This is a genomic window from Pseudomonas sp. ICMP 3272, from assembly GCF_001466905.1.
GTDB lineage: Bacteria > Pseudomonadota > Gammaproteobacteria > Pseudomonadales > Pseudomonadaceae > Aquipseudomonas > Aquipseudomonas amygdali.
The window spans coordinates 56948-114618 of sequence record NZ_LKEK01000013.1 but is presented as its reverse complement, the minus strand read 5'-3'; the positions used below and the strand labels follow the sequence as shown (position 1 = coordinate 114618).

Here is a 57671-nt window from a genome sequence, read left to right as displayed (position 1 = left end):
CTGGCCGTTCTCGATATTCCAGGCTCTATCTGGAGTGATCGTTACGGCGGCGGCTGGAAGCGGGCACGCTTTCAGGTGCCATTGGTACTGGGCTACACCGCATTGTCCTTTCTCTCAGGCTTCAAGGCGTTGAGTGGCAGCCTTGCGAGTTTCATCGCCTTGCGGGTGGGTGTGAATCTGGGGGCTGGCTGGGGCGAACCGGTCGGGGTCAGTAACACGGCTGAATGGTGGCCGGTGGAGCGCCGCGGTTTTGCTCTGGGCGCACACCACACCGGTTACCCCATCGGCGCGATGCTCAGTGGCATTGTCGCCAGTTTCGTGATCAGCACCTTTGGTGAGGAAAACTGGCGTTATGTATTCTTCTTCGCCTTCGTGGTGGCTCTGCCGCTGATGATCTTCTGGGCGCGCTACTCGACGGCCGAGCGCATCACCAAACTGTATGTGGACATTGCCGCCAAAGGCATGACCCCGCCGGACAGCACGCCGTCGACCAACGTCAAAGGCCAGGTCTGGAAGTCAGTGAAGGCCACGCTGAGTAACCGCAATATCGCCCTGACAGCCGGTAACACCATGCTCACGCAAGTGGTGTACATGGGGGTGAACATTGTCCTGCCAGCCTATCTGTACAACATCCTCAACCTGTCGTTGGCCGAATCGGCAGGAATGAGCGTCGTATTCACGCTGACGGGTATCCTCGGGCAACTTATCTGGCCTTCGTTGTCGGACATCATTGGTCGGCGCATAACCCTGATCATTTGCGGTCTATGGATGGCGGTCAGTGTTGGTGCCTTTTACTTCGCCAACACCATCCTGATCGTCATCGCCGTGCAACTGCTTTTCGGCCTGGTCGCCAATGCCGTCTGGCCCATCTACTACGCGGTTGCGTCCGACTCTGCACAACCCTCTGCAACGTCGACCGCCAACGGCATCATCACCACGGCGATGTTCATAGGCGGCGGTATTGCACCGGTACTCATGGGCACACTGATTTCCATGGGCGGCGGCTGGACCAGCCTCAGTGGCTATACGGTGTGCTTCTTCGTGATGGCGGGCTGCGCGCTGGGCGGGGCGTTCCTACAACTGTTTTCTCATCGGCCGGAAGTGTTGGCGGTGCAGCGCGGAGTGTGAGGCTGGCGCCGACTTTTCATACAGAACCCAAGACGCAGGCTAGGGAAAAAGATGTTTAAAGGTCTGCCTGTTACTGCTCCGCAGGATGTGTGTAGGGCTAACACGTGTAGCCCTACAATAACATGCAGGATAGGAGGGATTTTGGCTCAACCCGCCAACCCCCGCGCAGTCCCCAAATCGGTAATCAACACATCCAGATACCCTCCCAACAACGCACCCTTGATCGCCTGTACCTTCCTCGCCCCCCCAGCCAACCCCAGCACGCGATTGATCGAGCGCAACTTAGGCAAGCCCATCGACACCACAAACTCTTCATCCTCTTCCAGCACCGGTTTGCCCTGGGCATCAAAATACCGCAGGCAGATATCACCCACCGCACCCCGTTCAGCGAGCACGCGCAGCATGTCTTCGGTGTAGTAGTTGCCGCTGTTGCGCAGCAGTTGTGACGGTTCGAGTTCGCCAATACCCACGATGGCGAGGGTGATGCTGTCGAAGCGCTGGAGGACTTCTTTGACTTCTTCCATTTCGACGATGCGCTGTTTGCTTTCTACCGATTGCTCGATGCTCTGCGACGGCAGCAGGAACGCGGGGCAGTTTAGGAGGGTGGCTAGGCGCTGGGTGAGCAGGGTGGCTTCAAAGGCACCTTTGTTGCCGACGCCACCGAGCAGTTGCACGACTTCCTGGGCACTTTGTTTGCCCGGTTGGGGGTGCATGTGGCTGACCATCGCGCGGATCGTGCTGCTCCAGGAGGAGATACCGATGTGGTCCTGAGCGCTGAGGCTGGTTTCCAGGTAATGCGCGGCGGCCGAGCCGATGGCTTGCTTGATGCTTTCTTCGTTGTCCGGCTCGGTGGCTTCAACGACGATCACCTGGCGTATGCCGTACAGGGACTGCAAGCGGCTTTCCAGCTCCAGGTGCAGGCCTTGCGGGCGCATGACGGTGATTTTTACCACGCCTTCCTGCAACGCGCGGCGCAGGGCGCGGCTGATGAAGGATTGGGACAGGTCGAGTCGGGTGGAAATCTCGGACTGTTTGAGTCCTTCTTCATAATAGAGGCTGGCGATCTTGCTCATCAGCCGTTGTTCTTCGATCTGGCTCATGCAGGCCCCAAAAAATGATAGCGATATCCAAAGTGGCGGCGAGGATACCAAACTGGCAGCGGGTCGTGCCTGCCACAGCGGTCAGGACATGATCAGCCCGCCGTCGATATTGATTGCCTGACCGGTCAGGTAGGCGGCGTCATCCGAGGCCAGGAATGCGACCAGCCCGGCGACGTCCGAGGGTTTGCCAGCGCGACGCATGGGGATGTTGCGGACCCACTCGGCCATCAGTTCGCCCTTGGCATAGCGTTTTTCTTCGGTGCCGAGGATTTCACCCCAGACGCGGTCGTTGTAGTCCCACATTTCGCTTTCGATGATGCCTGGGCAGAAGGCGTTCACCGTGATGTTGTGCCGTGCCAGTTCCAGCGCCAGGCTTTGCGTGATGCCGATCACGCCCATTTTGCTCGCAGCGTAATGTGGAGTGTAGATGAAGCCTTGACGGCCCTGGCCTGAGGATGTGTTGATCAGCCTCCCGCTGCCTTGTCTGACCATGTAGCGGGCGGCTTCCCGACAGCCGAGCCAGACCCCGGTGGTGTTGACCTGCAGGACCTTGTCGAAGTCTGCGCGGGGCATGCTTTCGCAATGGTCGATGGTGATGATGCCAGCGTTTTGCACCGACACATCGATGCTGCCGAAGCGCTCGTGGGCGGTCTGGTAGAGGCGCTGTATGTCGGCCTCATCGGTAACGTCGATGCCCAGCGCCAAGCTGTTGACCGAGTATTCACTGGCCAGTTGTTCAGAGGTGAACGTCACTCGCTCAAGGTCGTTGGAGGCCAGCACCAGATTGGCACCTTCCTGAGCGAAGCGTTCGGCGATGCCTGCACCGATGCCCCGGCAAGCGCCGGTGATGACCACGGTTTTACCGCTGAATCGTTGATACATATGCGTGCTCCGGTAGTTGACAGGGCTGGCTCACCAGCAGACAAATCCACCGTCCACCAGCAGATCGACGCCGGTACAGAACGATGAGGCCTGACTGACCAGAAAGACCGCCGGGCCGACCATCTCGTCCACGCCGGCCATACGCCCCATGGGCGTGGTCTGTTCGAATATCTTCACTTGCTCGGCCACTTCCGGCCGTGAATTCATGGGCGTGGCGGTGTAGCCGGGGCTGATGCAGTTGACCCGTAAACCCTTGTCTGCCCATTCCATCGCCAGGCTTTTGCTTAGGTGAATGACGCCCGCTTTCGAGGCGTTGTAGTGGGCTTGCAGCAACCCACGATTGACGATACTGCCGGACATTGAGGCGATATTGACGATGGCGCCTTTTCCGCGTGGCAGCATGACCGCCGCCTGGGCCTGGCAACTGAGAAAGATGCCGGTGAGGTTGATGTCGAGCATGGTTTGCCAGCGTTGCAGTTCCAGGTCTTCGGCGGCCTGCGCGTTGGCGATCCCGGCACAGTTGACGGCCACGCTGAGCGCACCCAGTTCAGTTTCGGTACGTGCGATGGCTGCATCCAGCGTCGCGCGGTCGGTGACAGTACCTTGCAGGGCAAGCGCGCGTCGGCCCAGTGTGTTGATGCGTTCTACGGTGTCGCCGATACCCGCGCTGCCTTGCAAGTCAAAGCACGCCACGTCAGCCCCGGCCTCGGCAAGGCCGACTGCAATGGCCTGGCCAATGCCGCTGCCGGCTCCGGTCACAAAGGCCACCTGGCCATCCAGACGAAAAAGTTGCATGTCGTTCTCCACGTAATCAGTGTGTTGGCTCTCAGGCGGTGGCCATTTCCATGACTGACACCGGTGTCGCTTCGCCACGTTCAAGGATGCCCATCTGCCGGCCACGGCTCATGACCATGACCCGGTGTGACAAACCCAGCACTTCGTCGAGGTCGGAACTGACCACGATCACGGCCATGCCGGTTGCCGCCAGCTCGGCGATCACCTCGTAGATCGCCGCCCGCGCACCGACGTCGATGCCTCGGGTCGGCTCGTCGAGAATGAACACCTTGGGGTTGCGGGCCAGCCATTTGGCGATGATGACTTTCTGCTGATTGCCACCGGACAGGCTGTCGATTCGCTGCTCGGGCGCGCCTTTTACGCCGAGGCGCGAAATGGCGTTTCGGGCAAACGCGTGCAGGCTTTTGGGCGATACCCAGTTGCCGCTGTGCAACAGATCGGTGTTGCCATAGACCAGGTTGTCTTCGATACGGTGCTCGACCACCACGCCTTGTTGCTTGCGGTCTTCAGGCACCAGCACCACGCCCGCCTGAATTGCTTGCGAGGGGGAGTGCAGTTGAACGGTTTCGCCATCCAGTTGCATGTGGCCCTGGATATCCCGGGCTGCGCCTGCAATCACCCGAATCAGTTCGGTTCTGCCTGCACCAACCACTCCAGCGATGCCGAACACTTCACCGGCGCGTACGCTGAAGTCGATGCCATGCAAGGCGAACTCGCGGCAGGCGAGGTCCTTGACCTGCAGCATCACCTTGTCCTGCGGCGCTTGCAGGACGGGGAAGATACGTTCCAGGCTGCGCCCGACCATTTGTTCGACCAGTTCGCGCACCGGCACCTGCGCGGTGGCGTGGAGCGCAATCTGGCGGCCATCGCGCAGTACCAGAATACGGTCGGCGATTCGCGCGATTTCTTCCAGGCGATGGCTGATATAGATGAACGAAACGCCTTCAGCCTTGAGGCGCTCGACCTGCTGAAACAGCAGCTCGGTTTCTTCACCGCCAAGAGCGGCGGTGGGCTCGTCTAGAATCAGCAGGCGTGCGTTCAGGGTCAGGGCTTTGGCGATCTCGACCAGTTGCTGTGCCGCGACGCTTAAACCCTCGACCTTGCGCGAAGCGGACACATCAAGACCGAGGCGTTCCAACTGCTTCTGTGCCTGCGCTTGCATGTAGTCCCGGTCGACCTTGCCGTGGCGCATGGGCAGCCGCCCGACAAAGATGTTTTCGGCAATCGACAACTGCGCCAGCAGGCGAATCTCCTGATGAATCAGGCCGATGCCAGCGCCCAGCGCCGCCCCCGGAGAGGCTGGCGCGTAATCCTCGCCGAGCCAGCTCATGGAGCCTCCAGCTTCAGGCTGCACCAGGCCCGCGATAATCGACGACAAGGTCGATTTGCCTGCGCCGTTTTCACCGAGCAGGGCGAGCACTTCACCTGGCCGCACGTCGACATTGATCTGCGAAAGCACCTGCACCGGGCCGTAGGTCTTGCCAATGTTACGCAGGCACAGCACTGCTGCAGGTGTGACCTCAGGGTTATGGAGCGTCGGGTTATCCAGAGCAGCTTGCATGGCGGACTCCGTGGCTCAAGGGTGCTGTTGCAGGAAAGGCGCGACGTTGTCTTTGGTAGTCAGCACGGTTTCCAGCAGTTGTTCCTTGGGCACGGCTTTGCCAGCCTTGAGGGCAAGTGCGGAGGCAACGGCCATGCGCCCCATCTTTTGCGTCTGCTGGGTCATGGTCGCTTGCAGCACGCCGCTTGCCACTGCCTTGAGGCCTGCCACGTCGCCGTCAAAACCGACTATGACCACCGGTTGCCCGAGGTTGGCGACTTTTACCGCCTGCGCAGCACCGAGGGCCATCGCGTCAGCGCGGCCGAAAAACACGCTGATGTTCGGGTCACGCTGCAACAGGTCCTGAGCGACTGCAAAGCCTTTATCCTGCGCCCATTCGGCAGGCTGTTCGGCAACGACCTTGAGGCCGGGAAAGCCTTTCAAGCCTTCCTGGAAACCTTTCGCCCGATCGTTTTCCGGGGTTGTGCCCAACTGCCCTTGAAGGATGGCGATGCGGCCTTTGCCGCCAGTCACCTTGCCAACGTATTCGGCAAGCGTGCGCGCACCGGCAACGCTGTCGCTGGCAATAAAAGTGTCGCCGGGCGCGTCAGGCGCATTGCGGTCCACGGCGATTACCGGAATCCCGGCAGCCTTGGCGGCCTTGACCGGCACGCCAGCGGCAGTTGCACCTGCGGGAATGTAGATCAACGCGTCAATCTGGCGGGTGATCAGGTCCTCGATCTGGCTGACCTGAGTCGATGAATTACCCTGCGCATCGACGGTGATAATCTTCACCCCGCGGGCTTTGCCTTCGGCTTCGACCGACTGTTTGATCTGGTTGAAGAAGTCAGCCTGCAGATTGGCTACGGCCAGGCCGATGGTCAGCTCTTTGGCCCAGGTCGAGCCTGCTGTGGTGAGTGTGGCGGCGGCCAGGGCCGTGGCGAGGAGCAGTTTTTTGGTCATGAACATGGCGGTGACTCCTGATTTTATTGTTGGGGATGTCAACATCGGTCAAACACAAAACGACAACGCTTAGTGAGCACTGTTGGAGCGACGACGCAAGGTATCGATGGTCACGGCGAGGGCAATGACCACGCCGATAACGACCTGTTGAATGAAGGGCGAAACGCCAAGCAGGTTGAGGCCGTTGCGCAGCACGCCGATGATCAATACACCGACCAGCGTGCCACCGACGCTGCCGACACCGCCGCTGAGACTGGCACCGCCGATAACCACTGCGGCGATGGCGTCCAGCTCCAGCGTCAGCCCGGCGCTGGGTTGCGAGGAGTCGAGGCGGGCGGCCATCGTCACCGCGGCGATGCCGGCAAGCGCGCCGCTGATGGCGTACACCCATAAAGTGATGGCTCGCACCTTGATCCCTGAAAGCCTCGCTACTTCAGGGCTGCCGCCAATGGCGTAAAGGTTGCGCCCACCGGCCCGAAAACGCAGGAATACCCAGGCCACGCCCAGCATGACCAGAAACAGCCCGACTGTGGCCGACAGAAAGCCGAAATGGCGCACGGTGGCCAGGCTGGTGAACCACTCCGGATAACCGACTATCTGCCGACCTTCGGTAAGAATGTTTGCCAGGCCTCGGGCGACCGACATCATGGTCAGTGTGGCGATAAAGGCGGGCAGTCTGGCGTAGGTAATCAGCAATCCGGAAACCAGCCCGGCGAGCATGCCGGTCGCTATGGCTACCGGGATCGCCAGGCCCAGCGCCAGGCCTTGGTCCTGATACAGCCAGCCCAGCATCATCATCGAAAACGCCAGCACCGAACCGACAGACAGATCGATGCCGCCGATGACGATCACCGCCGTCATGCCGATGGCGAGAATGCCCAGCACTGTCACCTGGTCAAGGATGTTCAGACCGTTGCGCAGGGTGAAGAAGAATTCGGAGCTGAAGGAAAAGACCACCAGCAGCAGGGCCAGGCCAATCAATGGCCCACCGATGTTGTCAGGCAGCAGCTTGAGCAACCACGCACGACCTGACGGTTTTGCGGCAGCCTGATGAGCAGGGGCTTTGGCGTCCATGGGGGTCTCCGAATTTATTGTTGTTGGAGTTCGTTCTGGCTGCCTGAATATATATGCATGCCTGACTGTTAATTCAGATTCCGTCTCTGGCTGAGCAAAGTCAAGCGGTTTAATTTTCTTCAATTCTTATGAACACACCTCAAATGTCCCTGTGAGCCTCAAGGTAGAGCCTCGCGCAGCTGCTTCTAATGTCGTCGGCAAAAAATGTATCCGACGTTTTTTGATTTTTCAGGTGCGCGCCTGCTTGACCTGTTGGGCGATCGGCGTCTAAATATAAATATATTTTCAGTGCTGAATAAATATTCAAGTGCTTTTCAGAATAATGAATCACCGCGTGGCTAGCCCCGCAGGAGCCGCTCCATGAATGCCTTTCGCTACGATGCCCAGCAGATCAAAGAACAGGCACGCCTGATCAGGCGTAATGTCATCACCCTCAATGCCGGATCGCCTGCGGGAGGGCACACGGGGGCTGACCTTTCGGAAACCGACATTCTTGCAACCCTGTATTTCCGTATTCTCGATATCAGCCCCGAGCGCATCGAAGACCCTGCGCGCGATATCTACATCCAGAGCAAAGGCCATGGCGTCGGTGGTCTGTATTGCTGTCTGGCCCAGGCCGGTTATATCCCCGAAGCGTGGCTGCCCGAGTATCAGCATTTCAATTCGCGTCTGCCGGGCCACCCGGTGCGGCAGAAAACGCCGGGCATCGAGCTCAATACCGGTGCATTGGGCCACGGTCTGCCGGTTGCGGTAGGCCTGGCGCTGGCGGCGAAGATGTCCGGGAGCACCAAACGAATCTACGTGCTGACCGGCGACGGCGAACTGGCGGAAGGCTCGAACTGGGAGGCGGCAATGGCAGCCGCCAAGTACGGCCTGGACAACCTGTTTGTGATCGTCGACAAGAACAAGCTGCAACTGGCGGGCCTCACGGCAGAGATCATGCCGCTGGACCCGCTGGATGAGAAATGGGCGGCGTTTGGCTTCACGGTCAGCGAATGCGATGGCAACGATGTCGGGCAACTGGTGACGGCGCTGGAGCAGATGCAACTGCGCAAAGGCGCGCCTCAGGTGCTGATCGCCCACACCATCAAAGGCAAGGGCGTGTCGTTCATCGAAGGGCGATCCGAATGGCACCACCGGGTGCCGAAAGGTGATGAAGTCAGCGCAGCACTGGAGGAGTTGAATCATGTCGAGTGAGCATTTTGCCAGCGTGATGGTGGACGCGTTTATCGCGGCCGTCGACGAAGGTCTGGACCTGGTGCCAGTGGTCAGCGACTCGACGTCCACCGCCAAGATCGCCCCCTTCATGCAGCGTTTTCCGGAGCGGGTAATCAATGTCGGCATCGCTGAGCAGTCGCTGGTCAGTGTGGCGGCGGGCCTGGCGCTGGGGGGCAAGATCGCTGCCACCTGCAACGCTGCGCCGTTCCTGATTTCCAGGGCCTGCGAGCAGGTCAAGGTTGATGTCTGCTACAACCAGGCCAATGTGAAAATGTTCGGGCTCAATGCGGGCACCAGCTATGGGCCGCTGGCGAGTACCCACCATTGCCTGGACGACATCTCGGTCATGCGCGGCTTTGGCAACGTACAGATTTTCGCGCCGTCCGACCCGCTGGAGTGCCGGCAGATCATTTATTACGCCCTGCGTTATCACGGCCCGGTGTACGTCCGCCTCGATGGCAAGCCGCTGCGTGAACTGCATGACCCCAGCTACCGCTTCGTACCCGGAAAAGTCGATATTCTGCGCCGTGGTTCAGACCTGACCATCGTCGCGCTGGGTTCGGTGGTGCATGAAGCGGTAGACGCTGCGGCGCGGTTGGCGGAGCAGGGGCTCGACGCGCAGGTCATCAACCTTTCTTCGATTCGTCCACTGCAACGTGATGCGCTGCTCAACGCCTTGAGCGGCAGTCGCGGGGTGATTACTGTCGAAGAACATAACATCAACGGCGGGCTCGGCAGCCTTGTGGCCGAATTGCTCGCCGAGAACGCGCTGGGCATCACCCTGATTCGCTTGGGCATTGGTGACGGTGAGTACGCAGCAGCCGGTGCCCGTGAGCCGACGCGTGCCTTGCATGGCATTGATGCGGACGGCATTGTCGCGGCCGCTGCACGTTTGCGTTAGGGGCATTTCTGCATGTCGAGCAACCAGACCATGAATGAACACTCCCCGCTGATTCTGGCCATCGATGAAGGCACCAGCAATGCCAAGGCCGTGCTGGTCAACGAACAGGGGCAAGTCGTCGCCCGTGGTTCACGGCCCTTGAGTATCAGCCACCCGCAAGCCGGTTATTCGGAGCAGGACCCATTGCTGATCTGGCAAGCCACGCTTGAGGCGATTGCAGACTGCATGACTGGTCTGCAGCGTCCGATCAGCGCACTGGCCATCAGCAATCAGCGCGAGTCGGTGGTGGCGTGGGACCGGACGAGCGGGGCACCCTTGTCGCCTTGCATCAGTTGGCAATGCCGTCGTTCCTTGCCGCTGTGCACCGAGCTGCATGCCCAGGGTCACGAAGCCATGATTCTGAGCAAAACCGGGTTGGCCCTCGACCCGATGTTCTCCGCTGGCAAAATGCGCTGGATTCTCGATCACCTGGACGACGGTCACGCTCGCGCGGCAGCAGGGGAAATCTGCCTGGGGACCATCGACAGCTGGTTGCTCTGGAAACTCAGCGCAGGGCAAGCTTTCGCGACCGACTGCTCCAACGCGGCACGCACCCAGTTGTTCAACCTGCAGACCTGTGACTGGGATCCGCAATTGCTTGAGCTGTTTTCGATCCCTGCTGCTGCACTGGCCAGCATTCAGCCCAGTGCCGGTCTGTTTGCTCATACCGTGGCGGTCGGCGGGCTGGACGCCGGTATTCCGATTCTGTCGATGATCGGCGATTCGCATGCTGCGCTTTATGGGCAGGGCGGTTTTGCCCCCGGATTGGTCAAGGCGACCCTGGGCACCGGCTCTTCGCTGATGACGCCAATGGCCGGGCCTATCGCCTCCAGCCACGGTCTGTCGACGACACTGGCCTGGCATGATGGCGCAGCATCGACTTACGCAATGGAAGGCAACATCGTACACACCGGCGCAGCGGTGCAATGGGCCGCGCGACTGGTGGCCGGAGAATCCATGGATGCCCTGAGCGAACAGGCCACGCAATTGGCCGACAATGGCGGCGTGTACTTTGTACCGGCGCTGTCCGGTCTGGGCGCGCCGCACTGGCAGGCTGAAGCCCGCGGGCTGATCTGCGGCCTGACGGAGGGGGCTTCCGGCGCCCACATCATGCGTGCTGCGCTGGAGTCCATCGGTTATCAGATTCGCGATGTATTCGATGCGATGCAGGCTGACATCGGCACGCCGCTCAAAGAGCTTTGGGTGGATGGTGGGGCAACCCGCAATCGCTGGCTCATGCAGTTTCTGGCAGATCTGTTGCAATGCCCGGTGATCCGCAGCCTGTCGCCAGAAGTCTCGGCGCTGGGTGCCGCGCACCTGGCGGGCAAAGCCCTCGGCCTCTGGAATAACGCCGCCGACCTGCAAGCGCTGGAAAGACAGCGTGAACGCTTCGACCCCGTTCCCGGCAGGAATCTGCAGGGTTTGTATCTGGAATGGAAGGAAGCGCTGCGGCGGCTCGTATGTTGAGCGATTAGTATGACTTTTCCGAACTAACGGTGTACTTACCTTACTGATATTCTCCGCTCAAAAGGCGCAAAAGAGTCATTGCACCACGCATGTCCAAACTTATATAGAAAATTAATGACGTTTTTCTAACGTCAATATGTTAGCGATTTATGGGTGGTTAATTTGAATGTTGGTCGTCATTTAAATTAATTTCTTTAGCCTTATCATCGGGTTGACTAAAGCAGCATGCCATTCATGCAGTGTGTTTAAAGCCGGACCCTAAAGTTACGGAAAGCACGGGCGACAATACGGATGTCGAAACGACATCACTCGCGCAGAATAGTTCCATTACCTCTGTCGACTAGGTAGCTCATCACCCTGCCACGGACAGGCACGGCTAAGGATTAACATCATGTTCAGCAAGCTCAGCATCTCGCAAAAGCTGTACTTCAGCTTCGTTGCTATAGTCGTTCTAATCGCCGTGCTGGTGTTCAGTGCATACAGAGGCTTCGAGCAGGTTGAGGACGCTACCAACAGCAACGTCCATACCTATCAGGTACTCAGTGATGCACAACTGGCTCTTGAGCAACTGATTAACATCGAAACGGGTATGCGAGGCTTCGTCATCTCCTCGAAAGATGCGTTCCTCGAGCCGCAGGTAGCAGGTGAAAAGCGCTTTACCGAAGAACTCGATTCGCTCAAGCGCCTGACCGCCGATAACCCGGAGCAACAGCGTCGTCTGGCCTCGCTGGGTGAAATTCAGAAGCGCTGGCTCGATGAAGATATCCATCCGATCATCGCTCTGCGCCGTGACCTGACCGCCCGCAACATGTCCGATGACGAGCTGGACAATCGCATCACCTCCGGTGCCGATAAGGCCAAGATGGACAGTATGCGCGCGGTGTTGGCTGAAATCAGCGCCACCGAGAACAAGCTTCTGGTGCAAAGAACCCAGAATATGCTGGACGCAAAGCATTTCGCTATCATGATTCTGATGTGTGGCGGCCTTGCGGCAGCGCTGCTCTCGGCTATCCTGGCCACCGCATTGGGGCGCAGCACTACAGCACGCCTGCAACTGGCCATCGATGCTGCAACGGCAATTGCCAATGGCAAGCTGGACACGGTAATCGACACCAGCAGCCACGACGAACTGCCGAAAGCGTTCGATCGCATGCAAAACCGCCTGCGTGAGATGATTCAACAGATCAGCCAGGCAGCCAATCAACTGGTAATCGCCGTGCAACAGATCTCCGGTGCTTCCGAGCAGCTTTCCGGTGCAATTCAGGAACAGTCGACGTCTGCGTCGATGATGGCGGCCACCATTGAAGAGCTGACCGTCAGCATCCACCACGTTTCCGAAAATGCCGATGAGGCGCATCAACTCGCCAGTCGTTCGGGTCAGCAGTCAAAGGATGGTGCGCAGGTCATCGAAAATACGCTGTCCAGCATGAACGGCATTGCCAAGACCGTGCAGCTGTCGTCAACACAGGTCGCAGGCCTGGGTCAGCACTCCGAGCACATTTCATCGATCATCAGCGTGATTCAAGGCATTGCCGACCAGACCAACCTGCTGGCGCTCAACGCGGCTATCGAAGCGGCTCGTGCCGGTGAGCAGGGTCGCGGCTTCGCAGTGGTTGCCGATGAAGTGCGCCTGCTGGCGCAGAACACTGGCAAGTCCACCAAGGAAATTGCCGGAATGATCGAGAAAATTCAGGCAGGCGTACGCGAAACGGTCGAGAGCATGCGCAGCGGTGTTCAGGAAGTGAATCAGGGTGTGGAGATGGCTGGCACGGCCGGTCAGGCCATCATCGAGATTCGCGACAGTTCGGGCAAGGTTCTGCAAGTGGTCGACCAGATATCCTTTGCACTGCGTGAGCAAACCGCAGCCAGCCAGGATGTGGCACGTAATGTTGAGCGTTCTGCGCAAATGGCCGAACAGAACAACATGTCGGTTCAGGAACTGCTCAAGACCAGCGGCGGGCTGAAAAACCTGGCTACCAGTCTGCAACAGGAAGTGGGGAAATTTAAGCTTTAAGACGGCCTGACAAGCGAGTCGGTAAATAGATTCGCAGCAGCAAAGAAACGCCCGGTATCAGGCAATTGGCTGATACCGGGCGTTTTCGCATTCATGTAAAGGAAATGGCAGCACAGGACTGGCGCTTTGCTGCTTTACCGCTGCGCCAGAATACTCCCCAACAACCCCGGAAAGCGGCTCTCCAGCACCTGCGTGCGCAACGAATTCATATGCGTGGTGCCGATGTTTCGCGTCTGCACAAGCCCGGCATCCCGTAAAACACGAAAGTGGTGGGACATGCTGGATTTCGGCCGGCCACCGTCCAGCTCACCGCAGGTGGCTTCGGCGACACCCGCAAGGTAGCGCACAATTTCCATGCGCACCGGGTCGCTCAAGGCGTAGAGCACGCGTTCAAGGGAGAGGTCTTCTGGATCGGGGTGTTGGAAGGTTCGCATGGTGCGAATGATATCAAGGCTTCCGTTGATTGCCATAGTTCGATTATCATCGAACAACTGAAATCAAAAGTCATCTGGCCTACGGGAGCTTTTAATGTCTGCATTGTTCGAACCCTTCAAACTGAAAGACGTGACGCTGCGCAACCGAATCGCCATTCCACCGATGTGCCAATACTCGGCAATCGACGGGGTAGTCAATGACTGGCACCACGTTCACCTCGCAAGCATGGCGCGTGGCGGTGCAGGTTTGCTGGTGGTTGAGGCCACCGCGGTTGCACCGGAGGGGCGCATCACCCCCGGTTGCACCGGTATCTGGAACGATGAGCAGGCGCAGGCGTTCGTGCCGATCGTCAAAGCCATCAAGGACGCAGGTTGCGTGCCGGGCATCCAGATCGCCCACGCAGGACGCAAGGCCAGTGCCAATCGTCCATGGGAAGGCGACGACCACATTGTCGCTTCCGATTCGCGCGGTTGGGACACCATCGCGCCTTCCGCCATTGCGTTCGGTGCCAACTTGCCGAAAGTCCCGCGCGCCATGACCCTGGAAGACATCGCCCGCGTTCGTCAGAACTTCGTCGATGCCGCCCGCCGTGCCCGTGATGCGGGCTTTGAGTGGATCGAACTGCACTTTGCCCACGGTTATCTGGGGCAGAGCTTCTTCTCCGAGCACTCCAACCAGCGCACCGATGAATACGGCGGCAGCTTCGATAACCGCAGCCGTTTCCTGCTTGAAACGCTGGCAGCGGTGCGTGAAGTCTGGCCGGAAAACCTGCCATTGACAGCACGCTTTGGCGTACTTGAGTACGACGGTCGTGACGAACAGACCCTCACCGAATCGATCGAGCTGGCGCGTCGCTTCAAGGCCGGTGGTCTGGATCTGTTGAGTGTCAGCGTCGGTTTTAGCACGCCAGACGCCAACATTCCGTGGGGGCCTGCGTTCATGGGGCCGATTGCCGAGCGTGTGCGCCGTGAAGCGGGCATTCCGGTGACCAGCGCCTGGGGTTTTGGCGAGCCGAAACTGGCGGAAGAAGCGGTTAAATCCGGCCAGCTTGACCTGGTTTCGATAGGCCGTGCGCATCTGGCCGACCCGCATTGGGCGTACTTCGCAGCGAAAGAACTGGGTGTCGAAAAATCGGCCTGGACCCTGCCTGCGCCTTACGCTCACTGGCTTGAACGTTATCGCTGAGCCAGTGTGACGACCGGGGCTGCATCACTCTGCATCAGCCCCGGTGCCACGATCGAACCCGCGCTGTTTCACTTGCGCCGCGCCCGCGGCGCAATGCCGGTCAGTTGCTGGCGAGCGCACGCCCAGCTCAAATGCAGGGCGCTGCGCAATGCCACGGCATCGGCGGTCATGATGCGCACAGACACGCCGCAATCGTTCGGCAGGGCGCTGACGCCCAGATAGCTCTCGGGGACGACGCGCAATGCGTCACGCAAGGCCCGTTTCACATCCTCCACAGGTAAACCCTGACCCACCAGCATGAACGTCGCTAAGGCTTGCAATTGACCGCTGACGCCCGGCAAACGACGTTGCAGGTCTGCGCCGGTCATTGCCAGCCGATCACCGGCCAGCAGTTTTCCGGCCGGGCAGTGAATATGCAGATCGGCGCGATAAAAGCCGGGTAAGCCCTCGCTGCCCTGGGGCGTGTGCAGGCAGAAAGCGTCGCACAACATGACCCGCGAATCGGGGTGCAAGGTCACATTTACCCGGCTGTGCAGCTGCGTCTGCGGAAACAGAATGGTCGCCATCGGCAGGTACTCCAGCAGTGCGCCGGTTTCGGCGGTCAGGATGACGGTCTGCCGCGCGGGCTGTTCAAGCATGCTGTGGGCGACCGTTGCCGCGCCCGTGCTGACGTGCACCTGCGTGTGCGGCCCGGCGTGCAGTTGCAGGTGCAGCGTTTCCCCGGCAAACAGGCCGCCCGAGCAGGACTGCAGATAAATCGCCGCCATGCCGGGCGGGTCCTGTGGCAGTTTCAGCGTGCGGCCCAGATGGAAGGGGTAGCCGACCTCCTGACGAGACACATAACTGGCACCCGAAGGCGCTTTGCGGAAGGCAATATGTGCCGTGAGTTTTTTACAGACGGGCAGCAACGACGAGTGGGCGTTCATGGGCGGTCAAACAGTACGGCGCGGCTGATGGCTTCGACCACTTCATCCACTCCGTCACCCGTGCTGCAATTGGTAAACAGTACCAGCCTGCCGTTCCTGGCCTCGACAGACTCGCGCCGCATGCGCGGCAGATCAACGCCCACATAAGGCGCCAGGTCATATTTGTTGACCACCAGCAGGTCACAGCTCAATACGCCGGGGCCACGTTTGCGTGGTATGTCGTCACCGCCCGCGACGTCGATGACGAAGATCCAGTAGTCCACCAGGTCCAGCGAAAAGGTCGAGGCCAGGTTGTCGCCGCCGGACTCGATCAACACCAGGTCGAGATTGCCGAAACGTGCTTCCAGCTCGTCAGCCGTTTGCAGGTTGAGGGTTGGGTCTTCGCGAATGGCGGTGTGCGGACAGGCACCGGTTTCCACCGCGCGCACCCGCTGCGGGTCGATAAGGCCACTGCGCTGCACGCGCTCGGCATCCTCGCGAGTGGCCAGGTCATTGGTGATGATCGCAAGCTCGATGCCACGCGCGATAAAGCGTGGAATCAGTTGTTCCAGCAGACGGGTTTTGCCCGAGCCTACCGGGCCGCCGATTCCGACGCGCGCAGCGCCGGGATGAGGTTGGGCGTCGGTGTGCGGGGCGGATGCATTCAGAGGCAGGCTCATGTCGGGGTTCCTGTGCGGGAGGGTTTCAACGCAGCATGTAGCGTTGCGCAAGTGGCACTTCGCTGACCGGCTCGCAGTGCAGGCGCTCGCCGTCGGCATACACATCGAAGGTCTGCGGGTCGACGCGGATGTCCGGGCAGGCATCGTTGTGCAACATGTCGGACTTGCGCAGGGTGCGGGTGCCGAACGCAGGCAGTAGTTGCTTCTTGAGCCCCAGACGCGTGGCGGTGTCTGCCTCGACGGCGAGGCGGTTGACGAAGTTGACCGACAGCGCCTGTTTCGCCTCGCCAAATGCCCCCCATTGCGGGCGCATCACCAAGGGCTCGCAGGTGTACAGCGAGGCGGCGGAATCACCCATCACGGCGTGCACGATGAAGCCGCCCTTGACCACCAGTTCCGGCTTGATGCCAAAAAACGCCGGTCGCCACAGCACCAGGTCGGCAAGCTTGCCGGGCTCCAGCGAGCCGATGTAGCTGTCGATGCCGAACACTCGAGCGGCGTTGATGGTGTATTTGGCGATGTAGCGCTTGATTCGCTCGTTGTCGCCCAATGCTGTGGTTTCTTCCGGCAGGCGGCCGCGTTGGTCTTTCATTTTCGACGCCAGTTGCCAGGTGCGGCAGATCACCTCGTTGATGCGCCCCATGCCCTGACTGTCGGAGCCCAGGATCGAAATGGCGCCGGTGTCGTGAAGAATGTCTTCAGCGGCGATGGTCTGCGGCCGCACCCGCGATTCGGCGAATGCCACGTCTTCCGGTACGTCCGGGTTGAGGTGGTGGCAGACCATGATCATGTCCAGGTGCTCGTCGAACGTGTTCACCGTGTAAGGGTTGGTCGGGTTGGTGGAGGAGGGTATGCAGTTGCTTTTACCCGCCACACTGATGATGTCCGGGGCGTGTCCGCCGCCTGCGCCTTCTGTGTGGTACATGTGGATGGTGCGGTCGCCGATGGCCGCCAGTGTGTCTTCGAGAAACCCGGATTCATTCAGCGTGTCGGTGTGCAACTGGACCTGAAAATCGTATTCGTCGGCGACCTTCAGGCAGGTGTCGATCACCGCAGGCATGGCACCCCAGTCTTCATGGATCTTCAACCCCAGACAGCCACCGCGCAGTTGCCCGAGCAGCGACTCGGGCTTGCTTGAATTACCGCGCCCCAGAAAGCCGAAGTTGATCGGCCATGCTTCAGCGGCCTGTAACATCTTGCCGACATTCCATTCCCCGCCACAGTCGATGCCGACCGTGATCGGTCCCAGTGAACCGCCGATCAGGGTAGTCAGGCCCGCCGCCAGTGCGTGGTCGCAGAGTTGCGCCGAGTCGAAATGCACATGCACGTCGATACCGCCGGGGGTGACGATCAGGCCCTCGGCATCGCGCACGGTAGTAGCGACGCCGCAGATCAGTTGTGGGTGTACGCCGTCCATGATCTGCGGATTACCTGCCTTGCCAATCGCGACGATCTTGCCGTCCTTGACGCCGATGTCGCCTTTGACGATACCGATCACCGGGTCGATTATCAGCGCGTTGCAGATCAGCATGTCCAGGGCACCGTCGGCGCTGTCATGACCGGGCATCAGGCCCATGCCGTCGCGCAGGGTCTTGCCGCCGCCGTGCAGGCACTCGTCGCCGGGCACCGAGTAGTCGAATTCGACTTCAGCCAGCAACGAGGTGTCGCCCAGGCGCACTGCATCGCCTGTAGTGGGGCCGTACATGGCCGCGTATTCCTTGCGGGTCATCGTCGCCATGCTTCAGGCTCCCTTGAAATGTTGGGCGCGGGCACGCTCCAGCGCTGCCTGTTTGCAGGCCGGGTCGTGCAGGTTGCCATTGGTCAGGCCGCTGAAGCCGTGAATGTCACCAGTGCCGCCGAACTGCACCAGTTGCACTTCGCGCAGCTCGCCTGGTTCGAAACGCACCGCCGTGCCTGCGGGAATGTCCAAGTGCATGCCGAAGGCCGTTTCGCGCGGAAAATCCAGCGCCTTGTTGACCTCGAAGAAATGGTAGTGACTGCCGATCTGCACCGGCCTGTCACCCGTATTGATCGCGCGCAGGGTCGCGGTCGGTCGGCCGCTATTGAGCTGGATGTCGCTGTCCGGCGAGAGTATCTCGCCAGGTGTCGGCATGAGCGTAAGCGGCAGTTTGCCCGGCCTGATGGGCTGGTGCACGGTGACCAGCTTAGTGCCGTCCGGGAAGGTGCCTTCCACTTGCAGCACGGGCAGCAGGTCGGCGACGCCTGGCATCACATCATCGGTATTGAGAATGGTCGAGCCGAACCCGATCAGCTCGGCAACACTTCGGCCTTCGCGTGCGCCTTCAAGAATCTCGTCGGCAATCAGGGCCGAGGCTTCCGGAAAATTCAGGCGCAGGCCCTTACTGCGGCGTTTGCGTGACAGTTCGGCGGCGGTGTATAGCGTCAGTCGTTCAAGTTCAGTAGGCGTCAGCAGCATGACAGGGCTCCCGGTAGCGTGGCTGGCTCAATTGGCAAACAGGCGCAGGTCCTGGGTTTCGTGGCGCATCACGGCGATTTCGGCCATGGGCGTGAAACCACAGGCGTCGTCCGGGGCAGGCGGCTCCATTGCGAGCAGCTCGGTGATCAGCGGCTGGATATCGGTCAGTACCCGTTGCCCATCGATATGGCCAATGACCCCCAGGCGCACGGCGGCGCTGACCAGCCCGGTACACAAACCGTGCGCCGCCGCCAGCTGGCAGTGATCGCGCTGCATGCCCAGACGGTTCCAGAGCAAGCCCTGCACAACCGGCAAATGTCCCTGCGCGTGACCCGCCAGAACCTGCTGCTGATAAGCCGCCGCATCCTGCGTGCCCAACGCGACGTGCACGGCCAGCAATGCCTGGCCTACACGCCGTGAGCCCTGACGCAGTTCCTCGGCGAGGGTCAAGGCTTCGATCTGCGCGTCCATGGCCATCAACGCAGTCTGGTCATCAGCCATGCGCCATGCAGCAAGTAGAAATACCCGGTCAAAACTGTTCCAGCGGTGGCGCAACTGGCCTTCGACAAAGCCGTGCACCTCGGCACTGCGGTTAAGGCGAACGGTTCGCTGTCGGCGGCGCGGCGCGACAACTTCGCCATTGCCGAGATACCCGTCAGCCAGCAGGGTTTCCAGGCCCCACGACCATGCCACCGCGCCACCGGGAAAGAAGCTGTCGGCCTGTTGCAGGGCCAGCAGCAGGCTGCTCATGGCGTTCATGCGCATCGCACCCGGCCGTCCGCAAGCATGGGGGCCAGACGTTCAAGGTAATCGGCTTGCGGGCCATTGAGCGGTATTTGCAGGATGTCACCGGCAAAGCGCACCGCCCAATGCATGTTGCCGGCGAAATAACCCAGCTCCAGCGCCGCCGCTGCGTCCCTTGGCAACAGGTCGAGGTATTCCTGATCCTGCATCTGCACGACGATGGCGCGTTGACTGTCGAGCATCAGTACCGAGCCGTTGCGCAGCTGCTGGTGACGCTCAAGGCGAATGGCGCAGTCGGTGCCCCGATCACTGGCCAGGCGCAGGCGATGGCGCTGAATGTCACTGCCGGACAGGCTCAGGGTTTCGACCTGGCCGGCGTGGCTCAGGTCATGCAGGCGGTCGGCGAGGGCAGGGTCGCTGGCCTGGCCCAGAATGCGGTCGAGTATCAGCATGGCGATGGCTCCTGTGCTCTGTTCAGATGGTCAGGTAGCGCAGGATGCGCTCGCGGTCGACGGTTTCGCGGACTTCGCTGTGCACGAATTCGCCTTTCTCGATGATCAGATAGCGGTCAGCCACGGCCATGGCGAACGACAGCACCTGCTCGGAAACAATCAGCGAAAACCCGCGTTCCTTTTTCAGCAGGTTGAGGGCTTTGGCGATGTCCTTGATGATCGAGGGCTGGATGCCTTCGGTGGGTTCATCGAGGATCAACACCTTGGGGTTGGAAACCAGCGCCCGCGCGATGGCCAGCTGTTGCTGCTGGCCGCCTGAGAGGTTGCCGCCCTTGCGCCGACGCATTTCGAACAGCACCGGAAAGTATTCGTAGATGTAGTCGGGAATCGGCGCAGCGGGTGCGCCCTGCATGCCGGTGAGGATATTTTCCTCGACGCTCAGGTAGGGGAAGATCATCCGCCCCTGCGGTACGAAACCGACCCCGGCTGCGACCCGCTCGTAGCTCTTGCTGCCAGTCAGTTCCTGCCCGGCCAGTGTGATGCTGCCGCTGCGGGTCGGCAGCATGCCCACCAGGCTTCTCAGCAGCGTGGTCTTGCCCATGCCGTTACGGCCCATGATCGCCAGCGACTCGCTCGGTGCAAGCTCCAGGCTAAGGTCGCGCAGCACATGGCTGTCGCCGTAATACACATTGAGGTGAGAGACATTCAGCATGTTCAGTGCCCCAGGTAGACGTCGATGACGCGAGGATCGTTCTGCACCTGATCCATCGAGCCGTAGGCCAGGGTTTTGCCCTGATGCAGGACGGTGACCTTGTCGGCCACCGATTTCACGAACTCCATATCGTGCTCGATGATGACCATTGCCCGGCCCTTGGCGATCAGCTTGAGCAGGCCAGCGGTTTTCTCCCGCTCGCCAGCGCTCATGCCGGCCACGGGCTCGTCGAGCAGCAGCAGTTCCGGACGCTGCATCAACAACATGCCGATCTCCAGCCACTGCTTCTGGCCGTGAGACAACAGCCCGGCCTTGCGCCCCAGTTGGTCCTTGAGAAAGATCATCTCGGCGGTCTGTTCGATTTCGGCGCTCAGTGCTGCGTTCTTCCCGGCGAACAGGCAGTTGAAGATGCCGCGCTTGTCCGGTGAGGAAATGTCGAGGTTTTCGCGCACGGTGAGGTCTTCGTACACCGACGGGTTCTGAAACTTGCGGCCCACGCCTGCGCGAGTGATCTGGTACTCGATCATGTTCGCCAGTTGCAGGTCCTTGAAGCGGATGCTGCCTGCGCTCGGGCGGGTCTTGCCGCAGATCATGTCGAGCAGGGTGGTCTTGCCCGCGCCGTTGGGGCCGATCACCACATGCACCTGATTTTCCTCGACATAGAAGTTGAGGTTATCGACCGCCTTGAAGCCATCGAACGATACGGTCAGGTCTTCGACACTCAGTAACATTGCGCTCATGACTGCGCCTCCTTGTTACTCAGGCGTTGCAACAGCCCGGCGAGGCCGGTCGGCAGGAACAGCACCACCGCCATGAACAGAAAGCCGATGAAGTATTGCCAGAAGCTGACGAAGTTCTCCGACAGGTAAGTCTTGGCTGCACCGATCAGCAGCGTTCCGTATACCGCGCCGACCAGTGAAAGACGACCACCCAGCGCGGCATAGATCACTATTTCCGTGGACGGAATGATGCCCACCAGCGATGGCGACGCCAGCCCGACCTGCAGGGTGAACATCACGCCGCCCAGCGCTGAAATAAGGGCCGCCACGGCAAAGATGAAGGCCTTGAACAACGCAGTGTTGTAGCCGGAAAAACGCACCCGGTCTTCGCGGTCACGGATCGCCACGACGACCTTGCCCAAGCGGCTGCGCAGAATGAAACCGCACATTGCCACACTGGCCAGCAGCAACAGCGTGGTGATCAGGTAGAGAATCCAGGGCGTCTGGGGCGTCTGCAGGCTCATGCCGAAGGCGGTCTTGAAGTCGGTCAGACCGTTGACACCGCCGGTGTAGCCCTGCTGGCCGATGATCATGATCGACATGATCGAGGCCAGTGACAGGGTAATGATCGAGAAGTACACGCCACCGACGCGCTTCTTGAAATAGGCATAGCTGAACAGAAACGCCAGCAGCGAAGGCAGGATCAGGATCGCTGCGAGGGTGAAGGTGGCCGATTCGAACGGTTTCCACCACCAGGGCAGGGCTTCGACGCTGTTCCAGATCATGAAGTCCGGCAGCGCCGAGCCGTAGAAAGCGGCGAGGGCGCTGGCGGCTTCATCCGTGGCAGTGGCTTCCAGTTTCAGGTACATCGCCATCATGTAACTGCCCAGGCCGAAGAAGATCCCCTGGCCGAGGCTGAGAATGCCGCCGTAGCCCCAGATCATCACCATGCCCACGGAGCAGAACGCCAGGCTCAGGTATTTGCCCGCCAGCCCCAGACGGAAATCGCCCAGCAGTAGCGGCAATACCACCAACAACAGCAGCGATAGCCAGATCAGGCTGTAACGCTCGATCAGCGACAACCAGCCACCACTCAGCCAGTCTGGCCGGGCTGCTTTGACCGGCGTCCCGGCCAGTGGCTTTTCAGTCATGTTGTTCATCTCAACGTCTCACTTTCGTGGCGAACAGGCCGTTGGGGCGGAAAAACAGCAGCACGATGACCACCAGCAGGGTGATCGCCTTGGCCATGGAGCCGGTGGTGAGGTATTCCAGCGAGATCTGCGTCTGGCCGATGGCGAACGCCGAGAGAAAGGTGCCGAGCAGGCTTTCGACGCCGCCGAACACCACCACGATGAAGGTATCCACCAGATACTGCTGGCCACTCACCGGGCCGGTGGAGGCGAGCATGGTGAATGAACTCCCGGCAATACCCGCCAGGCCGCAGCCCAGTGCAAACGTCACCGAATCGACCCGCGCAGTGTTGATTCCGGCCGCTCCGGCCATCGCGCGGTTCTGGGTCACTGCACGAATGCGCAGGCCCCAGCGGCTGCGGTAGAGGAACAGAAACACCGCTGCGGCAATCACGAACGTCAGGCCGATGATGAAAATGCGGTTGAGCGGCAACTCCAGCCCTTCGCTGATTTTCCACGCACCCTGCAGCCATTGCACGGTAGGTACGCTGACTTCCTTGGGGCCGAACACCTGACGGAACAGTTGCTGCAGCACCAGCGACAGTCCCCAGGTTGCCAGCAATGTGTCCAGTGGCCGGTTGTACATGAAGCGGATAAAGCAGCGTTCCAGCAGTAGACCGAAGGCGAAGGTCACCACAAAGGCCATTCCGATGCCGATGATGAAATACCAGCCCATGAACTCGGGGAAGTAGCGCTGAAACACCACGGAGGTGACGTAGGTCATGTATGAGCCCATCGCCATCAGTTCGCCGTGCGCCATGTTGATCACGCCCATCAGGCCGAACACGATGGTCAGCCCGAGTGCCATCAGCACCAGCACGGAAAACAGCGAGAACCCGCTGAAGACTTGCATTACCAGCGTATCGAGAGTCATGCCGTCGCTACCTGTTGCTGCACATTGACGAAAGCGGGCGCGAACCAGATCGCGCCCGGCCTGGTATCAGAGTTTCGGAAACGGGTTGGGCTCGATCGGTGCGGACTCGTAGATCACGTCCACCTGGCCCTGCGCGTTGAGCGTGCCGATGCGCGCACGCTTCCACAGGTGGTGGTTATCCTTGTGCACCTTGATCTCGCCTTCGGGCGCATCGAGGGTCAGTTCCGAGGAGGCGGCGATTACTTTCGGCACGTCGAAGCTACCGGCTTTCTCGACGGCCTTTTTCCACAGGTACACCGCGGTATACGCCGCAGCCATCGGGTCACCGACGACGCGCTGCTGCCCATAGCGTGTTTTGAACGCCTGGACGAACTTCTCGTTGACCGGGTTTTTCAGGCTCTGGAAGTAGCTCATGCAGGTCAGGAAACCGACGAGGTTTTCCGCGCCGATGCCGGTGACTTCCTCTTCAGTGATCGCAAGGCCCATCAGCGTCTGGTTGCTGCTGTCGATACCGGCAGCCTTGAGCTGTTTGTAAAACGCCACGTTCGAGCCGCCGACGATGGTCGACAGCACGATGTCCGGCTTGGCCACCTTGATCTTGTTGATCACCGAGGAAAATTCGATAGCGCCCAGCGGCAGGTAGTCTTCGCCGACGATGGAGCCGCCCTGTTTGGTGACCGATGCCCGCGCCAGTTTGTTGGTAGTGCGTGGCCAGATGTAGTCGGAGCCGACCAGATAGACGCTTTTGCCCTTGTTGGCCATCAGCCAGGTGACGGCTGCCAGGGTCTGCTGCGAGGCCTCGGCGCCGGTGTAGATAATGGCCGGGGATTTTTCCAGCCCTTCATAGAAGGTCGGGTAGTAGAGCAGGCCCTTGTTGCGCTCGAAGACCGGCAGCACCGCTTTGCGCGACGCCGAGGTGAACGCGCCAAAGGTTACCGCAACGTGGTCGTTTTCCAGCAGCTTGCGGGCTTTCTCGGCAAAGGTTGGCCAGTCGCTGGCACCATCTTCAACGATCGGTTCGATGGTTTTGCCCATCACGCCGCCACTGGCGTTGATCTCTTCGATGGCGAGCTTTTCGGCGTCGACCACCGAGGCCTCACTGATGGCCATGGTGCCGGTCAGCGAGTGGATGATGCCGACTTTCACAGTCTCGTCCGCCTGCGCCTGACCGATCAGGGAAAACGGCAGCAGGCTGATCGCACCCAGCAACAGAGCATGCTTGATCAAACGGCGTTTGTCGTTGTGCATTCACTTTTCTCCCAGGAATAAAAAAAGCCCGACATCCCGGCCAAATCAATGGGCGGGATGTCAGGCTTCTGTGCCGAATCTGGCGGGACAAACTGTGTCCGATCCAGTCGTACGCGAGGTGTCTCCCTACTTGCCAAGGGGGCGTAGGGCAGACAGCTGGCGCGATGTCTCAGGGGGAACATAGCAAGGGCAATGCCAAGTGCCGAAACGGCTGTTTGCACGGGTTTTGAAACCGCGTGGCAGAGCATCCCTGCATTTATTGCACGAACAAACAGGCATGCGCCGCTTTGGCGCGAACGGGCCTCTTGCGCACCAAAAACGTGAGACTGCGCACGTTGCTTCCTTGGATGCGCACGTCTTCAATGGCTGAAATACGATGCTTTTGCAGGCGCGAACTTGTTCGCGAAGGCTTTATTCCTGACGATCCATCCTCAGTGGATGTACCGGCCCCTTCGCGAACAAGTTCGCTCCCACAAGGAGTACGCTCCAAGTACGGATGCGCAGTGGTGGTGAAAAGGAATGATCGCTAACTGATCGATTGAAATGAGTAACTGTGGGAGCGAACTTGTTCGCGAAGACGATGTGTCATGCGACACAACCCCAGCGAATGTACGACCACCCTTGCAAACAAATGCCTGCTACCAAGGGAGCGCCCCAGCCAGCAGACACACGAATCATCAACACCCATACACGACGCATGGCCCGCTATCTGCATGACTGCCAGCAGATACCCTCGCAGGGTCTCTTGCCACACGCCCACTCTCGGCAGGTGTGGAAGGTCCCTCGCACGACTGGTCCTGACACTGCCGTCACGCCAGCCCCAGGCACAACCGCCTGAGAGCCACCGTTGAATCCACGGTTATTCGCTCAGTCTTCTTTCAGGCTCCCGGCCAGGTTCGGGCGTCTCACCTCACGTTGAACAAGGTTCATAGACATGGTTGACCCGTCGATCCGCATAGGAGGTCTGTTTTCCAATACCGGCGTTACTGCTGCCGGTGAGTGTTCAACAATGCGCGGCGCACAGTTTGCAATCCATCAGATCAACGCGGCAGGAGGCGTGAATGGCCGTCCTCTGGAACTGATTACCCGTAACCCGGATTCAACGCCTGCGTTGTTTGCCATGCACGTTGAATCGCTGATTCGTGAAGAGAACCTGCGGTTTTTCTTCGGTTGCTACACCTCTGCGGCGCGCAAGGCAGTATTGCCCGTCGTCGAACGGTACAACGCGTTGCTGCTCTATCCGGTTTACTACGAGGGCTTCGAGTATTCGCGCAACATCATTTACACCGGTGCCACGCCGAACCATAACGCCGTGCCATTGGGCAGTTACATGTTCGACCACTTTGGCAGTCGCGTGCTGATGATCGGCTCCGAGTACGTCTACCCGTACGAAACCAATCGGCTGATGAGCGACCTGCTCTACGAGCGCGGTGGCAGCAAGCTGGGCGAGTACTACTTGCCATTGAAAAACGCCAGGCCAGAGGACTTCGCCAGGCTCATGGTCAAGGCCCGGGAGCTGAAACCGTCGTTCATCTTTTCCACCGTGGTCGGTGACACCATGGCGCACCTGTACCAAGCGTACGCCGATGCCGGTTTCGACCCTGCGGTCATGCCGATTGCCAGTGTGACCACCAGTGAAACCGATATTCAGCAGATGGGCGTTCATCTGGGCACAGGGCACATTTCGGCAGCCACTTACTTCCAGTCGATCGATACGCCGCTCAATCGCCAGTGCATCGCGCAATACCGGGAGATGTTTGGCCAGCATCAAGTGACCGATCGCTGCTGGGAAGCCGCTTATTTTCAGGTCCATCTGCTGGCCAAGGCGATAGCCCGGGCGGGCAGCACGGAGGTGGAGGATGTCTTGCAGACCATGCGCGGTCTGGAATACGACGCGCCTCAGGGACGGGTGCGTATCGATGAACACAATCACCATACCTACCTGTACTCGCGGATCGGCCGTGCCAATGCCGACGGGCAGTTCGACATCCTTTACGAAAGTCAGAAAGCGCTGAAGCCCGATCCGTATGCGGTGGCGCCTGACTTCAATGGCTGGTCCAGCCTGACCGGGAGGCGTCCATGACCCTGCGTGCCGCCAAGAAACGTTTGCGTAACGACAGCGCAGGCGGCATCAAGGACCTGCGCGACATCAGCGTGCTGGTGATGCACCCCGATGATGAAGACGGTCGCAACCTGATCGCCCAGTTGCAGCGTATTGGTTGCCAGGTACGCGTGCAGTGGCCGATCCCCGAACGGTTGCAGAGTGAGGCTGACGTGATCGTGCTGGCGGTGTCGCCGGAAAGCCTGTCGACCAATACGCCCTGGCTGCTGCACAGCTCGACGCCGCCGATCATTCCGGTGATCGCCTATGAAAACCCGATCATTGTCGAGGCGCTGGTGCAGCTCAATGCCTGTTCGGTGATTCCCTCGCCGGTCAGGTCTTTCGGCCTGTTGACGGCGCTGGCCATCACTCTTAGCCAGGCACGCAAAACACGGGAACGGGAAAAACACGTCAAGCGCCTGGAAGGGCGCATGGCGGTGATGCGTACCGTGCAGCAGGCAAAAATCATCCTGATGGAAACCAAGGGTATGTCTGAAATAGACGCTTACAACGCGCTGCGGGATCAGGCGATGGCCAAGCGTGAGCCCGTGGAGAAAATCGCCGAGGCGCTGGTCAAGGCCCACGAACTGTTTCAACAAGCCTGTTCCTGACAGGCTGCAGACTCGCTTCGAGTGTCGGGCCTCATCGGTCTGATCCTCTTCTGCGCGGACGCTTGCCATACGCCCTGAACCGGCAGGTATGGAACACCGCGTGGCGACCGGCATGGACAACGGCGTCCTCCGGATCGAGCCCATGCCTGCGCATCCTGCGCAGGCGGCTCCAGTCAGTGTCTGCCCGATCCCGGGCGGCCCTTACCGTTATCTGGAGAACACCATGTCCGTAAAACGCCCCGACAAAGCCGACTTTCTGATTGCCGCCCAGGATCACGGGTACGACCTGTCAGACAGCCAGATGGCATCGTTCCTGAGTCTTGCTGACGAAACCCTGGGCTCCTACGAAGCCATTGATGAGCTGTACGCCGCTCACGTTGCGCAGCCCACGCCGCTGCGCGAGCACAGCAAACCGACAGAGGCCGAAAACCTGCATGGCGCCTGGTACGTGAAGACGCACATAGCCGGTGCGGCGAGCGGCCCGTTGGCGGGTAGAACGGTGGTCATCAAGGACAACGTATCAGTGGCCGGCGTACCGATGGCCAACGGCTCGCTGAGCCTTGATGGTTACGTGCCGTCCGAAGATGCCACGGTGGTCAAACGCTTGTTGGCCGCAGGCGCGACGGTGGTCGGCAAATCAGTCTGTGAAGACTTGTGTTTCTCCGGAGCCAGTTTTACCTCGGCTACCGGTGCGGTAAAAAACCCGTGGGACCTGACTCGCAACGCAGGCGGCTCCTCCAGCGGCAGCGCCGTGCTGGTCGCCTTGCAGGAAGTGGACATGGCCATCGGCGGCGACCAGGGCGGGTCGATCCGCATGCCGTCGGCCTGGAGCGGCATCGTCGGGCACAAGCCGACCTACAGCCTTGTGCCTTATACCGGGGCTTTTCCGATCGAGCGGACCATCGACCATGTCGGTCCGATGGCCAATAACGTGCGCTACTGCGCGGTGATGCTCGACGTAATCGCCGGGGCCGACGGGCTTGATTCAAGGCAGAAAAACCCGCCGGCGGTCAGTTGTGTCGCGACCCTCGATCAGGGCGTTGCCGGCTTGAAAATCGGCCTGCTGCGCGAAGGTTTTGCGATTCCCGGCATGTCCGAACCGCAAGTAGACGCCCTGGTTCGCGCCGCAGTGGCACAGTTGGAAAGCCTTGGTGCGACGGTCGGAGAGGCAAGCGCTCCGTGGCACCGCGGTGTGGCGCTGGACATGTGGAATGTCATCGCCACCGATGGTGCGGCGTATCAGATGCTGCAAGGCAACGGCTATGGCATGAATGTCGACGGCTATTACGACCCCGACATCATGAGCTACTTCGGTACCAGGCGTCGTGAGCATGCCAACGCATTGTCCAGCAGCGTGCGTGCCGTGGCACTTACCGGGCATTACAGCCTGAAAAACCTGCACGGTGCCTACTACGCCAAGGCGCGGATGCTGGTGCCGGAACTCACCCGTCAATACGACGAAGCATTCAAGAATTTTGATGTGCTGGTGTTGCCGACCATGCCGTTTGTAGCCACCACGCTGACCGCCGCCGATGCGCCGATTGAAGAGTACGTGCACAGCGCCCTGAACATGCTCGCCAATACCGCGCCGTTCGACCTGACCGGCCACCCGGCCACGTCAATCCCGGCAGGCCTGGCCGAGGGCCTGCCGGTCGCCATGATGATTGTCGCACCGCGCTTCAAGGATGCTTTGGCGTTGCGTGTCGCGCAGGCTTATGAAACCGCCCGCGGAGCGTTTCCCACGCCGCCGGGTGTTTGAGTTCAGAGACTGATCGAGGGGCATACTCGCTCCATGCGAGCGGGTGTACCCCTTCATTCCTCAAGGCTTCCATACCTCCACATCCTGCGCATCCACCGCCTTGGGCAGCAGTCCCGCTGCCAAGAAGGCATCGGCGATATGCTGTTGTTCGTCCAGTTGATCGTGCGTGACTGGCTGGATCTGATAAGTCCGATGGCTGTTGGCGATTTCGACCGTTTCGATATCCAGATTGCCCCATAAAGGGCTCAGCACCTGGGCGGCTTCGCGCGGGTTGGCTTTGAGCCAGATGCCAGCGCTGTGCAACTGCTCGTAAACCACGCTGAGCACTTGCGGATGGTCCTTGGCGTAGTTGGTGCCGGTCAGGTAATAGCGCTTGTAGCTGGACAGCCCCTTGCCGTCAGCCAGGGTGCGCGTTGGCAATTGCCGTTGGGCGCTGGTCAGGAAGGGTTCCCAGGTGACCCAGGCGTCCACCTTGTTGTTTTCGAAGGCCGCGCGGCCGTCGGCGGGCGACAGGTAGGCGGGCTGAATATCCGAAAATGCCAGACCGGCCTTTTTCAACGCGGCAATCAGCAGGTAGTGGGAACCCGCCGCTTTGGTAACGGCGACCTTTTTGCCTTTCAGGTCTGACAACTGCTGCACGGGCGAGTCTTTATGCACGATGATTGCCTGCGCGGAAGGCGAGGCCGCTTCCTGGGCAAAGTAGGTCAGCCGAGCCTGCGCTGCCTGGGCAAAGATTGGTACGGTGTCCGCCACATCCGCGCTGATATCGACGTTGCCGACGTTCAGCGCCTCCAGCAGCGGCAGACCACTCGGAAACTCATGCCAGGTGACGGTGACGTCCTGTGGCGCAAGGGCTTTTTCCAGCGTGCCGCGTGTTTTCAGCAGGGTGATCAGCGTGGAAGACTTCTGGTAACCGATCCGCAACGTTTGCTGTGCTTCGACGGGGAGGGCGATGCATAACACCAACGCCGCGAGCAGACCTGCCAGCAGCGGACGGCGGTAGCCAGGTTGTGTGTTTTTTATCGGTTTGGGCATGGCACGCTCGGTATTTGAGGGTGACGCTGAGTGTCAGGAGTTGTATTTCCACGCAGCGTAATGGGTGTGATCTGTGTCAGTAGCCGCGCTGGCGATCAGCCTGATTCTGCAAGGCCTGCCCATTGAGAAAACGCTCAAGGTTGGCCAGAAAGCTGTCGGCTATTTCGTTACGGCTGTTGCTGGAGATCGCCGAGGTGTGCGGTGACAGGCGCACGCGAGGGTGTGAGTACAGTGGATGCCCGTCCGGCAGGGGCTCGGGTTCGGTGACGTCCAGCGAGGCCAGGCCGATGTTTCCATTATCCAGCGCATTGAGCAGCGCTTCATGGTCAAGCAGGCCGCCACGGGCGATGTTGATCAAGTGCAGGCCGGGTTTGGCACTGTTCAGCACCTCGGCGTTGACGATGTGCCGCGTGGCCGGTGTCAACGGCGCGGCCAGTACCAGATTGTCTGCGCGCGCGAACAGGTCGTGAATGTCGCGTGCAGCCTCGACACCGTCAACCTCGAACGGAGCCGGACTTTGCCGCAATGCGATCACGTTGATACCCAGCGCCTGGGCCTTGCTTGCCAGGCTGCGACCGATGGCACCAAAGCCGAGAATCCCCAGCGTAGTGCCCTTGAGCGGTGTCAGTGCGGTGAAATTCCATTGCGAGTCATGCACCCAGATATCCGGCAGATGTTTGGCTGCGGCAAAAATGGCGGCCAGCGAGAACTCGGCGATGTTTTCTGCCGCGCTGCCCCGCGAGGTGCTCACCGGCGGCCCGTTGAACAGCCAGCCTGGGTAGAAGTCGATACCCGAAGACACCACCTGAATCCATTTCAGGCCATAGGGCCAGCCCGGAGGCGGCAAGGCCGGGGCTTCATAACCACGCACGTTGATAGGGCACGCCAGCAGAATGCTGACCTCGCCGGGCAAATCGCTCGGCACTCCGGCAGGTACGCCGATGACCCTGGCTTCAGGGTGGGTCACTGCAAGCCGCTCGCGAATCACCTGATTGAAATCATCATCCAGCTGGCTGGCAATCACGAGTCGAGTCATGCCACCACCTCGTCAGATTGATGGGCGACAGCCTTCGCATGACGATTGACCGGCACCTCAAGGCCGAGGTTTTCACGTAGCGTATTGCCGCTGTATTCGGTGCGAAACAGTCCGCGTCGTTGCAGCACCGGCACCACCCATTCGGTGAAGTACTGCAGGCCGTCCGGCAGGACGCTATTGATGATGAAACCGTCGGCTGCGCCTGCTTCGAACCACGTTTGTATCGCGTCGGCGACCTGTTCCGGTGTGCCGACAAAGTCACGGCGGGGCAGGGAGAAGCGCAGGGCGACTTCACGCAGGCTCAGGCCTTCGTCTTTGGCCAGTTGCTTGATCCGGTCCGAACCGCCTTTCTGGCTGTTGGAGCCCAGATCGCCCAGTTCCGGGAAGGGTTCGTCCAGTGGGTACTGGCTGAAATCGTGATCATTGAACGGTCGGCCAAGGGCGACAATGGCGTCTTCGATCGTCACCAACTCCACGGCCTGGCGATAGCGGCTCTCCACCTCAGCCTCATCGCGCCCGACAATCGGGCGAATGCCCGGAAGAATCGACAGCGCGTGAGGGTCGCGACCAAAGCCGCCAGCCCTTTGTTTCAGGTCCTGATAATAGGCGCGCGCTTCATCGAAACTCTCGGCGTGGACAAAAATTGCATCGGAGTTCTGAGCGGCAAAGTTACGCCCGGCCTCGGAGGTGCCTGCCTGAAAAATCACCGGCTGACCCTGCTTCGACCGGGCGATGTTGAGCGGGCCTTTCACCGAGAAGAATTCGCCCTTGTGGTTCAGCGTGTGCAGTTTGCCGGGCGTGAAAAACTCGCCTTTCTGCTTGTCGTAGGCGAAGGCGTCGTCTTCCCAGGAATCCCACAGGCCCTTGACCACCTCGATATGCTCTTTGGCGATACGGTAGCGTACGGCGTGCGGTGGGTGTTCGCCCTTGCTGAAGTTGTCGGCGGTGCCACTGAGCCAGGAAGTCACCACATTCCAGCCAGCCCGACCGCCACTGATGTGGTCCAGCGAAGCAAACTGGCGAGCTACCTGAAAGGGTTCGGTGTAGCTGACCGTCACCGTTGCCACCAGACCGATATGCCGGGTGGTGGCTGCGAGTGCGGAGAGAATGGTCAACGGTTCGAAACGATTCAGGTAATGCGGGCTGGATTTTTCGTGAATGTGCAGGCTGTCGGCAATGAACACAAAATCGAAGCGGGCCGCTTCGGCCAACTGGGTCTGCTGCTGATAAAAGCCGAAATTCACACTGGCGTTGGCCAGCGCCTGCGGGTGGCGCCATTCGCCCCAGCCATGGCCGACTCCGTGGACCATTGCGCCAAGTTTAAGGTGTCGTTGTCTGCTCATGTTTTTGCTCCGGACGGTTCAGAAAGGTGGATGCACCTCCGCCTGGAGAAAGGGGTCGGTATAGGATGACGATATGCCTATAAAAACCCACAGTGAAATTCTATTTTGTTATATGTTAATTATTAAATTAACTAATTATCTGGTATTTAAATATGCATAAATTGAATTTTACTCGCTGGTTCAGGAGTCAGTCCCGTGGCTTGGCAGCCGGTCGCCAAGCAGCGGCAGTTTCGTCAGCATGTTCTGCAGCGCCAGAGCATCCCACGGCAGGTGCTCGGCAATGCCAAGGCCGACCACGTCCACGGCGCTGGCAACGTCTGTCAGCAAGCGGACGACCTGCTCGATAGTCATCTTGCCCTGAGCAACGCCTTCAAATTTACTGGCAGGGACACCGGGTTGGGCAAACAGCACAGAGCGAAACAGTGCCGGGTCCAGCACGTCCAGGTCCAGATGGATCGCCAGGTGCCTTGCACCGGTTTCCTCAAGCCACTGCAGCACCGGCTCGCTGGAGTGTGCCAGCGCCTGTGCATCGGCGCTGCGCAGCCCGAGACGCTTGATGAATGCGCTTTCGACCTCAAGCGTTTCCTGCAGGCCCGCGTACATCACATTGGCAGGCTTGATCGGGCGTTTCACGGCATTGACGAAATCCTTGTCACCTTCGCCCAGCAGATTGCGCATGACCATCGCGTGTGCATGCTGGAAGTCTCTGGGTGTCATGACGTCCGGGTGAGCGTCGACCCACAGAACCGCAAGGTCACCGTCATAACGTTCGTTCAGGTAGGCGAATGGCGCGAGGTCGACCAGGCAGTCGCCACCCAGAACCACCAGACGATCCGGCTGATGCTGGTCGATCAGTTGCCGTGCAAGGCCAAGCTGGGCCAGCAGCGCATGGCGGGCGATGATGCCGTTTTCAAGTTCAAGTGGTTGATCATCCGGTTCGGTTACGGCCACGTGCTCGACGGGCCCTGACGCGTCCGGTGCCAGCCACGCCAGCAGCTGTGCGCCAAAATGATAAGGCGCGTTGTTGCCACCTTGCCACTGGGGAAAGATCAGGCGCAGGGTTTTATCGGGTTGGGTAGTCATCGAGGTTTTCCTTCGTCACCGTTCATTGGCATGGCGGTGATACTGCTCGACCCGGATGTGGCGTGCTTTGCCTGAACGGTCAATCGCTGTGCCGAAGGTGCCAATCGTCTTATCGTGGCCCCAGCAACTGCTGAGGAGAGATGCCATAAGCGTTTTTGAAGGCTCGACTGAAATGCGAGAGGTTGCTGAAGCCGAAATTCAGCGCAGCGTCACTGACGCGGCGAACGTGGCCTTTGCGCAATGCGTCATGGCACGCCGAGAGCCTTTGCTGCCAGAGCCAGCGAATGGCCGTGGTGCCTTCCTGTGCGAACAGGCGATTGAGCGTGCGTGGCGAAACATGAGTCGCCAAAGCAATGCTTTCGGCCGTCAGCCCTGTGTCGGGTAGATTATTCAACAGGAACTGCTTGATGCGCTGCAGTTGTTGCATTTGACGAGACTGCTGCCGGATATCGGTGTCGCCGAACACCGAGTCGAAGGCTGTAGACAGTACGTCCAGCAGTGATGCATTGAGTCGCTCGCTTAGCGGGTCCGATAAGCCTTCTGTGTTCCAGGCTTCATTCAACAAGGTTGCGGCAACACGGCCCAGCGTCGAACGGCCATCGAGCGTGCGGCACACCAGTCGTTCGGCAGCGGGCATGTGTTGCAGCAACAATTTGCGGGGCACCGCCAGCACAATCTGATCGTCACCTTCGGGATAACTGCATGCGTAAGGCTGTGCGCTATCGTAAAGGACGATATCGCCAGCGCCTTGCCGGGACTCTCTGTCGTTCTGCACGACGATAGCGACGGAACACAAAGAGAGCGTGAGGAGGAAGTGATCGCTCTCCCTGTCTTGCTGCAACCGCCGGTAATGGAGGGGGGAAGACTGGATACGGGTGAAGGTAACGCTACTCTGATCCCTGACATTCAGCCTGCCGTCAAACGGCGCTTCGGTCAGCGGCTGGCTGGTGACCAGGCCATACGTCGAGCTCACAACCTCCTGCCAGGCGTCGAAACGATCCTCGGGCCGTAGTGGTTCGGCTGGGAAAATCATGGCCATGGTTGCCTCTGCGACGAGCGTCTTTTTACGAAGTGATCGGCGGCAAGGTTATCAGACGTTGATCCAGAGCAAGACCCCTGTGCCGGCAGTGTTTCAAGGTGGTGAAAATAGTTTATAGACCTGTGATCCAGCCGATATATCCCTACGTATGCAGCGCTCTGCTTACCCAAGCCTTCTAGAACAGGAGTTCCATGGACCCGCGCCTTGCAGGGCTTTCTTTCTTGCTCACCCTGGGATGGACGGGGGCCGTGATTCTCGTCATCTGGTTTTACGCCTGATGACGCAACGGTTTTCAGCAGGGGACGGAAGTGGTTTACGAAGCGATCCTTACCGGTGAACGGTAGGGCCAAGAAGTGTGTGCGTTGATAGTGGCTAAATAGTGGTCTGGCAGCGCTAAAGCTAATCTGACTGAAGCCGATGTTTATGTAACGGCTCCTTGCCGAGTGACTTCGATAGTTCCACCTGGCTCTGACGGCCTTGAAGTTTGCGCTATGGAAGGCATTGAGAAAGACGATTAACCGGCTTGATCAGCAGGCACCATAGTCAGTCCGCGCCTCATGTTTGAAGCGTTTGACCGGGCCCGCACACACCGGGGCTTTATAACAATACTTCCACAGATGCTTACTCGCAGAGTACTTCCACATGTCGACCACAATTGAAAGCACCCACAGGGACGGGGCCGGGCTGGAACTTGATCTTCACTCGCTGTTGACGGCCATTGACCGTTCCCAGGCGATGATCGAGTTCGATCTTGAAGGCAATATCCTGCGGGCCAATACCAATTTTCTGGATTGCGTCGGTTATCGGCTGGATGAGGTCCAGGGTCGGCATCACCGTATGTTCTGCACGCCGGAATATGCGTCCAGCGTCGAATACGCGACGTTTTGGGAAAAACTGGGCAAGGGCGCTTTCGACGAAGGGCAGTACAAGCGCCTGGGCAAGAACGGGCGCGAGATCTGGTTGCAGGCCACTTATAACCCGGTGTTTGACGAGCAAGGCAATCCGTTCAAGGTGGTGAAGTTCGCTACGGACGTGACTGCGCAGCGCAAATCCAATGCCGAGTACGAAGGCAAGGTTGCGGCTATCGATCGCTCGCAGGGTGTCATTGAATTCGACCTTAACGGTCGCGTGCTCACCGCCAACGAAAACTTTCTCAAGGTCCTGGGTTATCGTCTGGACGAGATTCAGGGTCAGCACCATCGCATGTTCTGCGAAGACGACTACCTGAACAGTCCGGCCTATCGTGCCTTCTGGGCCAAGCTCGAACGTGGCGAGTATGACTCCGGCGAATACAAGCGCATCGGCAAGAACGGTCGCGAGTTGTGGATCAGCGCCACCTACAACCCGATATTCGACCCGGATGGTCGTCCTTACAAGATCGTGAAGTTCGCCAACGATGTGACCGAGAGCCGCATTCGTCAGGCTGAGTCCGCGGGCAAGGTGACAGCCATCGAACGTTCTCAGGCGGTGATCGAATTCGATCTGACGGGCAAGGTGCTGCATGCCAACCGCAATTTTCTGGCGGTATTTGGCTACGAGCTCGATGAAATCGTCGGCGAACACCACCGGATGTTCTGCTCTGAGGAGTTTGTCAGCAGTCTGGAGTATCGCGAGCTCTGGGAAAAACTGGGGCGTGGCGAATATGACGCCAATGAGTATAAGCGCAAGCGCAAGGACGGTAAGGAAATCTGGATTCAGGCGACCTACAACCCGATCTTTGACGCGCAGGGCAAACCTTACAAGATCGTCAAGTTCGCGCTCGACGTGACAGTTGCCAAGGAAACCAGCGTCGAGGATCAGGGCAAGGTCAATGCAATTGACCGCGCCCAGGCCGTCATCGAATTCGACATGAGCGGCAACATCGTTACGGCCAACGCCAACTTCCTGAAAGCGCTGGGCTATGGCCTGCATGAGATCAAGGGCCAGCACCACCGTATTTTCTGTGATGAAGAGTATGTGCGTTGCACTGAATACCGGGAGTTCTGGCACGGGCTGGGGCAGGGCGAGTTCTATTCCGGACGCTTCATGCGCGTCAGCAAGTACGGGCAGAAAATCTGGATTCAGGCTACGTACAGCCCGATTTTCGACCATGACGGGCTGCCGTTCAAAGTGGTGAAATTCGCCACTGACATTACCCGTCAGGTCGAGATGGAACAGGCGATCGAAGCCAAGACCCGCGCCATGGGCGAGTCGGTTAAAGCATTGATGAACGCCATTTCCTACGTGGCACAAAGCACCGAGACGGCCACCGATCTGGCCAGAATGACGCGTGAGCAGGCCAGTACCGGTTCGCAGACGCTGGTCAAGGCGTCCGATGCGATGGGCATGATCGCCAAGTCGGCCGAGGGCATTCAGGACATCATCCAGGTGATCAGCGAGATTGCCAGTCAGACCAACATGCTGGCCTTCAACGCCGCTATCGAGGCGGCCAGGGCTGGCGAGCACGGCCTGGGCTTCTCGGTGGTAGCCGATGAAGTGCGCAAGCTGGCCGAGAAGTCCTCGCGTGCGACCAAGGAAATCAACAAGCTGATCCTCGAAACAGTCAGCCGGATCGAGTCGGGCAACGAGATTTCGCGCAGTGCCGGCGAAGCCTTCGAACACATCGTGGAAGGCGTGATGCAGACCACTCAGGCGATCGACGGGATCAACACCGCAACCGAGAAACAACGCTTGTCGGCACAGGAAGTGGAAGCACTGATCGTGGAGCTGCATAAAGCCAACCTGACCGGCTACACCGAAACTCTGAACAAGGTATCCATCGGACAACCTGCATGAGCAGCCTGAATGCCTACGGCGTCGTGCAGATCAATGGCGTTTATCTGGCGGTGGTTGCCGAAGCGCTGATGGAGGCCGTGCACTGGCCTGCCAACCTGCACCCCCATCCGCTGACTCGCGGTGCGTTGCGCGGTGTGTTTACCTTGCGCGGCAAACCGGTGCCTTTGGTGGACCTGCGAGGCCAGTTGGCGGAGGGCGGCGATACGTCGTCGCCCACGCCGCTGGTCGCGATTCTCAAGTACGGTGGTGGCTACCTGGGGCTGGCGATTGATGCGGTCTGCGACATTCTCAAGGCCCGCGACTCTCAATTCAGCCCCTTGGGCCCTGGCGGCACCAGTGTCGGGTTGCTGCCATCACTGCTGCTGGGCGCAGAAGAATCGCGGATGATCTACAAGCTCGACCTGGGTTTTCTGAGTAGCTTGCCAGGCGTACTGTTTGCTGCTGATCCGAGCGCGCAGGTGCTCAAGGAAGAGGCACTCGCGGCCAAGAATCGTTTGCTGCATTACCTGGTGTTCGAGTGTGACGGTCGCAACTTCTGTATCGATGCGAGCGTCGTGACCGAACTGGTGGATAACCCTGAAATTTCGGCGTCGGACTTTGCCAGTGACTGCTGCTTTGGCGTGACGTCGGTACGTGGCACCAAGGTTCCGGCGCTCAATCTGTCTGAAGTCCTTGGTCTGGACCATAAACGCCAGACTTCCAAGCCGCAGTTGTTGCTGTTGACGGCACCGGATGGCCGGGTGTGCGGGTTTGGTTACGACCGCATGGTCGCCATCCAGCGCCAGGACCCGGGCAGTCTTCTGGCGGCACCGGGTTACGGCCTGCCGCATCCTGAACTGCTGGCCGGGGTTATGAACCTGGATGAGGGGCAACAGGCATTGTTGCTGGATCATCCAATGCTGTTGCAGCGCCCGGAAGTCAAAAGCTACACCCAGGTTTATCAGCACGACGTCAAACCTGCACAAGCCTCGCACGATGTGACCAAGGCCATGCTGCGGCATGCCTGCCTGCTGTTTGACGCACCGACCCGCTTCGTCGCGCCGTTGAGTCAGATCGTCGAGATCATGAGCGTGCCGCAACAGCTGATCGGTTTGTCGCAACCGACGACACACTTGTTGGGGCAGTTCAATCTGCGTGGCGAGCAAGTGCCGCTGATCTGCCTGAGCAGCCTGCTGGGCGAGGGGGCGCAAACCCCGGGTGAAGCGTCCCGTGTCCTGATCGTGCGTGGCGAGCGCCTGTGCTTTGGTTTTGCCGTGAGCCGGGTCGATGCGATCGACGCGTTCAATCAGTTCGACCCGGCCATGCTCGAGCAGGGCTGGCAGGCCAATACCGGCAAGGGGATCTCGGTCAATGACCGAGTGCGCTCGCTGGTCAGCGTCGGCAGTCAGGAACGCAGTTGGCGCGCAACCCTGCTCGATTTGCAGGGGCTGGCCAGGCAACTGGAGTGCAATGTCGCCGAACAAGTGGCAGCGCGCTAATCAATCGGAACCGAATGCTTCGCGTGTGGCCTTATTTTGAGTGTCCACGAGCGGAGAGAATGACCATGACTGACCAGAAAGACGAGAAAAAGCCGGAACCGGCAAACGATGTGCCTGCGCACTCGACGCCAGAAGAAAAGGAACGCCTGAAGGACTTCAACAAGGGTGGTATTCCGCCGGGGGCCTGTTGATCAGTCAACAGGACAATGAACATGACGCCCGCTCCGTTTTAGATCGGGCGTTATGGTTTCAAAGGCCTGTTCGGGCTCTGTATTGACTCACGCGTCGCGCAGCAGGTCGTTGGCGTTGAGTAGTTCATAGGCGATCTGCGGGCGTGCCTCAAGTGCACTGCGGATTGCGCTTGCAACCGACTTGCGCGTCTTGCGGCACAGGCCGGTCTTTTTCTGCACGACAATGCTGATGCCGCGCATGGTGCGTACTTCGTTGAAGCCCGGTGCGATTTCGACGCGCACACCCAGTTGCTCGAAAATCTTGCGCTGCATGTGCTCCAGATCCTTCAGGCTTTCAACACGGCTCAGGCGCTCAAGCAGCGTGTTTTCCGCATCACGGGTCAGCTTGAGGATGCGCAGGTCGGCGTCTTCCGCATCCAGCCGTTCGCGCTCGCAGTCGCAAGCGCCGGGCGGGCAGGAGTTACGGATTTTGACGGGAGCATTCATGGGTGCAGCATAGCGATTGACGGGGGCGTCTGACCATCCCCCGGAATTGCTGCGCGCAACTGCGGCGATGCGGCAACAGTTCCCTGGTTTCAGATCAGTTCGGCCACTTCATCTCGCCCTTGATGACCTTGGCACTCAGTTCCAGCGAACTCGGTTCGGCCAGTTGTGGCCAGGCATTCTGCATGGCATCGATCAGGCCCTTGGAATCCTTGGTTTTGGCCGCTTGTTGTTCAAAGGACTTCAGGTAGTCGGCGGTGAACGTCACAGCCTTGGTGCCCGCTGGAACCTCGCCCAGATAATGGCCCGGAATTACCGTGACCGGCTTCAGCGCCTCAATACCCTTGAGGGTGGCGAGCCAGTCCTGACGCGATTTCGGGCTTTGGGTATCGGCAACCCAGACATGAATGCCGCTGGACACCACAACGCCGCCGACCACCGCCTTGAGCGATGGAATCCATACGTAGCTGCGCTCGGGTGCCGGACCGTTAAGGCCTTTGATCTGCAACGGTTGGCCTTCAAGGGTCAGATGGTCGCCCTTGAGCACCTCTGGGAGGACCAGGCTGGCTGGCGCATTGTCCTTGAGAATCGGGCCCCAGTAGGCAAGTTTGCCCTGCATCGACGCCTTGATCGCCTTCACGGTAGGGGCGCTGGCAACGATCTTCGCATCGGGGAAAGCGGCTTTGATGACGTCCAGCCCGAAGTAGTAATCCGGGTCGCTGTGGCTGATGTACACGGTGGTGAGTTTCTTGCCGCTGGCCTTGATCTTCTCTACCAGCGCCTGAGCATCGTTACGCTGAAACTGTGCATCGATCAGCACCGCATCATGCTTGCCGGTGATCAGTTCGGATGACACCGGGAAGATGGCTTTTTCGGCCGGGTTGTAGACTTCGATCGCCAGTGGATCAGCGGCCTGGGCTGCAAGCGGGAATAGCGCAGCGAACGATAGAGCAAGCAGGGAATTGCGCAGCATGGGGCACGACCTTTATCGGACAGGACTAAGGTGGTTATCTTATGTTGCTTCAAATGAAACAAAAGCCTCAATATTGGCAACTATTGATTGCTTATATCGGATGAATCATGGATCGGATCATGGCGGCGCGGGTGTTCATGGCCATCAACGAACGCGGCAGCCTCATCGCTGCCGCCGAAGCGCTGGACATGTCACGGGCGATGGTTACCCGTTATCTGGCGCAAATGGAAACCTGGGCGGGAGCGCGCTTGTTGCACCGCACCACGCGCAAGCTCGGGCTCACTGCGCCCGGACAAGTGACGTTGCTGCGTTGCCAGCAGCTTGTCGAGCTGGCTGACGCAGTGCCGCTGGCTGCCGATACGCAGGTCGATGAGCCCCGCGGCATGTTGCGCATTGCCTGTTCGCAGTCACTGGCACTGGCGGTTCTGGCCCCAGCGGTGACGGCTTACCTGCAACGCTACCCCGGCACCTCGGTGGATCTGCTTATTGGCAACGAGGCTGTGGACCTGGTCAGCGAGCGTATTGATCTGGCGATCCGCATCACCAATCAGCTGGACCCCAATGTGATTGCCCGTCCACTGGGGCATTGCGATTCGGTTGTCTGTGCCTCTCCAGCCTACCTCGCCATGCATGGCACTCCCTCCAGTCCGCAGGAACTGGCTGCACACCACTGCCTGACCTATTCGTACTTCGGCAAAAGCCTGTGGGAGTTCACCCGTCAGCAGTTGCCGCTCAGCGTTCCGGTGGGCGGCAACCTCAGCGCCAATGATTCAGTGGTGTTGCTGGAGGCCGCAGTGGCTGGCGCGGGGATCACCTTGCAACCGGTACATTCGGCAGCGCCGCTGATTGCAAGTGGCAAGCTGATCGCGGTGCTGCCCGACTACCAGCCAAGGGCGCTGGGGATACACGCGATCTACACCTCGCGGCATCACCAGTCGGCCACCTTGCGCACCATGCTGGATTTTCTGGCTGAATGGTTTGAGAGGGGCAGCGCAGAGCCCTGAGGTTGGATAACCTGCTGCGCACAGGACGCAGAGCGTCCAGAACGGCATGCCCACGCGGAGCATGGGCACGATAGGGGACACACAGACATCTATCGTTTCTCACGCTCCGAGTGTGCAGTATCAGGTCTTGAACTTGCGCACCAGGCCGTCGAGTTCGCTGGACAGTAGTTCCAGACTTCTGGAATCCGCACGGGCGGAGTCCGAGAGGTCGGCGATCAACTGGGCGTCGCCATGGATCTGGCTAATGTGACGGTTGATGTCCTCGGCCACCTGATGCTGCTCTTCGGCGGCGGTTGCGATCTGGGTGTTCATGTCGCGAATCACATCCACCGACTCACGGATCTGCCCGAAGCTGCTGCGTGCCTGCCCGATCTTGGTCACCGATTGCTGCGACACGTCGAGGCTGGCGTGCATCTGTTGCGCCACCGAGGCGGTGCGTTTGGCCAGATTGCCCAGCAGGTTGTCGATTTCGGCGGTTGAGTCCGAGGTACGTTTGGCCAGTGCGCGGACTTCGTCGGCTACTACGGCAAAGCCGCGACCCTGTTCGCCTGCGCGGGCTGCTTCGATGGCCGCGTTGAGGGCCAGCAGGTTGGTCTGCTCGGCAATCGAACGGATGGTATTGAGGATCGACTGAATGCCTGCGCTGTCCTTTTCCAGTTGCGTCATGTCCTTGGCCGAGCGGGTGAGTTCCTCGCTGAGCTGGTCGACACTGCGCACCGCATCGTCGATCTGTCGCTGACCTTCACGCGCCTGCTGCTGACCGCTGTCGGCCGAATCGGCGGCCTGGCTGCAGGAGCGAGCGACTTCGTTGGAGGTGGCGACCATTTCATGGAAGGCCGTGGAGACCATGTCCACCGCCTCGCGCTGACGTCCAGCGGCTTCGGCCATGTCGTTGGAGACACGGGTGGAGCTGTGTGAGGCTTCAAGAATCTTCCCGGCAGCCTGGCCGATGTGCTGGATCAGGTTGCGAATCGCGGTGAGGAATTTATTGAACCAGCCTGCCAGTTGCGCTGTTTCATCCTTGCCGCGCACGGCGAGGTTCTGGGTCAGGTCGCCTTCGCCGCCCGCAATACCTTCCAGGCCGCTGGACACGCTGTGAATCGGACGCACGATGACGCTGGCAAAACTGGCACCGACAATCGCAAAGACCACCGCCAATACCGCAGCGATAATGCCGATCAGCCAGGTCAGGCGGGTGGCCGAGGCCATCACTTCGTCCTGCTTGATCAGGCCGATGAAGTTCCAGCCCAATTGCTCGGACGGGTACACGTTGGCCATGTAGCGTTCACCGTTGAGTGTCACCTCGACCAGACCACTGGGGGTTTTCGCCAGCTCGCTGAAGCCGTCGCCCAGTTCACCCAGTTTCTTGAAGTTGTGTTCCGGCTGTTTGGGGTCGACCAGCACGGTGCCGCTCTTTTCCATCAGCATCAGGTAGCCGCTGTCACCCAGCTTGATCTGCTTGACGATGTTGGTCAGTTGCTTGAGTGATACGTCGATGTTAACCACGCCGCCAGGGTTGCCCAGTTTATTGGGGATCGCCCTAATGGTGCTGACCAGCACCGCGTCATCGTTGGCCCAGTAATATGCGTCGCTGCGCACGGTTTTGCCAGCATTGGCCATTGCGGTCTTGTACCACGGGCGAACACGTGGGTCGTAGTTGCTCATTTTCGGGTCTTCCGGCGTCATGATGTAGCTGCCGTTGATCAACCCGTAAGAGACGTAGGAGTAGGCCGGATGGGCCTTGGCGATACTGGCGAACAGCTCGGTCGCCTGCCTGTCATTCTCGGACTGCGGGGGAGGCGTTGCGCCCATGTAGTTGCGGAAATCATCGCTCGCCCCGGCGATCAGCGGGTGCGCCGCGATGTAATTGACGTTCTGCGTAATGCCGTCGAAAAACAGTTGCATGGCATTGTCGACCTGGCGAATCTCGCGTGCGCTGCTGTCCACGAAATCACTGGTCGCCTTGTCACGCAGATTCACGATCACGATGGCGGCGACGACTAATATGGGCAAACACGCAATGACTGCGAACGCCCACGTCAATTTCTGTTTGATATTCATTTGAGCTCCGGGGGGCGCGTTACTGCCGCAAGTGTCGGGTGCTGCATGGGTGCAGTCTGCGACCCCAGGCGTTGAGCCGAAGGTCGCTCTTATGGTCTACCAAATGTCCAACGGCTTTATGCCAGTATTCTTTAGGCGGCTTGGCGGTAACAGACACTTGTTGTCGTTCATGAGCACGAAACGGCCTTTATTCACTGAAGCAGTAACCCGTTGTTCATGAGAGGCGCCCTCCAAACTCGGTCATGGCATCCAGCATCGCTTCCTTGAAGTAAGCCAGTGAAGCCCGATCAAAGAGAATCTGAAAACAGGGTTCGCTCTGCGCGCCAACATTGATCACGATCACATTGATTCGCGCTGCCGAGGTCTGCGCCACCGAGCCGACTGCGAATGCTGACGGACGCAGGTCTACGCCGCACAATTTAGCCATCACCTCGGGGATGCACGGGCCGCTCAGTTGCAGCCACGCATGGCTGTCTTCGCGAGGCAGCAGGTAGTTGGCGTTATGGTCCAGTTCCCAACGGGCTTCCTCATCGGCTATGCGCTGGCCTTTATCAAGCGGGCTGCCGAGCAGCAGGTATTCGGTCTGCGAAAGACGTGCAACATGGCTGCCGTCGGCCTGAGTAACCGCGCGGTTCGGCGTGTCGGGCAGACTGAAACCACGTGCTGTCAGGTATTCGGCGCTTTGCGTACCGCGAAACCCCACGCGCGGCAGATCGGTCAGGTCTTGCAGTGTGCACAGTGAGGGCGCGCCGGCTCTGACCGGGCGGTCCTGGATAAGGCTATTCATGGTTCAGAGCTCCTGGCGCTGGTTTTCAGGATCAAAGAAGGGCAGTTTCACGACGGTCGCCTGAACCACCACGCCGTCTTCGACGCGAATCGGAATCTGCTGGCCGGGTGTGCTTTGGTCGAACGCGGCATAAGCCATGCCGATAATCATGCCCAGGGTTGACGAGTATTCGCAGGAGGTCACGCTGCCACTGATGTCCGGGCCTTTGAGCACCAGATGACCTTCAAGCGGCAACGGACTGGCCTTGGGCAGGGTGAAACCCACCAGCTTGCGTTTCTGCGGCTGGGCTTCGAGGATATCCGCCGAGCGGCGGCCGACGAAGAACGGCTTGCTCCGGCTGACCGCCCAGCCCATGTCGATTTCGGCCGGATGGGTCATGCCATCGGTGTCCTGGCTGATGATGACGTGGCCTTTTTCCAGACGTAACAGACGTTGCGTCTCGACGCCGAACGGACGCATGTCGAAGGCCTTGCCAGCCTCGACAAGTGCATCCCAGAGCCTGAGCGCGTGACGAGCGGGGACATGGATCTCGTAGCCCAGTTCGCCGACGAAACCGACCCGCAACAGCCGCGCCTTGATACCGGCAACAGTGCCCAGGCGCACGCCAAGATAAGGGAATCCCTCGGCGGACAGATCAAGGTCGGTACACACTTGCTCCAGCACCTTGCGCGAATCCGGGCCCGCCACGTTGACCGCAGCAATGGCCGCTGTAACGTTGGTGATGTCCACATTCAGACGCCACTGGGCATTCCACTTGAGCATCTGTTGGTAGATGCGATCCACACCGCTGGTGGTGGCGGTGACGTAGAAGTGCTGGTCGGCAAAGCGTGCACAAACGCCGTCGTCAATGACCACGCCTTGCTCGTTGGTCATCAGCGCATAGCGTGAACGCCCGACCGGCTGCTTGAGGAACGCAAAGGTGTACATGCGGTTGAGCAGCTCGGCGGCATCGGGTCCGCGCACGTCCAGGCCACCGAGTGTCGACACATCGATAATCCCGACCTTGTTGCGCACATGCAGTGCTTCTTGCTGCATGCAGGCATCGCGTTGCGCCGGCTTGCCGTAGAACGCTGGGCGCTGCCAGATCCCGGCCGGCATCATCTTCGCGCCTGCCTGCACATGCCGTTGATGCATGGGCGTCTGGCGGTAGGGGTCGAAAGCCCGGCCCGCCACGTGTGCCAGTTTCTCTGCCTCAAAGGGCGGGCGGGCAGTGGTCACGCCGGTTTCGCTGATGCTGCGTTGGGTCGACGCAGCCACCAGCCGTGCGGTTGGCAACGCTGAGTGACGACCTTGCGACGGCCCCATTCCGACGGTGGAATAACGCTTTACCAACTGGATGTCGCGATAGCCGATGCGGGTGGCATTGACGATATCGCGCACCTGCAAGTCTTCGTCGAAATCGACAAAATCCTTGCCCTCTGGATGCGGAAAAATTGGCCAGGGGAAGTTGACCCGCGCTTCACTGCGCAGCGTGGCCGGGTTGGCTGCCGATTCCAGGCCGAGCGCCGAGAGCACCCCTGTGGCGGCATTCGTCGCATCGGCCAGCACGTTATCCAGCGCGTGATAACCGTTGACCGAACCGGCGATGCCCAGGTTCTGCGGCAGGCTGCTGATCGCGAACTCGGCCAGTCGATCATCATAGGCGAGCTTGCCGCCCGCCTGACACAGCAACTGGTAGGCCGGCATGTAGCCGCCGGACATGCACAGCAGGTCGCACTCGACACTCAAACCCTTGTTCGCCACCTGACCCTGGCCGGTGATCTTGCGCAGCTCGGCCCCGCTCACGTGACGCATGCCTTTCTCGTGCAGTGCTTCATACACGGTGGTGCTCATGTGGCAGACGATGCCGCGTTGCTCCAGCGCAACCTGCAATGCCCGATCCGACGGATTGGCGCGCATGTCGGCGACCGCGACCACTTCGACACCCTGATCGTGCAAATCCAGTGCAGCGAGGTAACCGTCATCATTGCCGGTCAGCACCACCGCGCGCTTGCCGGGCTTGACTGCGTATAGCCTGATCAGACGTTGCGCAGCGCTGGTCAGCATCACACCGGGCAAATCATTGTTGCGAAAAATAACCGGCTGGTCGAACGAGCCACTGCACACCAGGCATTGCGTAGCGCGTACCTTGTACAGACGCTTGCCCTGAATCACTGGCAGGTAGTTGTCGGTGAACCAGGCATTGCAAGTGGCCTGTGTGAGGACCTGAATATTGGCGTGTGCCTGCACGGCGTCGACCAGTTCGCGCCGCAGTCGCCCGGCACGCTGACCGTCAATATCGAAGCGCGCGTAGGTCAGCGAACCACCGAGTATCGGCTGCTGTTCGATCAACAGCACCCTGGCGCCGGCGTTGGCTGCCTTCAGCGCCGCCTGCAACCCGGCAGGCCCTGCGCCGATCACCGCCAGATCATTGAACAGGTAGGCCTTGTCGTAGTATTCAGGCTGAAAGTCCAGATCCAGCACGCCGAGGCCCGCTTTCTTGCGAATGATCGGCTCCCAGACTTTCCACATACCTTTGGGCTTGTAGAACGAGCGGTAGTAGAAACCCACGGGCATGAACTTCGAGAACTTGCCCAGCCAGGCATCCCTGTCGTGGTCCAGCGAGCCGCTGAAATTCTGTCCGGTTGCCTGCAAGCCATCCTGCAAGACAAAAGTGTCAGCCAGCACGTTAGGCTCGTGTGGCAACTGGATCAGGCTGTTGGCGTCCTGTCCGGCCATGCTCAGCGGGCCGCGCGGGCGATGGTATTTGAACGAGCGCGAGAGCAGAAAGCGACCGTTGGCCAGCAGTGCGCTGGCAATGCTGTCGCCTTGCAGGCCCTGATAGGTTTTGCCATCGAAGCTGAAGGTGAGCGGCTGGTTGCGATTGATCAGCAGGCCCATGGGCGCGGGCAGGCGGGCTGGGGTGGTCATCCTGCGATCTCCTTGGATGGGAGGGGAGCGAAGTCGATACGTGCGGTAAATATTTCCCTCGGGTCGAAGGTGCGAATGATCTCGTCGCTGCCGGTATGGCGTTCAGCCAGAAACCAGTAGCTGGAAGGGTTGTGCATCCACCACTCGCGCACCACGCCCAGGGTGTCCTCGCTGTTGAACACGTAGTCGGCCCATTCGGCATCGCTGCAGGTCTGCGGGTCAGGCATGTGCTTGAATTCGCCGCCGTAGGTGAATTCGCTGATGTTGCGCGGCCCGTTGAGCGGGCAGGTCATGATTTTCATGTGTCGCTCTCCGTCAGTGGCTGGCCGCCGTCGCGCCCATTTCGTTGACTTGCTGGAAGGTCGAGAAGCGGTCCAGCGCGAATGGCCTGATCAACTCGGGCACCTTGCCGCCACTGGCCACCAGTTCGGCCATGGTCTTGCCGCAGATTGGCGTTGCCTTGAAGCCCCAGGTGCCCCAGCCTGCGTCCAGGTAATAATTCCTGACCGGCGAGAGGCCCATGATCGGGCTGTAGTCCGGGGTCATGTCGGTGATTCCGGCCCACTGACGCATCAATTTGGCGTTGGCCAGAAACGGAAACATCTCGATGGCGTGGGCCAGCAGGCTTTCCTTGAGGTCCAGCGTCGAGCGCGTGTTGAACAGCGGATACGGGTCCGAGCCGCCGCCAAACACCACCTCGCCACGGCTGGTCTGCTGGACATAGCAGTGCAGGGCGGACGAACTCACCAACGGGTCGAGGAACGGCTTGAACGGTTGAGTGACCATCGCTTGCAGCGGGAAAGTCTGTATCGGTGAGCGAATTCCGGCCTTTTTCATCATCTGCGAACTCATGCCCGCGACTGCCTGCACGGCGCAACCGCACTGGATAGTGCCGCGATTGGTTTTCACTGCGGTGATGGCGCCATTCTCGATCACCAGTTCTTGCACTTCGGTCAGTTGATGAATCTCGACGCCGCGCTTGGCCGCCTGTTTGGCATAGCCCCAGGCCACAGCGTCGTGGCGTGCAGTGCCACCGTCGATATGCCACAGGCCGGCGAGCACCGGCAGATGGCCGGGGTCCAGATTGAGGCTCGGCACCAGTTCGCGGATCTGCTGGCGGTCGATCATTTCGGTGCGGCCGCCGAAATGCTTGTTGACCTCGGCGCGCTGACGGAACGAGCGTACGGTGGCGTCGGTATGCGCAAGGGTCAGCTGGCCGCGCTCGGAATACATGATGTTGAAGTCGAACTCGTTGGACAGGCCCTGAAACATCTTCACCGACTCGGCATAGAACTTCACGCCTTCACTGGTCAGGTAGTTGGAGCGGATAACCGCAGTGTTGCGCGCCGTGTTGCCGCCGCCCAGATAGCCTTTTTCCAGCACGGCTATATTGGTGATGCCGTGGTATTTCGACAGGTAGTACGCGGTCGCCAGCCCATGACCACCGCCGCCGATGATCACCACGTCGTAGGAAGGCTTGAGTTCCTTGGGCGCAGGCAGATCCACCTCGACCGGATACTCCGGGCTGAGCCCGTATTTCAACAGGTTGAAAGGCATACGGCCTCCGATTGGCTGCGCTGTGCGAGGGCTTGCTGCCTGGCAGCAGTCACTGTGTTTTTCATCAGAAAGGCGATGGTCATCGGCCCGACGCCACCGGGTACCGGTGTGATGGCAGAAGCCACGCTCAGGGCGTTGTCGAAATCGACATCGCCCACCAGGCGGCTGCGGCCTTGATCCTCGATGCGGTTGATGCCGACATCGATCACCACTGCGCCGGGCTTGAGCCAACTGGCGTCGATCATGCGCGGACGACCCACTGCTGCGACGACGATGTCTGCCAGTTGGCACAAGGCCTTGGCATCGGCACTGCGCGAATGCACCACTGTCACCGAGCAATGCGCTTGCAACAGCAGGGCGGCCATCGGTTTGCCGACGATATTGGAGCGACCGATAACCACCGCATGTTTGCCGCTCAGATCGCTGCAGGTCTCTTCAAGCAAGTGCATGCAGCCGCTGGGCGTGCAGGGCGTCAGTACGCTGCGTCCCTGGCTGAGACCACCGACGTTTTCACTGTGAAAGCCATCGACGTCCTTGCCCGGGCCAATGGCCTGCAAGGCGCGGGCTTCTTCAATGTGCGGCGGCAGTGGCAGTTGCAGCAGGATGCCGTTTACCGAGTCATCGGCGTTCAGTTCGGCAATCAGCGCCAGCACCTGTTGCTGGCTACTCTTGGCAGGCAGGCGGTGCTCCAGCGAACGAATGCCCGCTTCCTCGGCGCGCAGGATCTTGTTGCGCACATACACCTCACTGGCCGGGTCGTTACCGACCAGAATGACCGCCAGTGCCGGTTCGATGCCGTCGGCTTTCAAGGTTTTCACGTCGTTTCTGACCTGTTCCAGAACACGAGCGGCGGCGGCCTTGCCATCGATGATGCGAGCGCTCATCGGAAGATCACCGTTCGGTCAGTGTTGAGAAACACCCGATGCTCAAGGTGGTACTTGACTGCCCGAGACAGCGCGATGGTTTCGTTGTTACGGCCTGCTGCGACCAGGTCTTCAGGCAGGTAGACGTGATCGACACGCTGCACTTCCTGCTCGATGATCGGGCCTTCGTCCAGGTCGCTGGTGACGTAATGCGCAGTGGCGCCGATCAGTTTCACGCCGCGCTCATAAGCCTGGTGATACGGCTTGGCACCCTTGAAACCCGGCAGAAACGAGTGATGAATGTTGATGGCCCGCCCCGCCAGTTGCTTGCACAGGTCGTCGGAGAGAATCTGCATGTAGCGCGCCAGCACCACCAGTTCGGTGCCGGTTTCGTCGACCACCTTCATCAGCGCAGCTTCCTGCGCCGCCTTGGTTTCTTTACTCACAGGCAGGTAAATGAAACGAATGCCTTCCCGCTCGGCCATCGGCCGCAAATCCAGGTGGTTGGACACAATGGCGGTGATGGTCATGTCCATTTCCCCCTTGTGGTAGCGGTACAGCAGGTCCGTCAGGCAGTGATCGAACTTGCTGACCATCAACAACACGCGCATCGGGCGACATGTGTCATGCAGTTCCCACTGCATGGCGAAGTCTTTGGCCACCACATCGAAACCGGTTTTCAGCTGCTGGATGTCGCCGTCGTGACCATCGTTGAAACGAAACACTGCACGCATGAAAAAGGTGCCGCTGTACTCGTCGTCGAACTGGGCCATTTCACCGATATAGCAGCCGTTGCCAGCCAGGCAGGAAGCCACTGCCGCGACAATGCCGGAGGTCGCCGGGCAGCTGATCTTCAGGATGAAATGGTTCTTCTCGTGTTGCATGGCTTGTCCTCTGGAATAGGGCGGCAGCTCGGCAAAGGGGGCAAAAAGTCAGATACAGAGGTTTTCTGAGTGGCGAATAAAATTCTCTACAGGAATTTAATATTCTTGAAGGCTGTTTTATAGGCGAAAGGAAAAGCAGCGTCCAGAGGTTTCTGGAAACTTTGTTTACTCGAGGGAATGTGGATGGGTGGAGCAGTGAGGGCTGGGGTCCTGGTTTCGCTTGCCATCAGACAGAAAACGCTTGAGGCAGGCGTGCACCAGCAGGAATAGGGAGGTCATTTGTGATGCGCAACGCCTACAAAGGTCAGCGAGGTAAACAAGCCACGCTCTGCGAGATCGGCGCTGGCCATTCGCTGAGGAAGCGGCAGCGCTCGGTGACGCTGAGTTAAAAGCAGGCTCGTGCGCGAGTCCGATCGTAATGCTCATCCACAACCCATAGCGTCGAACGCTACGCCGACCGTTCCTCGCCTGCTTGCCTTGCCTTCGCCCACCGAGTTCATGTACAGAACCTAGGAGCGGTACCCCGTAACTGCTTTTTTTATGCCATGTAAAAACGACCCGGTGTAGGTCCTTTTGAAGTTGTAAGAAGCTATGTAATCATCTGGGCTCGAATAGTGGGGGTGCATGTTTTTTACCATGGGTGTAAATCTTCTTCTGTTACGGTCTTTGATATCGGTATAGCTTATAGCCTTGTGCTGATGTATTGCACTTGTCATCATGCCATTGAGTCTGGATTTTTTGTCTTCCAGGATGCCGGCTGTTTCGCCCGAGTCGATGTTTGTGAAGTGGAATTTTTCGGTGTAGCTTAAGCCCTTGTCAATCTCGTTATGCAAGATTTTTATCAGTCGCATAACCCCTCTGTTTTTATAGTCAAGACGTGCTTTTCCACGGGGTGTGTCATATAAGAGGTTGTCGGGATGATGAAAGCTCGCCGCTTCACTAGCGCTAAGATCATCGTCGTTTAAAAACCTGGATATAGTCGCCATTTTGATCGTTGTGCGTTCGCTGCCAAAATGTTGCGTGAGCATCTTGTGCGTTTCCATAATGCTGCTTCCCGTCACCGAGTAGTCCAGCAGTACCGCATTTTTATGCTGAGAAAACGCTTCTCCGAGACTCCCATCCAGGTAGTTATTCCTGTTAGTCCTTTCCACCTCGCCGAGTTCGCTGATTTCCGGCATTTTTTTCATGTTACCTAACCCTGACACCTGCAACAGTGCGGTGTCGAAGCCCGAGGCGCTGATATATTCTCCCAAGGCTTGCGGTGAACGGCCAACCATGACAAATACTGTTTCTTCCGCCGACAGGCCCGCTGCAGAAAGCCCTTCTTTTATACTCTGAAAAACTGAACTGAATCCTTCAATATCTTTTTCATCAAAATGCGTTCTTGTCGCTATGAGACCGTCAGTGTCATGGTAGGTAACGGGATTATTGCGCACCATCCTGTACCGGTTCAGTCCGTCAGCATCTCCTGCAGGATCAGGGCTGATCCACCTCTGCAGCCACGGCGCATAATACCTGAACCCGTAGTAATACAAGCCCGTCGCGTCCCGCTCTTTACCCGAGTAACGGACCGTTTTGTAGGTCGCTTCGATTGCATTTTTCGCAGCCCACCATGCCGTACCGCCGTAAGGATAATAGCTTTCCTGACTGATTAATTCGGCCTGTTGATTCAGTTCCAGTGTATGGCTGCCCACAGAATCGCTGAGGCTGTAACGCACTTGGTCGTTATCAATGCCTTTACGTAACCCGTTTTCCCAATGCAACCAGTGCACACTATTACGTCCTGCCTGGGCAATGACGGCATGTAACGTTTCACCTGATGTACGTGTGCGAATCTCAAGCCCTGGGAGGTAACGCACTTCGCTCACCTGCTCTGTGCCAAGGGTTTTGGCGCGGCGCACTTTGCGCACTCGCTGGCCGCCGCCGTCATAGACATAGGTTTCGACATCATCGTCCTGGCCATCCGGCGCATCGCGCTGTACCTGGGTGACGTTGCGCAAGTGGTTGCGGGTATCCCACTGCATGACCTGACCCGGTGACAAGTTCTGTTGGTTACCGTTGGCATCAAATGCTTTGGCGAAATCTATAGGTGAACCGTCCTTGTACACACTGCGGTTGCTGCGTGGGTCGACTACCATTTCGCGCGTATAGGTGTTGCGCACTCCGGCGTTGTGCCTGAGCCGGGTCAGGTTGCCACCGCTGTCATAGCTATAGGTTTGGCGGTAATTGCGCCAACGGCTGTCATCCGCTGCGCCAAAGACTTTCAGCCCTGGCAGGTCCGGGCCGATGGTGTAAGTGGCACTTTCCCGCCCCGTCGCGCTGATCAATTGATAGAGCGTGTCGTAGGTATACGTACTCACCGCCTGGATACGCTGCTGAGTATCCCACTGTACCGGCTGCGCGAGGTCTTCAACTTGCTCGATATTACCCACCGGGTCGTACTGGTAATGCAAGTCCTGCAGCATTTTGCCACTTGGACTTTCGGCCTTGAGGCTGCACAGCACGCCGCTCACTGGCGAGTAATAAGCCGTCGTGATCACATCATTGCCTGCCTGTTCGATCTCTACGTCGCCGAAAGCATTGTAAGTGGCGCGTTTGAGTAACACCGTGCCGTCAAGCCAGGAAGCACGGGCCCCGCCTGTGACATTGACCTCGAAACGCTGTACGTGATCGAGGGCATCCTTTTGCTCGATGACAGCGCCTAAGGCATCGTGACGCCAGCAGGTGGCGTAGGTGTCGATTTCTAAATCATCTGCTGACTCAGGCCAGATCGGGGCCGCCAGCGATTTGCAGAAGCGGCGGACTTCGGTGAGCGGCTGGGCCAATACGCCAAAATGCTCACGCGATAAACTGCCCGCCTGATCATCATGGCGAATCAGTTGGCCACAACGGTTGTTATGGGCGTCTTCCTCGCCGGATCCCGCATAGGTAAAACGCTCTACACAAAGCAGCGGGGCATCCCAAGAGACTTGCTCAAACACGCTGACAGGGCGCATAAGTTCATCGTAGGCATAACGCAGGCAGGTACCGCGCCCGTCCCAGCTTTCATACAACACCCCCGCAGCGTCATGGCAGGCAACCCGCCAACCCGCATCGACGCTCTCCGTTTGCAACGCTTGCCCACTAAGGCTATAACGCGCGGTTTGGGTGGGTTGAATTTCAATCTCACCCGAATCAAGCAAACGCGGGTCCCACTGTTGGCTTAAATGACCATAGGTATTGAACACATGGCGCTGGACTCGCGCAACGATAACCTCCTTGGCATCCCGTCGATAGTAAGCAATGTTACGCACAGCCAGGCTGCGCGGATCAATGACTGCTAGAGAAGGCGTGTATTGGTGCAGGGAAGCCGTCATAAGTCATTTTCACTGTCAATCAGGGATGCATTAATTAATTGAAGCGTCTTGAAGCAGGGAACAGCAAAAGGATCAGGTTATGAGCCGCATCGTGGGGTAAGGCCAATTTTAGCGTGTGTCATAAATAGAGGCTTTATAAGCGTTTGCCGATAGGGATTTACGCACGTATAGACAGCATCGTTAGTTTCAGCTTCTGCCTGAGCGCATAAGCTCGAACTTAATGAAAAGTTGCGCACGCTTTACGTCCGGCTTGAGCCGTCTTAGTGACGGTACGCAAGCGAGTCAATGAGATGGCCGGATGTCGCATACCTTGGTTAGCGTATCAGCTAATATGGCGTTGGCGAGGTCACTCGTCTCTTTTGACGGGATTAAAAAGGCTCGTTTGTTAAGCAAGGGCACTATCGTTATTGCGCGTCGCTATATGGCCGCGGCGCTGTGAGGCTTCATCTCGCACGGTATCCCCAACCGCACCACCACGCGTTGACTATGAACTGACCAAACTCGGCCACTCATTGAAGCCGCAACTGGAGGTGCTTTTCTGCAAGGGCGAGCACGAGCAGGTACGCGCAAAGTTTGACCAGCAAGGTTCTTCGGCAACGTCGGCCGAAGATACCTTGCGTACCTGAATAGAAGCAATTTGCTACTGCGCGTCATCAGTCGTGATGCGCCTCACCGACAAACGTCAGCGAGGTAAACAAGCCGCGTTCGGCGATGTCGGCGTTGTCCTTGACGGGTAGCGTGACCTCGGCAGCGATGATATTCAGCCCTTCGTTGCGCACGATGACGCTGGCCAGGCCCTGGGCGTCGGTTTCGGCGCTGACGACATCCGGTGCGCTGCGGTAATCGCCGATCAGTTTGATACCGACAGCGGGTTTGCCGTCGATCAGTACGCTTACCGGTAAGGGTTTGCCAACCCCGACCTTCAATGGATCAGCCTGTGGCACGATCACAAAATTCAATTTGCTGAACGAGGGCAGGTGCGCGTCTTCTGCGTAGATTGCCACGCTGTATTTGAAGGTATGAATCGAGTCGGTGCCATTGGGCACTTTGCTACGGCCTTCGTTGATCCACTTTTTCTCGGCGTTGCGTGTCCACATGCCGTTATCCAGCGCCACCGTCATCACGGCGGGCGGCTTGAGCGGCACCAGTCGCGCGTGATCCTCAAGGCGTTGTACCGTCACCGGGATCATTTTGCCCTGCTGGTCATACGCCCATGCGCCGCTGACTTTTTGCGCTTTGAACGCGTTGTCTTCCGCGCCATGACCGTAGACCACCTCGATATTGCCGCGCCGCTGTTCGGTCCACAGGCCGTGTGCGTTCACTTGACTGGCGAACAATGCGCCGAGCAGGCCCAGGGCCACGAAAGGTTTTGTTGACAGCATGGTGCATCCTTATTGTTGTGAAGCGAGGGTTACAGGAGTCAGAGGCCGAGTGTCAGGCTGACCGTAAAGTTACGCGGTTCGCCGGGCGCGACCCAGTAATTGCTGTAGGAGCGCTCGTAGTATTTTTCATCGAAAATGTTGTTGAGGTTCAAGCCCACTGTCACGTTCTCGCTGGCTTTATAGTGAGCCAGCAGGTCGACGGTCTGGTAGGCCGGCAGCTCGAAGTCGGTGCCGGACTGGCCGGAGCGATCGCCGACGTAGGTATATGCCGCGCCCACGTCCGAACCGCGCAATACGCCTTCCTGAAATTCATAGACGCTCAACAGGCTGCCACTGTGTTTGGCGACCCCGAGGATGCGACTGCCTGCCGGGATGGTCCGGTCGCCCTTGGTGACTTCGGCATCAATGTAGGCGAATGCTCCGATGATCCGCACCGCGTCAGTGATTTGTCCGGTGAATTGCAGGTCGAAACCCTGGCTGCGGGCCTTGCCCACGGCGCGATTGGTGTCGGTGCCCGGGTCCAGGGCCAGAACGTTTTCCTTTTCTATGTGGAAGGCGGCGAGGGTGGTGCTCAGGCGGTTGTCGAACAGTTCGCTCTTGATCCCGGCCTCATAACCGATGCCTTCTTCCGGGTCGAAGGTTTTGCCGGCGGCGTCCAGACCATTGTTCGGCTTGAACGAGGTGGATGCGTTGGCGAACAGGCCAACCTGCGGTGTGAGCTGATAAAGCAGCCCGGCGCGCTGGGTGAACGCGTCGTGACGCTGCCCGGAGGTGGCATTGGTGGTGAAGTCATTGATCTGTTGATCGAAGTGTTCGTAGCGCGCGCCGATCATCCCGCGCAGCTTGTCGGTAAAGACAATCTGGTCCTGCAGGTTCAGCGCACGGCTTTCAATGTGCTCGTAGAAATCAGTGCCGGAACGCGCGCCATTGGGTTTCGGCTGGCCATACACCGGCTTGTAGATGTCGATGGCGTATGGGCTGCCTGCAATGGTAGTCACACGCTCGTTCTTGCGGTAATTCTCGTATTCGGTGCCGATCAGCACTTCGTGCTCCAGACCGATCGCGTCGAAATGACCGCGCAATTCCAGCTGGGTGATGCTGTCGTGCCAGTTGTTGTCGCGTTCGCGGTAACGACGGTTGACGGTGCGGCCGTCGGCATTCAATGGGCGCGCCTCGCTGGCAAACCCTGACATTTCGCCTTGCTTGTAGTGGCTGGCCAGGCGCAGCGACCACACATCACTGAGTTGATGGTCGAGGGCAAACTGAACCATGTTGTTGTCATTGTCGATGTCGTCATCCGGTTCACCGAGGAAGGTCGAACGGGACACGCCACTCCATTTATTGTTGGGTGCGACCACGCCCCGGTCAAAAGTCGATGTCTGCCGCACGAACTCGGTTTCCACCAACAGACTGGTGTCGGGGTTCAACTGCCAACTGAATGAGGGGGCGACGAAGACCCGCTTGCTTTCGACATGGTCACGAAAGCTGTTGTTGTCTTCGACGGCCAGATTGACACGCGACAGCAGCCTGCCTTCCTCATCCAGCGGTGTGTTGACGTCCAGTGCGGTGCGATAGCGATCCCAGCTACCCGCGCTGGTCTGCAGGGTGGTGAAGGCTTCACGCTGGGGTTTTTTAGTGACAATGTTGACCGTCCCGCCAGGATCGCCACGGCCATACAGACTGGCGGCGGGACCTTTAAGCACTTCGATACGCTCGATGTTGGCGGCATCCGGTGTGGCAGGGTAGCCGCGGTTGGCGCTGAAGCCGTCCTTGTAGAATTCGGAGGTAGTGAAGCCGCGGATGCTGTATTCGTAGAGCGTCAGGCCACCGAAGTTGTTTTGTTTCGACACGCCCCCGGCAAACTCAAGCGCGCGCTCGACACTGTTACTGCCCAGGTCCTTGAGCACCGAAGCGGGCACTACGCTGATCGACTGCGGGATGTCCTGAATGGCGGTATCGGTTTTGGTGGCGGTGGCCGAACGCGTAGCGCGATAGCCCTGAACCGGACTGGTGGCTGTCTCGTACTGATAGTCGGAGGTTACGTTGACGCTTTCCAGTTCAATGGTTTGCGGATGTTCCTCCGCATAGCCGGTATTGCCAAAAACCCCGATTGCCAAGCCTGCCAGAGACGCGATTCTACGAGACGACATGTGAGACTTCCTGATGATAATAGATACAATATAACATCTCCTTTGAGAATTATTTCTGTTTGTTTTTGGCAGGATGCGACAGTTGTATCCATCAGCAGGAGCCTGACG

General features: G+C 59.2%; 49 protein-coding genes and 1 pseudogene (1 of these 50 cut by a window edge). 14 read left to right on the top strand and 36 right to left on the bottom strand.

All coding sequences use genetic code 11. From position 1 onward, the window contains the following. On the top strand, positions 1–1128 hold the 3' portion of the coding sequence (locus AO068_RS02835; RefSeq protein ID WP_058400212.1) for an MFS transporter. The gene continues 195 nt to the left of window position 1, outside the view; only the last 1128 of its 1323 coding nucleotides appear in the window; its start codon lies beyond the left edge, outside the window; the stop codon is at positions 1126–1128. Positions 1129–1274: 146 nt separating this feature from the next. On the opposite strand, the gene AO068_RS02830 is transcribed toward AO068_RS02835, so the two are convergent. The 6 genes from AO068_RS02830 to AO068_RS02805 all read right to left on the bottom strand — a co-directional run bounded on the left by AO068_RS02830 (position 1275) and on the right by AO068_RS02805 (position 7482). After that, the gene (locus AO068_RS02830; RefSeq protein ID WP_058407603.1) at positions 1275–2228 is read right to left on the bottom strand and encodes a sugar-binding transcriptional regulator; all 954 of its coding nucleotides are present in this window, start codon (positions 2226–2228) and stop codon (positions 1275–1277) included. An 81-nt stretch (positions 2229–2309) separates the two neighbouring features. Further along, positions 2310–3110 (bottom strand): SDR family oxidoreductase, encoded by an 801-nt coding sequence (locus AO068_RS02825; protein WP_057402237.1) that lies wholly within the window; start codon positions 3108–3110, stop codon positions 2310–2312. 30 nt (positions 3111–3140) lie between these two features. Continuing rightward, a complete protein-coding gene (locus tag AO068_RS02820) occupies positions 3141–3905 on the bottom strand; it encodes an SDR family oxidoreductase (protein ID WP_058407602.1) in 765 nt (254 codons plus the stop codon). Between the two features lie 31 nt (positions 3906–3936). Next, positions 3937–5466 carry a sugar ABC transporter ATP-binding protein gene (locus AO068_RS02815; protein WP_058407601.1) on the bottom strand — a complete coding sequence of 510 codons (1530 nt, stop codon included), beginning with the start codon at positions 5464–5466 and terminating at the stop codon, positions 3937–3939. Positions 5467–5481: 15 nt separating this feature from the next. Beyond that, the gene (locus AO068_RS02810; protein WP_058407600.1) at positions 5482–6414 is read right to left on the bottom strand and encodes a sugar ABC transporter substrate-binding protein; all 933 of its coding nucleotides are present in this window, start codon (positions 6412–6414) and stop codon (positions 5482–5484) included. A 63-nt stretch (positions 6415–6477) separates the two neighbouring features. Then, positions 6478–7482 carry an ABC transporter permease gene (locus AO068_RS02805; protein ID WP_054070966.1) on the bottom strand — a complete coding sequence of 335 codons (1005 nt, stop codon included), beginning with the start codon at positions 7480–7482 and terminating at the stop codon, positions 6478–6480. Positions 7483–7842: 360 nt separating this feature from the next. Here AO068_RS02805 and AO068_RS02800 point away from each other — a divergent pair, with 360 nt between their 5' ends. From AO068_RS02800 to AO068_RS02785, 4 genes are all read left to right on the top strand, one after another. After that, a complete protein-coding gene (locus AO068_RS02800) occupies positions 7843–8679 on the top strand; it encodes a transketolase (protein ID WP_005753658.1) in 837 nt (278 codons plus the stop codon). Beyond that, positions 8669–9601 (top strand): transketolase family protein, encoded by a 933-nt coding sequence (locus tag AO068_RS02795; protein ID WP_058400216.1) that lies wholly within the window; start codon positions 8669–8671, stop codon positions 9599–9601. Before AO068_RS02800 ends, AO068_RS02795 begins: the two co-directional genes overlap by 11 nt. Positions 9602–9631: 30 nt before the next feature. Beyond that, complete coding sequence (locus AO068_RS02790; RefSeq protein WP_058400287.1) at positions 9632–11107, top strand: FGGY family carbohydrate kinase; 1476 nt, start codon at positions 9632–9634, stop codon at positions 11105–11107. Between the two features lie 391 nt (positions 11108–11498). Next, positions 11499–13121, top strand: a complete 1623-nt coding sequence (locus AO068_RS02785) for a methyl-accepting chemotaxis protein (protein WP_058400217.1) — start codon at positions 11499–11501, stop codon at positions 13119–13121. A gap of 134 nt (positions 13122–13255) precedes the next feature. On the opposite strand, the gene AO068_RS02780 is transcribed toward AO068_RS02785, so the two are convergent. Next, positions 13256–13591 carry an ArsR/SmtB family transcription factor gene (locus tag AO068_RS02780; protein WP_058407599.1) on the bottom strand — a complete coding sequence of 112 codons (336 nt, stop codon included), beginning with the start codon at positions 13589–13591 and terminating at the stop codon, positions 13256–13258. Between the two features lie 58 nt (positions 13592–13649). Between AO068_RS02780 and AO068_RS02775 the strand changes: the two genes are divergently transcribed. Beyond that, positions 13650–14741: an NADH:flavin oxidoreductase/NADH oxidase gene (locus tag AO068_RS02775; protein ID WP_058407598.1), complete on the top strand. Its 1092-nt coding sequence runs from the start codon at positions 13650–13652 to the stop codon at positions 14739–14741. Positions 14742–14809: 68 nt separating this feature from the next. Here the strand turns inward: AO068_RS02775 and AO068_RS02770 are convergent, their stop codons facing one another. From AO068_RS02770 to urtA, 11 genes are all read right to left on the bottom strand, one after another. Next, positions 14810–15667, bottom strand: coding sequence for an urease accessory protein UreD (locus AO068_RS02770; RefSeq protein ID WP_058407597.1), 858 nt, complete (start codon positions 15665–15667; stop codon positions 14810–14812). Beyond that, complete coding sequence (gene ureG / locus AO068_RS02765; RefSeq protein ID WP_058407596.1) at positions 15664–16326, bottom strand: urease accessory protein UreG; 663 nt, start codon at positions 16324–16326, stop codon at positions 15664–15666. The genes AO068_RS02770 and ureG overlap by 4 nt, the downstream gene beginning before the upstream one ends. A gap of 25 nt (positions 16327–16351) precedes the next feature. Beyond that, positions 16352–18064, bottom strand: coding sequence for an urease subunit alpha (gene ureC / locus AO068_RS02760; RefSeq protein WP_058407595.1), 1713 nt, complete (start codon positions 18062–18064; stop codon positions 16352–16354). Positions 18065–18067: 3 nt separating this feature from the next. Beyond that, on the bottom strand, positions 18068–18763 hold the full coding sequence (locus AO068_RS02755) for an urease subunit beta (protein ID WP_058407594.1): 696 nt from the start codon (positions 18761–18763) through the stop codon (positions 18068–18070). Between the two features lie 27 nt (positions 18764–18790). Next, the gene (locus AO068_RS02750) at positions 18791–19522 is read right to left on the bottom strand and encodes an urease accessory protein UreF (RefSeq protein ID WP_058407624.1); all 732 of its coding nucleotides are present in this window, start codon (positions 19520–19522) and stop codon (positions 18791–18793) included. Further along, on the bottom strand, positions 19519–19959 hold the full coding sequence (gene ureE, locus AO068_RS02745; protein WP_005746865.1) for an urease accessory protein UreE: 441 nt from the start codon (positions 19957–19959) through the stop codon (positions 19519–19521). The genes AO068_RS02750 and ureE overlap by 4 nt, the downstream gene beginning before the upstream one ends. Before the next feature lie 22 nt (positions 19960–19981). Beyond that, a complete protein-coding gene (gene urtE, locus AO068_RS02740; RefSeq protein ID WP_058407593.1) occupies positions 19982–20671 on the bottom strand; it encodes an urea ABC transporter ATP-binding subunit UrtE in 690 nt (229 codons plus the stop codon). Between the two features lie 2 nt (positions 20672–20673). Next, positions 20674–21411, bottom strand: a complete 738-nt coding sequence (gene urtD / locus AO068_RS02735; RefSeq protein ID WP_016981335.1) for an urea ABC transporter ATP-binding protein UrtD — start codon at positions 21409–21411, stop codon at positions 20674–20676. Beyond that, a complete protein-coding gene (gene urtC, locus AO068_RS02730; RefSeq protein ID WP_058407592.1) occupies positions 21408–22550 on the bottom strand; it encodes an urea ABC transporter permease subunit UrtC in 1143 nt (380 codons plus the stop codon). Before urtC ends, urtD begins: the two co-directional genes overlap by 4 nt. Before the next feature lies 1 nt (position 22551). Beyond that, on the bottom strand, positions 22552–23454 hold the full coding sequence (urtB, locus tag AO068_RS02725; protein ID WP_058407591.1) for an urea ABC transporter permease subunit UrtB: 903 nt from the start codon (positions 23452–23454) through the stop codon (positions 22552–22554). A gap of 66 nt (positions 23455–23520) precedes the next feature. Next, on the bottom strand, positions 23521–24702 hold the full coding sequence (urtA, locus tag AO068_RS02720) for an urea ABC transporter substrate-binding protein (RefSeq protein ID WP_058407590.1): 1182 nt from the start codon (positions 24700–24702) through the stop codon (positions 23521–23523). Positions 24703–25636: 934 nt separating this feature from the next. Here urtA and AO068_RS02715 point away from each other — a divergent pair. The 3 genes from AO068_RS02715 (at position 25637) to AO068_RS02705 (ending at position 29173) form a co-directional block, all read left to right on the top strand. After that, positions 25637–26785, top strand: coding sequence for a transporter substrate-binding domain-containing protein (locus AO068_RS02715; RefSeq protein ID WP_005746857.1), 1149 nt, complete (start codon positions 25637–25639; stop codon positions 26783–26785). Next, positions 26782–27414 carry an ANTAR domain-containing response regulator gene (locus AO068_RS02710; protein ID WP_005746856.1) on the top strand — a complete coding sequence of 211 codons (633 nt, stop codon included), beginning with the start codon at positions 26782–26784 and terminating at the stop codon, positions 27412–27414. Before AO068_RS02715 ends, AO068_RS02710 begins: the two co-directional genes overlap by 4 nt. An 88-nt stretch (positions 27415–27502) precedes the next feature. Then, positions 27503–29173, top strand: a complete 1671-nt coding sequence (locus tag AO068_RS02705; RefSeq protein WP_177342338.1) for an amidase — start codon at positions 27503–27505, stop codon at positions 29171–29173. 60 nt (positions 29174–29233) lie between these two features. On the opposite strand, the gene AO068_RS02700 is transcribed toward AO068_RS02705, so the two are convergent. The 5 genes from AO068_RS02700 to AO068_RS02680 form a co-directional block, all read right to left on the bottom strand. After that, entirely contained in the window at positions 29234–30208 is a 975-nt protein-coding gene (locus AO068_RS02700) for an aliphatic sulfonate ABC transporter substrate-binding protein (RefSeq protein WP_058407589.1), read from the bottom strand. A gap of 76 nt (positions 30209–30284) precedes the next feature. Beyond that, positions 30285–31244, bottom strand: coding sequence for a D-isomer specific 2-hydroxyacid dehydrogenase family protein (locus AO068_RS02695; RefSeq protein ID WP_058407588.1), 960 nt, complete (start codon positions 31242–31244; stop codon positions 30285–30287). Further along, positions 31241–32587 carry an LLM class flavin-dependent oxidoreductase gene (locus tag AO068_RS02690; RefSeq protein ID WP_058407587.1) on the bottom strand — a complete coding sequence of 449 codons (1347 nt, stop codon included), beginning with the start codon at positions 32585–32587 and terminating at the stop codon, positions 31241–31243. Before AO068_RS02690 ends, AO068_RS02695 begins: the two co-directional genes overlap by 4 nt. Positions 32588–32767: 180 nt before the next feature. Then, positions 32768–33670 (bottom strand): arginase family protein, encoded by a 903-nt coding sequence (locus AO068_RS02685; RefSeq protein WP_058407586.1) that lies wholly within the window; start codon positions 33668–33670, stop codon positions 32768–32770. A gap of 109 nt (positions 33671–33779) precedes the next feature. After that, on the bottom strand, positions 33780–34709 hold the full coding sequence (locus AO068_RS02680) for a helix-turn-helix domain-containing protein (protein WP_054081844.1): 930 nt from the start codon (positions 34707–34709) through the stop codon (positions 33780–33782). Positions 34710–35351: 642 nt separating this feature from the next. Between AO068_RS02680 and AO068_RS02675 the strand changes: the two genes are divergently transcribed. The 3 genes from AO068_RS02675 to AO068_RS29425 all read left to right on the top strand — a co-directional run bounded on the left by AO068_RS02675 (position 35352) and on the right by AO068_RS29425 (position 39153). Beyond that, positions 35352–37484: a methyl-accepting chemotaxis protein gene (locus AO068_RS02675; RefSeq protein WP_058407585.1), complete on the top strand. Its 2133-nt coding sequence runs from the start codon at positions 35352–35354 to the stop codon at positions 37482–37484. Further along, positions 37481–38962 carry a chemotaxis protein CheW gene (locus AO068_RS02670; RefSeq protein ID WP_058407584.1) on the top strand — a complete coding sequence of 494 codons (1482 nt, stop codon included), beginning with the start codon at positions 37481–37483 and terminating at the stop codon, positions 38960–38962. The genes AO068_RS02675 and AO068_RS02670 overlap by 4 nt, the downstream gene beginning before the upstream one ends. A 65-nt stretch (positions 38963–39027) precedes the next feature. Further along, the gene (locus AO068_RS29425; RefSeq protein WP_080164905.1) at positions 39028–39153 is read left to right on the top strand and encodes a hypothetical protein; all 126 of its coding nucleotides are present in this window, start codon (positions 39028–39030) and stop codon (positions 39151–39153) included. A gap of 87 nt (positions 39154–39240) precedes the next feature. Here AO068_RS29425 and AO068_RS02665 read toward each other — a convergent pair whose 3' ends face one another. Both AO068_RS02665 and AO068_RS02660 read right to left on the bottom strand, forming a co-directional pair. Beyond that, entirely contained in the window at positions 39241–39639 is a 399-nt protein-coding gene (locus AO068_RS02665; protein WP_058407583.1) for a hypothetical protein, read from the bottom strand. 94 nt (positions 39640–39733) lie between these two features. Continuing rightward, positions 39734–40609: an MBL fold metallo-hydrolase gene (locus AO068_RS02660; RefSeq protein ID WP_058400234.1), complete on the bottom strand. Its 876-nt coding sequence runs from the start codon at positions 40607–40609 to the stop codon at positions 39734–39736. Between the two features lie 107 nt (positions 40610–40716). On the opposite strand from AO068_RS02660, the gene AO068_RS02655 reads away from it, so the two are divergent. Next, on the top strand, positions 40717–41613 hold the full coding sequence (locus tag AO068_RS02655) for a LysR family transcriptional regulator (RefSeq protein ID WP_058400235.1): 897 nt from the start codon (positions 40717–40719) through the stop codon (positions 41611–41613). A gap of 120 nt (positions 41614–41733) precedes the next feature. Here AO068_RS02655 and AO068_RS29590 read toward each other — a convergent pair whose 3' ends face one another. The 9 genes and pseudogenes from AO068_RS29590 to AO068_RS02615 all read right to left on the bottom strand — a co-directional run bounded on the left by AO068_RS29590 (position 41734) and on the right by AO068_RS02615 (position 54031). Continuing rightward, positions 41734–42462 carry a methyl-accepting chemotaxis protein gene (locus AO068_RS29590; RefSeq protein WP_369812063.1) on the bottom strand — a complete coding sequence of 243 codons (729 nt, stop codon included), beginning with the start codon at positions 42460–42462 and terminating at the stop codon, positions 41734–41736. 129 nt (positions 42463–42591) lie between these two features. Continuing rightward, a pseudogene (locus AO068_RS29585) lies at positions 42592–43518 on the bottom strand (HAMP domain-containing protein); the annotation flags it as partial. Between the two features lie 370 nt (positions 43519–43888). Next, a complete protein-coding gene (locus tag AO068_RS02645) occupies positions 43889–44461 on the bottom strand; it encodes a sarcosine oxidase subunit gamma (RefSeq protein ID WP_002553900.1) in 573 nt (190 codons plus the stop codon). Positions 44462–44464: 3 nt separating this feature from the next. Further along, complete coding sequence (locus tag AO068_RS02640) at positions 44465–47371, bottom strand: 2Fe-2S iron-sulfur cluster-binding protein (RefSeq protein WP_058407581.1); 2907 nt, start codon at positions 47369–47371, stop codon at positions 44465–44467. Beyond that, positions 47368–47673: a sarcosine oxidase subunit delta gene (locus AO068_RS02635; RefSeq protein WP_058400239.1), complete on the bottom strand. Its 306-nt coding sequence runs from the start codon at positions 47671–47673 to the stop codon at positions 47368–47370. The genes AO068_RS02640 and AO068_RS02635 overlap by 4 nt, the downstream gene beginning before the upstream one ends. A gap of 13 nt (positions 47674–47686) precedes the next feature. Further along, positions 47687–48928 carry an FAD-dependent oxidoreductase gene (locus AO068_RS02630; RefSeq protein ID WP_058407580.1) on the bottom strand — a complete coding sequence of 414 codons (1242 nt, stop codon included), beginning with the start codon at positions 48926–48928 and terminating at the stop codon, positions 47687–47689. Continuing rightward, positions 48910–49812: a bifunctional methylenetetrahydrofolate dehydrogenase/methenyltetrahydrofolate cyclohydrolase FolD gene (gene folD, locus AO068_RS02625; RefSeq protein ID WP_058407579.1), complete on the bottom strand. Its 903-nt coding sequence runs from the start codon at positions 49810–49812 to the stop codon at positions 48910–48912. The genes AO068_RS02630 and folD overlap by 19 nt, the downstream gene beginning before the upstream one ends. Next, the gene (gene purU, locus AO068_RS02620; protein ID WP_058407578.1) at positions 49809–50675 is read right to left on the bottom strand and encodes a formyltetrahydrofolate deformylase; all 867 of its coding nucleotides are present in this window, start codon (positions 50673–50675) and stop codon (positions 49809–49811) included. Before purU ends, folD begins: the two co-directional genes overlap by 4 nt. Positions 50676–51184: 509 nt before the next feature. After that, the gene (locus AO068_RS02615; RefSeq protein ID WP_058407577.1) at positions 51185–54031 is read right to left on the bottom strand and encodes an RHS repeat-associated core domain-containing protein; all 2847 of its coding nucleotides are present in this window, start codon (positions 54029–54031) and stop codon (positions 51185–51187) included. A 407-nt stretch (positions 54032–54438) separates the two neighbouring features. Between AO068_RS02615 and AO068_RS26405 the strand changes: the two genes are divergently transcribed. After that, positions 54439–54657, top strand: a complete 219-nt coding sequence (locus AO068_RS26405) for a winged helix-turn-helix transcriptional regulator (protein ID WP_080394833.1) — start codon at positions 54439–54441, stop codon at positions 54655–54657. A 27-nt stretch (positions 54658–54684) separates the two neighbouring features. On the opposite strand, the gene AO068_RS02610 is transcribed toward AO068_RS26405, so the two are convergent. Together AO068_RS02610 and AO068_RS02605 are read right to left on the bottom strand one after the other, a co-directional pair. After that, positions 54685–55413, bottom strand: a complete 729-nt coding sequence (locus AO068_RS02610; protein WP_058407576.1) for a DUF4198 domain-containing protein — start codon at positions 55411–55413, stop codon at positions 54685–54687. Positions 55414–55451: 38 nt separating this feature from the next. Beyond that, entirely contained in the window at positions 55452–57563 is a 2112-nt protein-coding gene (locus AO068_RS02605) for a TonB-dependent siderophore receptor (protein ID WP_058407575.1), read from the bottom strand. Between the last annotated feature and the right edge of the window lie 108 nt (positions 57564–57671).

What these genes read in the sequence shown, in the direction of transcription:
- AO068_RS02830 (WP_058407603.1), bottom strand. Translation starts at nt 2,228, where the DNA reads ATGAGCCAGATCGAAGAACAACGGCTGATGAGCAAGATCGCCAGCCTC.
- AO068_RS02825 (WP_057402237.1), bottom strand. Translation starts at nt 3,110, where the DNA reads ATGTATCAACGATTCAGCGGTAAAACCGTGGTCATCACCGGCGCTTGC.
- AO068_RS02820 (WP_058407602.1), bottom strand. Translation starts at nt 3,905, where the DNA reads ATGCAACTTTTTCGTCTGGATGGCCAGGTGGCCTTTGTGACCGGAGCC.
- AO068_RS02815 (WP_058407601.1), bottom strand. Translation starts at nt 5,466, where the DNA reads ATGCAAGCTGCTCTGGATAACCCGACGCTCCATAACCCTGAGGTCACA.
- AO068_RS02810 (WP_058407600.1), bottom strand. Translation starts at nt 6,414, where the DNA reads ATGTTCATGACCAAAAAACTGCTCCTCGCCACGGCCCTGGCCGCCGCC.
- AO068_RS02805 (WP_054070966.1), bottom strand. Translation starts at nt 7,482, where the DNA reads ATGGACGCCAAAGCCCCTGCTCATCAGGCTGCCGCAAAACCGTCAGGT.
- AO068_RS02800 (WP_005753658.1), top strand. Translation starts at nt 7,843, where the DNA reads ATGAATGCCTTTCGCTACGATGCCCAGCAGATCAAAGAACAGGCACGC.
- AO068_RS02795 (WP_058400216.1), top strand. Translation starts at nt 8,669, where the DNA reads ATGTCGAGTGAGCATTTTGCCAGCGTGATGGTGGACGCGTTTATCGCG.
- AO068_RS02790 (WP_058400287.1), top strand. Translation starts at nt 9,632, where the DNA reads ATGAATGAACACTCCCCGCTGATTCTGGCCATCGATGAAGGCACCAGC.
- AO068_RS02785 (WP_058400217.1), top strand. Translation starts at nt 11,499, where the DNA reads ATGTTCAGCAAGCTCAGCATCTCGCAAAAGCTGTACTTCAGCTTCGTT.
- AO068_RS02780 (WP_058407599.1), bottom strand. Translation starts at nt 13,591, where the DNA reads ATGGCAATCAACGGAAGCCTTGATATCATTCGCACCATGCGAACCTTC.
- AO068_RS02775 (WP_058407598.1), top strand. Translation starts at nt 13,650, where the DNA reads ATGTCTGCATTGTTCGAACCCTTCAAACTGAAAGACGTGACGCTGCGC.
- AO068_RS02770 (WP_058407597.1), bottom strand. Translation starts at nt 15,667, where the DNA reads ATGAACGCCCACTCGTCGTTGCTGCCCGTCTGTAAAAAACTCACGGCA.
- ureG (WP_058407596.1), bottom strand. Translation starts at nt 16,326, where the DNA reads ATGAGCCTGCCTCTGAATGCATCCGCCCCGCACACCGACGCCCAACCT.
- ureC (WP_058407595.1), bottom strand. Translation starts at nt 18,064, where the DNA reads ATGGCGACGATGACCCGCAAGGAATACGCGGCCATGTACGGCCCCACT.
- AO068_RS02755 (WP_058407594.1), bottom strand. Translation starts at nt 18,763, where the DNA reads ATGCTGCTGACGCCTACTGAACTTGAACGACTGACGCTATACACCGCC.
- AO068_RS02750 (WP_058407624.1), bottom strand. Translation starts at nt 19,522, where the DNA reads ATGAACGCCATGAGCAGCCTGCTGCTGGCCCTGCAACAGGCCGACAGC.
- ureE (WP_005746865.1), bottom strand. Translation starts at nt 19,959, where the DNA reads ATGCTGATACTCGACCGCATTCTGGGCCAGGCCAGCGACCCTGCCCTC.
- urtE (WP_058407593.1), bottom strand. Translation starts at nt 20,671, where the DNA reads ATGCTGAATGTCTCTCACCTCAATGTGTATTACGGCGACAGCCATGTG.
- urtD (WP_016981335.1), bottom strand. Translation starts at nt 21,411, where the DNA reads ATGAGCGCAATGTTACTGAGTGTCGAAGACCTGACCGTATCGTTCGAT.
- urtC (WP_058407592.1), bottom strand. Translation starts at nt 22,550, where the DNA reads ATGAACAACATGACTGAAAAGCCACTGGCCGGGACGCCGGTCAAAGCA.
- urtB (WP_058407591.1), bottom strand. Translation starts at nt 23,454, where the DNA reads ATGACTCTCGATACGCTGGTAATGCAAGTCTTCAGCGGGTTCTCGCTG.
- urtA (WP_058407590.1), bottom strand. Translation starts at nt 24,702, where the DNA reads ATGCACAACGACAAACGCCGTTTGATCAAGCATGCTCTGTTGCTGGGT.
- AO068_RS02715 (WP_005746857.1), top strand. Translation starts at nt 25,637, where the DNA reads ATGGTTGACCCGTCGATCCGCATAGGAGGTCTGTTTTCCAATACCGGC.
- AO068_RS02710 (WP_005746856.1), top strand. Translation starts at nt 26,782, where the DNA reads ATGACCCTGCGTGCCGCCAAGAAACGTTTGCGTAACGACAGCGCAGGC.
- AO068_RS02705 (WP_177342338.1), top strand. Translation starts at nt 27,503, where the DNA reads ATGGAACACCGCGTGGCGACCGGCATGGACAACGGCGTCCTCCGGATC.
- AO068_RS02700 (WP_058407589.1), bottom strand. Translation starts at nt 30,208, where the DNA reads ATGCCCAAACCGATAAAAAACACACAACCTGGCTACCGCCGTCCGCTG.
- AO068_RS02695 (WP_058407588.1), bottom strand. Translation starts at nt 31,244, where the DNA reads ATGACTCGACTCGTGATTGCCAGCCAGCTGGATGATGATTTCAATCAG.
- AO068_RS02690 (WP_058407587.1), bottom strand. Translation starts at nt 32,587, where the DNA reads ATGAGCAGACAACGACACCTTAAACTTGGCGCAATGGTCCACGGAGTC.
- AO068_RS02685 (WP_058407586.1), bottom strand. Translation starts at nt 33,670, where the DNA reads ATGACTACCCAACCCGATAAAACCCTGCGCCTGATCTTTCCCCAGTGG.
- AO068_RS02680 (WP_054081844.1), bottom strand. Translation starts at nt 34,709, where the DNA reads ATGGCCATGATTTTCCCAGCCGAACCACTACGGCCCGAGGATCGTTTC.
- AO068_RS02675 (WP_058407585.1), top strand. Translation starts at nt 35,352, where the DNA reads ATGTCGACCACAATTGAAAGCACCCACAGGGACGGGGCCGGGCTGGAA.
- AO068_RS02670 (WP_058407584.1), top strand. Translation starts at nt 37,481, where the DNA reads ATGAGCAGCCTGAATGCCTACGGCGTCGTGCAGATCAATGGCGTTTAT.
- AO068_RS29425 (WP_080164905.1), top strand. Translation starts at nt 39,028, where the DNA reads ATGACTGACCAGAAAGACGAGAAAAAGCCGGAACCGGCAAACGATGTG.
- AO068_RS02665 (WP_058407583.1), bottom strand. Translation starts at nt 39,639, where the DNA reads ATGAATGCTCCCGTCAAAATCCGTAACTCCTGCCCGCCCGGCGCTTGC.
- AO068_RS02660 (WP_058400234.1), bottom strand. Translation starts at nt 40,609, where the DNA reads ATGCTGCGCAATTCCCTGCTTGCTCTATCGTTCGCTGCGCTATTCCCG.
- AO068_RS02655 (WP_058400235.1), top strand. Translation starts at nt 40,717, where the DNA reads ATGGATCGGATCATGGCGGCGCGGGTGTTCATGGCCATCAACGAACGC.
- AO068_RS29590 (WP_369812063.1), bottom strand. Translation starts at nt 42,462, where the DNA reads ATGGTCTCCACGGCCTTCCATGAAATGGTCGCCACCTCCAACGAAGTC.
- AO068_RS02645 (WP_002553900.1), bottom strand. Translation starts at nt 44,461, where the DNA reads ATGAATAGCCTTATCCAGGACCGCCCGGTCAGAGCCGGCGCGCCCTCA.
- AO068_RS02640 (WP_058407581.1), bottom strand. Translation starts at nt 47,371, where the DNA reads ATGACCACCCCAGCCCGCCTGCCCGCGCCCATGGGCCTGCTGATCAAT.
- AO068_RS02635 (WP_058400239.1), bottom strand. Translation starts at nt 47,673, where the DNA reads ATGAAAATCATGACCTGCCCGCTCAACGGGCCGCGCAACATCAGCGAA.
- AO068_RS02630 (WP_058407580.1), bottom strand. Translation starts at nt 48,928, where the DNA reads ATGCCTTTCAACCTGTTGAAATACGGGCTCAGCCCGGAGTATCCGGTC.
- folD (WP_058407579.1), bottom strand. Translation starts at nt 49,812, where the DNA reads ATGAGCGCTCGCATCATCGATGGCAAGGCCGCCGCCGCTCGTGTTCTG.
- purU (WP_058407578.1), bottom strand. Translation starts at nt 50,675, where the DNA reads ATGCAACACGAGAAGAACCATTTCATCCTGAAGATCAGCTGCCCGGCG.
- AO068_RS02615 (WP_058407577.1), bottom strand. Translation starts at nt 54,031, where the DNA reads ATGACGGCTTCCCTGCACCAATACACGCCTTCTCTAGCAGTCATTGAT.
- AO068_RS02610 (WP_058407576.1), bottom strand. Translation starts at nt 55,413, where the DNA reads ATGCTGTCAACAAAACCTTTCGTGGCCCTGGGCCTGCTCGGCGCATTG.
- AO068_RS02605 (WP_058407575.1), bottom strand. Translation starts at nt 57,563, where the DNA reads ATGTCGTCTCGTAGAATCGCGTCTCTGGCAGGCTTGGCAATCGGGGTT.